A 55,053-nucleotide genomic window follows, 5' to 3' on the forward strand; every position below is an offset into this window, starting at 1 on the left:
GAAAACCAAAAAAAAGACAGAAAAAGGTCTTTCTTGTAGAGGGTGCGGGAAGCCGAAGCCGCCGGGGGGGGGTGGGGGGGGGGGGGGGGGGGGGGGGAACCCCCCCCCCCCCCCTTCCCGTGTCCGCGCCGACTACTTCACGGCGAGGAGCAGGGTGTCGGAGGGCGACGCCCAGACGGCCCTGGCCTCACCGAATCCGGCGGCGAGGAGGGTGTCGGCGTGCCAGCGCGGGGAGGGCATGTCGCCGTCGGCGTGCTCGCCGTAGATCTCGAAGCGGCGGGCGGTGGGCCCGGCGAGGACGGGGTCCTTCGCGGCGAGGGCCCACCACTCGGCCCAGTCCAGGGCTCCGCCGGTCCTGGCGCGGTCCATCACGGCGTGGCGCTGGGCGCGGTCGGCGGCGTTGATCCGAGGGGTGGTCGTGTCGATCATGTGGTCGGCGTTCATGAAGACGCCGTCGGCGCGGACGAGGCCCGCGATCCGGCCGTAGAGGGCCGTCAGGGGCTCGCTGTGGAGCCAGTGGAGCGCGGTGGCGGTGAGGACGGCGTCGTACGAGTCGTGGGGCAGCCCGGCGGCCCAGTCGGGGTCCTTGAGGTCGGCGGTCACGAAGGTGACGCGCTCGTCGCCGGCGAAGTGGCCCGCGGCGATGGCGAGGAGCGCCGGGTCGAGGTCGACACCGGTACTGGTCGCCTCCGGGAACCTCTTGAGGAGCCGATCCGTGATACTTCCCGTACCGCACGCGAGGTCGAGGACGCGGGGCTTCGGTCCCACCAAGGCCTCGACCATGTCGAGCATCACCCGGAAGCGCTCCTCACGGTCCGGCATGTACCACTCCTGCTGACGGTCCCAGCTCTGCTGCCAGGCCGCCCAGTCGGTTCCGGTCATCGCCGTTCCTCCCCCTCTTCGTAATACCCTCAAAGGGGAAACAGTTGTTACCCCTTCCGACCGAGACACTAGCCCGCCGGAGTAAGGACTACAAGTGGAACTGGCCTATTACTCGGATTACGCCGTGCGTCTGGTCAACACCGAGGAGCCGGCCCGCAACAAGGACGCGCTGACCTCCGTCGAGGTCATCCGCGAGCTCTTCGGCGCCGCCACCCAGATGGCCCGCCGGGCCACCGACTCCGACGTGACCCGGTTCCGCGCGGTACGGGCCCGGCTGCGGGCGGTCTTCACCGCGGCCGACGAGGGCGACCACACGGGAGCCGTGGACCTGCTGAACTCACTGCTCCTGGAGTTCCCGGTCAGCCCGCAGATCTCCGGCCACGACATCCTCGACGAGGACGGCCGGCCGCGGTGGCACATGCATCTCGCGGACCACCCGTCGAACGCGACCGCGGGGTACGCGGCGATCGCGGCGATGGGCCTCGCCTTCCACCTGACGGAGTTCGGCGCGGACCGCCTCGGCCTGTGCCAGGCACCGCCCTGCCGCAACGCCTACCTGGACACGTCCACCAACCGCTCCCGGCGCTACTGCTCGGACCGCTGCGCGACCCGCGCCAACGTGGCCGCCTACCGGGCCCGCAAGCGCCTGGAGGCCGACCGGTCGGACCGGACCGGCCTCACCGCCGAGAACAGCCAGGAGAGCGTCACCCCCAGCGACCGCTGACGCCCCGGCGTCACCGGCCGGTAGCGCGCCCGTACCCGCCCGAGAACCAGCTCGGGCGGTACGGCCCCGAAGACCCGGCTGTCGCCCTCGGCGTCCGGGTTGTCGCCGAGCACCCACCAGCCGCCGTCACGTCGCTCGATCAGCCGCTTCACGATGAGCAGATCCTGCTGGAGCGGGTGCCGCACGACGGCCACGCACCCCGGCCGCAGACGTCCGCCGTAGTGCACGAGCAGCTGGTCCCCATGGAGCAGCGTGGGCACCATGGACACCCCCGTCACCTCGGCGATCCCGAACGGAGCCCCGGCCTCCGCCACTCGCTCCCGCCCCGATTCCCTCATCGGCACATCCCGCTCCGCCCGCCGGTCCACACCCGCATCCACCCACACATCTGCTCGTTCACTCGTACACGAGTCCCATGCCGACCCTGGACTTTTGACCTAAGCCCCAGGGGGCGCCCGCGAAATCGCCCTTCTCACCGAGTAATGTCCCACCTGAGAAGACGATCACGAGGAAGGACGGCTCAATGCTCTCCCGCCTGTTTGCCCCCAAGGTGAAGGTCAGCGCCCACTGCGACCTCCCGTGCGGCGTGTACGACCCGGCCCAGGCCCGCATCGAGGCCGAGTCGGTCAAGGCTGTCCAGGAGAAGTACCAGGCGAACGAGGACGCGCACTTCCGCGCCCGCGCCACGGTCATCAAGGAGCAGCGCGCGGAGCTCGCCAAGCACCACGTCTCGGTGCTCTGGAGCGACTACTTCAAGGCCCCGCACTTCGAGAAGTACCCCGAGCTCAACCAGCTGGTCAACGACACCCTGAAGGCCCTCTCGGCCGCCAAGGCGTCGACGGACCCGAAGACGGGCGAGAAGGCGCTGGAGCTCATCGCCGAGATCGACCGCATTTTCTGGGAGACGAAGAAGGCCTGACCTTCTCTTTCCCGTCCGAAGGGGTGCGACCGCCTGGCGGTCGCACCCCTTCGGACTTTCCCGGCTCAATACCGACGTACCGACAGAAGGGTGACGCTCCATGCGCGTCAAGGCTTTCGATCACCTGGTGCTCAACGTGACCGATGTCGAGAGGGCGCTCGCCTTCTACACCGGGCCCCTGGGACTCGCGGGCGAGCGGGTCGAGGAATGGCGCGCCGGAAAGGTGTCGTTCCCGTCCGTGCGGATCGACGGGAGCACCGTCATAGACCTGTTCTCGCGCCCGCGCGGCGAGTCCAACGTCGATCACATCTGCCTCGTCGTGGACCCCCTCGACTGGCAGGAGGTCCTCGATTCCGGGACGTTCGACGTCGTCGAGGGCCCCGTGCCCCGCTGGGGCGCCCGCGGTTCGGCGCAGTCGGTCTACGTCAGGGACCCGGACGGCAACACGGTCGAACTGCGCTGGTACCCGCAGGACGTCGCGGAGTAGCGCCTACCGCCCCTCCCGCCGGCGCCTGCAGCGCCAGGGCCCTGGCCCGTCACCAGGCTTCCCGGCATGACCCCGCACGACCCGTCCGCCCCCTCTTCCCCGTCCGCCCCGTCCGCCCCGTCTGCTTCGTCTGCTTCGCCTGCTTCGTCCTCCTTGCCCTCACAGCTGACCCCCGAGGACGCCCGGGTCCTTCTCCGTCTGCTCCCGGCCGACATCGGGCCCGGGCTCGGCGAGGCGGAACTCGACGCCGTCGAGGCACGGTTCGGGTTCCGGTTCGCGGCGGACCATCGGGTGTTCCTCGCCGCCGGGCTGCCCCTCGGATCGCCCCACTGGCCCGACTGGCGCGACGGTGACCCCGACGACCTGACCGCTCGGCTCGCCCGACCGGTCGAGGGCCTGCTCTTCGACGTGGAGCACAACGGCTTCTGGCATCCGGCCTGGAGCCCCCGGCCCGCGGAGGTCTCCGAGGCCCTGAAGCTCGCGCGGGCCGAGTCGGCGGGCGTTCCTCCGCTGGTCCCCGTCTACGGCCACCGCTACCTGCCCGGCATTCCGGGCACGTGGGGGCACCCCGTGCTGTCCGTGTACCAGACCGACGTCATCCTCTACGGGAACGACCTCGCCGACTACGTCCGGCACGAGTTCACCGGGCGGGCGAGCAGCCTCACCGCCCACGCCACCGTCGACTTCTGGTCGTACTTCGTCGAGGGCGGACCCGGCATCGACGTCACCGGGCCCACTCCGTACGCCCCCTACGCCGTCACCCCGCAGGAGGCCGTCGAGTGCCTCCGGATGCTGGCCGTCGAGCGGCTCGTCGGCCGGCGGCCCTCGCCGGAGCAGTTGATCGAGGCCGGCCTCACCGCACTCCTGCTCGACGTCGAGTCGGAGTCGCTTCCGCTGCTCGCCGGCCTGACCCGGTCGGAGCACGAACGCGCCGGCGGGCTCTTCGAGCAGGTTCTCGGCGAGCTGCGGCTCGTCGACACCCTGCCCGCGGACGACTCCGGCCTCCCCTGGGAGGCCGCCCGCTGGGAGCTCGTGCGCTGGTGGCTGCGGCTGATCGTGAACGGGAGCCTCGACCCCGGTGCCGGGGGTGACCTCGTCACGTACGAGGGCTGGGGCGGCCTGGCCCGGCCGCGGGCGCTCCGGCCGCTCTTCGAGGCGACCGACGCCCACAACGACTGGGCGGCCGTCCGGGCGGGCTCGCGCGAGCATCTCGCGGCGGCGATCGTCGCCGAGGCCGAACGGCTGCTCGCGGGGCCCTGGCCGCCGCCCCAGCGCTGAGCCGCGGCCCCGCGACGAGTTCCCCCGCGACTCCCCGCGGGCCCGCCTACGCCTCCGTGCGGAGGCTGTAGCGGTGCTTCTCCTTCGACGTGGCGCCCAGCCGGTCGTAGAAGCGGATCGCGCTCTCGTTCCACGCGGGGGTCTGCCACTGGATCTCCGCGAGTCCGAGCCGGCTCGCCTCCGCGCGGACCGCGGCCATCAGGAGCGGGCCGAGGCCGTGGCCCCGGGAGGCCTCCGTGAGGTAGAGGCAGTCCATGTGGAGGTACTCCGTGCCGTCCCAGGTGGAGAGCTCCGGGGCGCAGCTCGCGTAGCCCGCGAGGGTGCCGTCGGGGAGGGCGGCGACCAGGCAGCGGAGGCGGGCCGGTTCGGTGCCGAAGAGGAGGCCGGCGAGCCGGTCCTCGAGACCGGGGGCCGGGGGCGCCGCCTTCTCGTACGCCGCGTGCTCGGTGATGAGCTCCACGACGCGCGGCAGGTCCTCGGGGCGTGCGTGTCGGACCCGTGCCCGCGTCGGCTGTTCGCTCATGCCGTCATCATGCACGGTCCCACCGACAGCGCCACCGTCGTCCCCTGCCGTCGCAGCCACTCGCGGTACGGGGCCGCCCTCAGGGCCACCTCGCGGTAGGCCGCAGCGAGTTCCGCGTACAGCGTGTCCAGGGGCGCCCCGGGGCGCGCGTACAGCAGGAGGCGGACGGCGAGCGGGTCGCCGCGCAGGGGGCGGACGGCCATGTCCTCGCGCGGGACGGAGGTCGGCTGGCAGGGGGCGACGGCCTCGCCGAGGACGATCAGGGAGGCGGCCGTGTGGTAGTCGCCGTGCAGCAGCGGCGGGTCGATGCCGGCGGCGTCCAGGACCCGGCGCAGACCGTCCCATTCGCCGTCGACGGTCGGGTCGACCATCCAGTGGTCTCCGGCGAGATCGGCGAGGTCCACCACGGGCCGGGCGGCAGCCGGATGGTCGCGGGCCATGGAGACGAACTGCGGTTCCCGGGCGACCAGGACCCGCCCCTTGAGGCCCTCGGGGACCCGTAACGGGCAGCCCTCCACCTCGTGCACGAAGGCCACGTCGAGCTGTCCGGCGGCGACGCTCCGGAGCAGCGCGTTCGCCGAGACGTCCATCCGCAGGCCGATGTCGGTGCCGGGCAGCTGCTGGCGGAGCCGGCGCAGCCAGCCGGGAAGCGCCCGGCTGGCCGTGGAGCCGACACGGAGCCCGAGTCCGTCGGTGCGCGCGGCGGCGGCCCGGGTCTCGGTGACGAGCGCCGCCATGTCGGCGACGAGCGGGCGGGCCCGGCTGAGCAGGGAGCGGCCGAGCGGGGTGGGGCGGCAGCCGGTGCGGCCGCGGGAGAAGAGCTCGGCGCCCAGGGAGTTCTCGATGCGGCGCAGCTGGGTGGTCAACGACGGCTGGCTCATGCCCAGTTGGCGGGCCGCCTTGTGCAGGCTGCCCGTGTCCGCGATGGCGCAGAGCGCGCGCAGGTGTCTCACCTCCAGCTCCATGCCCCGAGGGTAGGGCGGCTCCCTGGCTCGCACCAGATACCCGGAACCCTTCAATCACCTTTGATTTCAAGGGAGTTGGGGGTGTTTCGACCAGGTGATGCGGTGATGCTATCGCCGGTTGACATCATCCCCACGGGCCCCGGCTCCCCCGAGACTCTCCCCCATCCCCTACAGGAGGAGCCCCCCATGCGTCACCCCAAGGTCCTCACCTCTGTCCTGGCCACCGCCCTCGGTCTCGGTCTCGCCGCCTCCCTCGGCGCGGCCCCGGCCGTGGCCGCGAGCGCCCCCACGGGCGTCCCGGCGGCCGGCAACACCGCTGTGGCGTACGCCGGTTCGGCCGAGGAGGCGAAGGCGAACCAGGCCTTCTTCGACGCCGTCGTGAAGTCGGTGGCGAAGAAGCGTGCCGCCGCTCCCGGCGCGGCCGCCGTCACCGTGGTCTACAACGCCGCCAACGCGCCGAGCTTCCGCAGCCAGATCTCCCGCTCGGCGCAGATATGGAACAGCTCGGTGGCGAACGTCCGGCTCGTCGAGGGCAGCAACCCGGACTTCCGCTACTACGAGGGCAACGACTCCCGTGGCTCGTACGCGAGCACCGACGGTCACGGCAGCGGCTACATCTTCCTCGACTACCGGCAGAACCAGCAGTACAACTCCACCCGTGTGACCGCCCACGAGACGGGGCACGTCCTCGGTCTGCCGGACCACTACAGCGGTCCGTGCAGTGAGCTGATGTCGGGCGGCGGCCCCGGCACGTCCTGCCAGAACGCCCAGCCGAACGCCCAGGAGCGGTCCCGCGTCGACCAGTTGTGGCGCAACGGCCTCGCCTCCGCGTTCAAGAGCTGAGCCCGCGCGAACGCCGAGCACGCGCGCGAACGCTGAGCACGCGGGAAACGAGAAGCGGCGGCGCCCCCTCCCCGGGGCGCCGCCGTCCTCGTTCTCCGTTCCGGTACTCGTGCTCTCAGGCCGCCTGAAGCAGTCGGCGGCCGAAATCCGCGCCGGTCGGCAGTTGGCGCCTGACCCGTTCGAGCGCCCCGTCGAAGTCACCTCCGGCGACGCACGACTCGAAGGCGGCGCCACCGTAGTGCAGCGTCAGACTGAGGTCCGCGCGCTCCCCGAGGGTCAGCAGGCAGCTCAGCGTGGCCTGCTGGGAGGCGCCGTCCAGGACGACGGGGAGCGGCAGGTCCCACTCCAGGACGCAGGCGGTGAGGGCCTGCCCGCCCTCTGCCGCCGCGCTGAGCGCGGCGAAGCCCTCGCCCGTGTACTCGATCCCCCTGATACGGGTGGCGACATGCCGCCCGTCGGCCGTGATCACGATCGCTTCCGCGCCGTTGCGGTCCCGGTACCAGCCGGTCCAGACTTCCGTCGACTCCGATGACATGCGCGGACTGTAGCCGTACGACCGGCTCCGGCGCGCGTCCGGTCACCCCGTGGCCTGACTTCTCCCGATCTCGCCGTTCTTGCCGGTCACGTGCGGGCTCGCGGCTTCCGCACCCGCGGCGGGACGCGTGCCCGCGGCCACGTCGGACGGCATGTCCACGGTCGCGGCCAGGTCCGCCTCCACGCCCTCGCGGAGCGCGCAGTCCGGATTGCGGCAGGGCTGCACCTCCCACTCCGGCACCCAGGCCCCGAGGACCTTGTGCCGGGTGGCCGTCATCGCTCGCGGCTGCCCGCAGGCCGGGCATCCGTGCTCGGCCCTGGGGTCCCGCGTCGTGTGAGACGCCTCGTCACCCATGCAACCAGGGTAGGACGGTTCGCACGGGAGCGCCTGCCGCCGTCACCGCTTCCTGGTGTACGTGCGGACGAACGCGCCGTTGCCGAAGACGCGCAGGTCGTTCAGCTCGAAGTCGCGGGGCTCGAAGTCGGCGCCGAACATCGGCATGCCGGAGCCGTACACCTGCGGATAGGTCTTGATGACCAGCTCGTCGATCTCCTCGATGAGCTCGCCGGCGATCGTGGAGCCGCCGCAGAGCCAGACGTCCAGAGGGCTGTCCTCCGCCTTGAGCTCGCGGACGCGGCCGACGAGGTCGTCGGTGATCAGCTCCACGTCGGCGTCGGGCGACTCGGCCAGCGAGCGGGTGGCGACGAACTCCCGCAGGTGGCCGTACGGGCTGGTGACGCCCATGTCCAGGGCCAGCCGGTACGAGCCCAGCCCCTGGACGACGGTGTCGAACCGCTTGTTCCCGGCGTCGACCCCGAGCATCTCCCGGCCCTGCGCCGAGATGGTCTCCGGGTACTCGCCGGTCAGGAACTCCAGGAACTCGGCGTCGAGGAACCCGAGCATGGAGGTGGCATCGCCCTTGGGATCACCGATGAAGCCGTCGATGGTGCAGGCGATGAAGTACGTGAGCTTGCGCAAACCGGTCCTCTTCCCGTCGGATCGTGGCCGCGATGCGCAACCACGACGGTTATAGTGCTCCATCTGTAGTGGTTGCGCAAGCCCTCGGAGCGAAGAAGGAGCAACAGACGACATGGCGAGAAACCCCGAACGACGTACGGCGCTGCTCGACGCCGCCATCCAGGTGCTGGCGGACGAGGGTGCCCGCGGGCTGACCTTCCGTGCGGTCGACGCCCGCGCCGGGGTCCCCACGGGCACCTCGTCCAACTACTTCCGCGACCGGGACCAGGTGCTCTCCGAGGTCGCCGACCGGATCTTCGTCCGGCTGACCCCCGAGCCCGGAGTCGTCGAGGCCGCCATGCTGCCGACACCGAGCCGAGCCCTGGTCCTCGACCTCATGCGCCAGGTCGCCGGGCGGCTCGCCGCCGAGCGCACCTGCTACCTCGGGCTGTTCGAGCTCCGACTCGAAGCGGTGCGCCGCCCCGAACTGCGGACCCGGCTCACCGAGGTGCTCCGGGGCGACCTGGACGCGAACATCCGGGTGCATCTGGACGCCGGGCTGCCCGGGGACGCGGACACCGTCCGGCTGCTCGCTTTCGCCCTCACCGGGCTGCTGCTCGACCACTTCACGGTTCCGGACCTGCACGGCGACCGGGACCTGGACGACCTGATCGAGACCGTGGTCCACCGGATCGTCCCCGAGGCGTGACGGACCCCAGGGAGCTCAGCGCGTGCGTCGCGTGACGAACTCCGCGAGCGCCAGCATGTCCCCCGCCGCAGTCAGGTCCGGGACCGCCTGGGCCAGATGCTCGACGGCCCGGCCCATCCGCTCGGCCGCCTGGTCCTGCGCCCAGTCGCGCCCACCGGCCCGCTCGACCGCGTCCGCGGCCGCCCGTACCGCCACGGCGTCGAGGACCGGACGGGCGTACAGCTCGGCCAGCTCGTCGCCCGCCGTCGTCCCCGAGGCGAGCGCCGCCACCACCGGCAGCGACTTCTTGTGGGCGACCAGATCGGCCCCGGCAGGCTTGCCCGTACGGTCCGGGTCGCCCCAGATCCCGATGAGGTCGTCGATCAGCTGGAAGGCGAGGCCCGCCTCCCGGCCGAAGGCGTCCATCGCCGCGACCTCCTCCTCCCCCGCGCCCGCGTAGAGCGCGCCGATGGCACAGGAGGCGCCGAGCAGCGCACCGGTCTTGGCGGTGGCCATGGCCAGGCACTCGTCGAGCGAGACCTCACGCGGCGCCCGCTGCTCGAAGGCGCAGTCCGCCTGCTGTCCCGCGCAGAGCTCGATGATGCAGGCGGCGAGCCGCGCGGACGCGCCCGCCGAGGCGGGGTGCGGGTCCTCCGCGAGCATGCGCAGGGCGAGCGCGCTCATCGCGTCGCCGGCGATCAGCGCGTCCGGGACGCCGAAGACCGTCCAGGCGGTGGGCCGGTGCCGCCGGGTCACGTCCTCGTCGACGATGTCGTCGTGGAGCAGGGTGAAGTTGTGCGCGAGCTCCACCGCGGCCGCGGCCCTCACCGCCGGTCCCTCGTCGGCTCCGAGCGCGCGGGCCGCCGCGAGGACCAGGGCCGGCCGGATGGCCTTGCCCGGCTGCTCCGTGGCCGGGGTGCCGTCGGCGTGCTCCCAGCCGAAGTGGTACATCGCGACCCGCCGCATCGAACCGGGCAGGGTCTCGACGGTCGAGCGCAGTTGGGGATGGACGGCCGTCCGCGTCCGGTCCAGGAGCCGCACGGCCCCCTGACCGTCGGTGACGGCGTCCCCGCCGGCAATGGTCAAGGTCACTTCCTTCGTCTCCTCCGTGGCGATGCTGCGCGGCGCCGAGCCGGGAGCGCCCGGGGGCGGGACGGTTCGGTCCCCGCCCCCGGGCTTCGCCGGCTCAACGCCAGCGGCTGACCTCGACGTTCTCCAGGACACCGAGGGCGTCCGGGACGAGGATCGCCGCCGAGTAGTAGGCCGTGACCAGGTAGGAGATGATCGCCTGCTCGTCGATGCCCATGAAGCGGACGGAGAGGCTCGGCTCGATCTCGTCGGGGATGCCGGTCTGGTGCAGACCGATCACGCCCTGGTCGGCCTCGCCCGTGCGCATGCAGATGATCGAGGTGGTCCGGGCGTCCGAGACCGGGATCTTGTTGCACGGGTAGATCGGCACACCGCGCCAGGTCGGGATGCGGTTGCCGTTGATGTCGATCGTCTCGGGCACCAGACCGCGCTTGTTGAGCTCGCGGCCGAAGGCGGCGATGGCGCGCGGGTGGGCGAGGAACAGCTTGGATCCCCGGCGGCGGGAGAGCAGCTCGTCCATGTCGTCGGGGCTGGGGGCACCGTCGTGGGGCTGGAGGCGCTGCCCGTAGTCGCAGTTGGCGAGGAGGCCGAACTCCTTGTTGTTGACCAGCTCGTACTCCTGGCGCTCGCGAAGCGCCTCGACCGTGAGCCGCAGCTGCTGCTCGGTCTGGTTCATCGGCTGGTTGTAGAGGTCGGCGACGCGGCTGTGCACCTTCAGCACGGTCTGGGCGACGCTCAGCTCGTACTCGCGGGGCGAGGCGTCGTAGTCGACGTACGTGTGCGGGACGACGGCCTCGCCGACGTGACCCGCGGAGAGGTCGATCTCGGCCTCGCCGTACTTGTTGGTCCGCTGGTGGGGCAGGGCGGCCACGCTCGCGAGGTGGGCGGCGAGCGAGCCGGCCCGCTCCGCGAGGTTCCGTACGTCGTCGCGGGTGAGCTCCAGGACCGTACAGGCGGTGGCGGCGCGGGCGGACCACTCCCAGGTGGCCTCCGGGTCGACGAGGGCGTTGTCGCCGAAGTAGGCGCCGTCGGCGAGGACTCCGAGGACGGCCTCGTCGCCGTACGGCCCCTCGCCGACCTGCTCGATCCTGCCGTGTGCGAGGAGGTGGACCCGGTCGGTCGGCTCGCCGGCGACGGCGACGACCTCGCCGGCCGCGTACTCCCGCTGGCGGCAGCGGGCCGCGAGCTCGGTCAGGGCCTCCTCGTCCTCGTAGCCGCGCAGGACGGGGAGCTCGCCGAGTTCGGCGGGGATGACCGCGACGCGCTCTCCGGTCTGGACGAAGGTGACCCGGCCGTCACCCACGGAGTAGCTGAGCCTCCGGTTCACCCGGTACGTACCACCCTGCACCTGGACCCAGGGCAGCGCCCGCAGCAGCCACCGTGAGGTGATCTCCTGCATCTGCGGCGCCGACTTGGTGGTCGTGGCGAGGTTCCGCGCGGCAGCGGTGCCGAGACTCTGCTGCGGCGCCTGCTGCTCCGCGACGCGGACCTCGTCGCCAACCGAACCAACGGACATGGAACTCCCTCTCGTATGACTGAGTTGCGAGACGAAGCCTTTCAGCACGCAGCGTGTCGGCGCCATTACACATTCGAGTGGGACTGTTCGACGATCTTCGGGGCATGTCACGTGATTTCCATCCGAACAGCCGAGTCCCACCCACCCCACGCGGCCCTGTCCGGATCGGCTCGCACGCCGCCCGAACGGATGGCGGCGGAGTCACGGAATCCGGTAATCCGGAACCTCCGGTATGGCGGACTCCGGCGTTCCGGAAGCCCCCACCCGTCCTCCGAAGGGAGTCGGTCATGTCCACCCCCATGTCTGCGAGCAGGTTCCTCAGCGCGCTGCGCGGCGCAGGCCTCGCGGTCGTCCAGGTCGGCGAATGGTCCACCCACAACCGCAACCACAAGGGCCCCTGGGGGCCCGTGCACGGCGTGATGATCCACCACACCGTGACCCGCGGCACCGCCCAGACCGTCCGGATCTGCCGGGACGGCTACGAGGGCCTGCCCGGGCCGCTCTGCCACGGCGTGATCGCCAAGGACGGCACCGTCCACCTCGTCGGCTACGGCCGCGCGAACCACGCGGGCCTCGGCGACGACGAGGTCCTCAGGGCGGTCATCGCCGAGCAGGGCCTGCCACGGGACGACGAGGCCACCACGGACGGCAACCGGTACTTCTACGGCTTCGAGTGCGAGAACCTCGGCGACGGCGTGGACCCGTGGCCGAAGGTCCAGCTGGAGGCCATCGCGAAGGCGTCGGCCGCCCTGTGCCGGGTGCACGGCTGGACGCAGCGCTCGGTCATCGGGCACCGGGAGTGGCAGCCGGGGAAGGTGGACCCGCGCGGCTTCACGATGGCCTCGATGCGCGAGCGGATCGCCGACCACCTGCGCTGACCCCGGGGAGCGCGCGGGCCACGGCCCGGCACCCGGACAATGGCCGGGTGAACGCGTTCGACCTCTCCCGCCTGCGGCCCCGGCTCCCCTCGCCCCTGGAGCCGGTGGAGGACGAGCGCCTCACCCGGCACGGGCTCACGCTGGCGCTCAAGCGCGATGACCTCATCCATCCCGATCTGCCGGGCAACAAGTGGCGCAAGCTCGCGCTCAACCTGGAGGCGGCGGGCGGCCGTCCCGTGCTGACCTTCGGCGGCGCGTACTCCAACCATCTGCGCGCGGTGGCGGCGGCGGGACGGCTGCTCGGCTTCCCCACGGTCGGGATCGTGCGCGGCGACGAACTGGCCGGGCGGCCGCTCAACCCCTCGCTCGCGCGGTGCGCGGCGGACGGGATGCGGCTCAGGTTCGTGGACCGGGCCACGTACCGCGCGAAGAACGACCCGGCCACGCGCGCGCTGCTCCTGGAACAGGCCCCCGCGGGCGCGTACGTGGTCCCGGAGGGCGGCAGCAACGCGCTCGCCGTCCAGGGATGCGTGGAGCTGGGCAGGGAGCTCGCCGGGGTGGCGGACACGGTCGCCGTCGCCTGCGGCACGGGCGGCACCCTGGCGGGTCTCGCGGCCGGCCTGACCCCGGGGGCGAGGGCGCTGGGCTTCCCGGTCCTCAAGGGCGGTTTCCTGGGCGGGGAGGTACGCGCCCTCCAGGAGGCGGCGTTCGGCGGCCCGCGCGGCGACTGGACCCTGGACGAGCGTTTCCACTGCGGGGGCTACGCGCGCGTGCCGGCGGCTCTCGACGCGTTCGCACGCGACTTCGAGGCGCGGCACGGACTCGCCATCGAGCGACTGTATGTGGCCAAAATGCTGCTCGGTCTCACGACCCTGGCGGAGGAGGGCGCGTTCCCGGCGGGCACCCGGCTCGTGGCGGTCGTCACGGGCGCCCCGGAGACGCTCCGGGCGGACGGCGGGGCTCAGCCCGCGGACTCCTCCCGGTAGGCGGCCGCCTCCTCCAGGTCGAGCCGGCGGAGCAGCGTCCGCATCATCTCGTCGTCGATCCGCCGGGCGTCGCGCAGCCGCACGAAGACCTCCCGTTCGGCGTCGATCATCTCGCGCGACAGCCGCCGGTAGGTGTCGTCCGCGGTCTCCCCTGTGACCTCGTTGACGGCACCGAGCCGCTCCCAGACCGCGTTGCGGCGCCGCTCCAGGACCGTGCGGAGCCGGTCGGCCAGGGGTTTCGGCAGGGCGTTGCGCTCGTCGGCGAGCAGCGCGTCGAGGCGCTCCTCCGCGGCCTGCGAGGCCTCGCTCTGGGCCTGCGCCTCGGCCAGGGTCTCGGCGTACCGGTCCTTCCCCGGGAGCTTCAGGAAGCGGATGAGGGGCGGCAGGGTGAGGCCCTGCACCACCAGGGTGCCGATGACGGTGGTGAAGGTGAGGAAGAGGACGAGGTTGCGGGCCGGGAACTCCACGCCGTCGGTGACCACGGGGATGGAGAAGGCGATGGCGAGCGAGACCACCCCGCGCATACCGGCCCAGCCGACGACGAGCGGGGCCCTCCAGTCCACCCCCGGCTCCCGTTCCCGGACCCGGGCGGAGAGCCGGGGCAGGAAGGTCGCGGGATAGACCCAGACGAACCGGACCACGACCACCGCGACGAAGACCCCGACCGCGTACCAGGCCGCCTCGGCGATCCCGTACTGCCCCAGCCCCTCGACGACGTACGGCAGCTGAAGGCCGATCAGGGCGAAGACGGCTGATTCCAGGACGAAGGCGACCATCTTCCAGACGGCCTCCTCCTGGAGGCGGGTCGCGAAGTCGACCTGCCAGGCGCGGTGGCCCAGGAAGAGGCCGACCACGACGACGGCGAGGACACCGGAGGCGTGGACCTCCTCGGCCGCCGCGTAGGCGACGAAGGGGATGAGGAGGGAGAGCGTGTTCTGCAGGAGGGAGTCGCCGAGTCCCCGGCGCAGCCAGTGGATGGGGACCATGAGGACCAGGCCGACCCCGATGCCGCCGAGGGCCGCGAGCGCGAACTCCCCGAGGCCTCCGGCCCAGCTCAGGCCCTCGCCGACGGCCGCCGCGAGGGCGACCTTGTAGGCGGTGATGGCGGTGGCGTCGTTCACCAGGGACTCGCCCTGGAGGATCGTGGTGATCCGGTTCGGCAGGCCGAGCTTGCGGGCGATGGCGGTCGCGGCGACCGCGTCCGGCGGGGCGACGACCGCGCCGAGCACCAGGGCGGCGGTGAGCGGCAGATCGGGCACGAGGACGTACGCGAGCCAGCCCACGGCCACGGTGGCGAAGAGGACGTATCCGACGGAAAGCAGCGCGACGGGCCGGATGTTGGCCCGCAGGTCGAGGTACGAGGAGTCGACGGCCGCCGTGTAGAGGAGCGGGGGCAGGATCAGCGGCAGCACGATGTGCGGGTCGAGGGTGTAGTCCGGAACTCCGGGCACGTAGGCGGCGGCGAGACCGACGGCGACCAGGAGGAGCGGTGCGGGCACCGGGGTCCTGCGGGCGAGCCCCGCGATCGCCGCGCTCGCCGCCACGAGTGCCACCAGCTGTAGAGCATCCATGCCCGTCCCCGTCTCGTCCCGCAACGTAACCTGGCCATCATGAGCGAGTGCCCGCACGTTGCCGAAATGCCGCGCCCCGAACCGGCGCCGCTGGCCGACACCTGCCCGGAGTGCCTGGCGGACGGTACGCATCCGGTCCAGCTGCGGCTCTGTCTGACCTGCGGGCACGTGGGCTGCTGCGACTCGTCGGCGGGGCAGCACGCGACGGGGCACTTCTCCACGACGGGGCACCCGGTGATGCGGACCTTCGAGCCGGGCGAGGCCTGGCGCTGGTGCTTCGTGGACGGGTCGATCGTCTGAATCCCCGGCCGGTCCGATGGTCCGACCGTCCGGCGATTCGGCCGTTCGACGATTCACCCGGCCCACGGTTGGGTACGTCACCCCTCCGCCGGTCGCTCGCCACCGGCCCCCGCAGACCCCTACCCACCGTCCGCATCCATGGGCCTACCATGGGTGACGACCGGCGACCGGGGGGCCGGTGGGGGCAGGGGTTCACGGCGACACGACGGGACGGATCGCGATAGCGTCACGGCGGACTGCGCAGCCCCCTGCGTACCGCCCGGTTCGGGGGCCTCTCCCCCCGAGCCCCGAATGAGCTTGTGCCACCTTGGAGGTGAGGGTGTCCCAGATCGCAGGCGAGCCCGGGACCCAGGACTTCGTGGAAGTCCGGCTGCCCGCTGCGGGTGCCTATCTGTCCGTGCTGCGTACGGCCACGGCCGGCCTCGCGGCGCGCTTGGACTTCACCCTCGACGAGATCGAGGACTTGCGGATCGCGGTCGACGAGGCCTGCGCCATCCTGCTCCAGCAGGCCGTGCCGGGATCCGTCCTCAGCTGTGTCTTCCGGCTGGTCGACGACTCCCTCGACGTGACCGTCTCCGCCCCGACCACCGACGGCCGGGCGCCCGAGCGGGACACGTTCGCCTGGACGGTGCTGTCGGCACTGGCCGGGAAGGTGGAATCGTCGGTGGCCGAGGACCGTACGGTCTCGATCAGCCTGTACAAACAGCGCGGCGCGGGGCCAGGCCCGGCGTGAGGCGCGGGGACGCGACGGCCGGCATCCCTGAGCAGCAGGCACGGCCGTATGAGGTCGCTACGGAGCAGGCGGACCAGATGAGCGAGCACGAGCAGCACCACGAGGTTCCCGAGACACCAGGCGTCTCCGAAGCCCCCCGGGGCCCCGCGCGTGCGGAGGGCTCCTCCGAGGCGGGCGGGACCGCGGCGGCGACCGCGGAGACGGCCACCGAGGGCGTCGCCGGGACGGTCGCGGAGGCGATCGGGGAGCCGGTGGCGGAGCCGGTCGCGGAAGCGGAGAAGGCGGAGGACGGGGACGAGCCCGACGACGTCCCCGACGTCGCCCCGCACCCGCACGACCGGAGCGGCGCCCGCGCGCTCTTCGTCACACTGCGTGAGCTGCCGGAGGGTTCCCCGGAGAAGGCCGAGCTGCGCAACCAGCTGGTGCGGATGCACCTGCCGCTGGTCGAGCACCTGGCCCGGCGCTTCCGCAACCGCGGCGAGCCGCTGGACGACCTGACGCAGGTCGCGACCATCGGCCTGATCAAGTCGGTGGACCGGTTCGACCCGGAGCGCGGCGTCGAGTTCTCGACGTACGCGACCCCGACGGTCGTCGGCGAGATCAAGCGCCACTTCCGCGACAAGGGCTGGGCGGTCCGGGTGCCGCGCCGGCTCCAGGAGCTGCGGCTCTCGCTGACCACGGCGACGGCGGAGCTCTCCCAGCAGCACGGCCGCTCGCCGACCGTGCACGAGCTGGCCGAGCGGCTCGGGATCTCGGAGGAGGAGGTCCTGGAGGGTCTGGAGTCGGCGAACGCCTACTCGACGCTCTCCCTGGACGTCCCCGACACGGACGACGAGTCGCCCGCGGTGGCGGACACCCTCGGCGCGGAGGACGAGGCCCTGGAGGGGGTCGAGTACCGCGAGTCGCTCAAGCCGCTGCTCGAGGACCTGCCGCCCCGGGAGAAGCGGATCCTGCTGCTGCGCTTCTTCGGGAACATGACCCAGTCGCAGATCGCGCAGGAGGTCGGCATCTCGCAGATGCACGTCTCCCGGCTGCTCGCCCGGACGCTCGCGCAGCTGCGGGAGAAGCTCCTGGTGGAGGAGTAGCCCGGAGCGACCCCCGTCAGCTCTCCTGACCGGGGCGCCGGATGCCGAGCGCCTCGGTCGTGGCCGGGTTCACCAGGAGGACGAGCCCGGTGACGGCCAGGACGCCGAGGACGACGCCGGCCGGGATCATCACGCTGTTCGCCTGGAGCAGCTGCCAGGCGACCGGCAGGGCCAGGATCTGGGTGATCACCGCCGGACCGCGGCTCCAGGAACGGCGCATCCACAGGCCACGGGCGGCTGCGAGCGGGATGAGCCCGAGTGCGACGAGCGTCACGGCGCCCGTCGCGGCGCCGGTGAGGTCATCGGACGTCCCGGTCAGTGCGTTCACCAGCATGTAGACACCCCCGACGAAGAGGCCGAGGGCCTCGACACCGGCCACGGCCGCCGCGGCGGCGAGTCGGGCGGGGCGGGGGGTCTGCTCCGTGCTGCTCTCAGCGGGACTGCTCATACAGGGCAGGGTAGCGGGGGCCGCCCGGCCCGACGGAGCCCGGGCGGGCCGGGGCGAGCCCGTACGAGGGCGGGCGGGCCGGGGCGGCAGCGAGCGCATGCGAACGGGGTGGGGCCGTGCGAGCCGGGGTGAGACCGGGCCCGCGCGCCCGTGCGAGCCCGGGCGGGTGCGGGCGGGCCGGCGCGCGCTCACGTCGGCGGAGCCGGGCGGTCGCGCTTGCCCGAGGCCGGGCGGATACGTCCAGGGTTCGGGCTGGACTGGGCCCGGTACCGCCGGGTAGGTACCCTGGCGCTCATGCGCGCACTTCTCGTGGTCAACCCGGCAGCCACCACCACCAGTGCCCGCACCCGTGACGTGCTCATCCACGCGCTCGCGAGCGAGATGAAGCTGGAGGCGGTCACCACCGAGTACCGCGGGCACGCGCGGGACCTCGCCCGACGGGCCGCGGACTCCGGCACCGTCGACCTGGTCGTGGCCCTCGGCGGCGACGGCACGGTGAACGAGGTCGTCAACGGGCTGCTGCACGGCGGGCCCGACCCCGACCGCCTCCCGAGCCTCGCGGTCGTCCCCGGCGGATCGACGAATGTGTTCGCCCGCGCCCTCGGACTGCCGAACGACGCCGTGGAGGCGACCGGCGCCCTGCTCGACGCGTTGCGTGAACGGCGGACACGCACAGTGAGCCTCGGCCTCGCCTCGGGAACGCCTGGTACGGAGGACGAATCCGTCCCGTCCCGCTGGTTCACCTTCTGCGCCGGTCTCGGTTTCGACGCGAGCGTCATCGGCCGGGTCGAACAGCAGCGGGAGCGCGGGAAGAGATCCACCCACGCCCTTTATCTGCGCCAGGTGGCGCGCCAGTTCCTGGAGGAGCCGAACCGCCGGCACGGCACGATCACCCTGGAGCGCCCCGGCGCCGAGCCGGTCGAGGACCTGGTCCTCTCCATAATCTGCAACACCTCCCCCTGGACCTACCTGGGCAATCGCCCGGTGTACGCGTCCCCGGAGGCCTCCTTCGAAACCGCGCTCGACGTCCTCGGACTGCGCCGTCTCTCCACCCCGGCGGTGGCCCGGTACGCCACCCAGCTGCTCACCTCGACCCCGGAACGAGGGCCCCGCGGCAAGCACGCGACGACTCTGCACGACCTGACCGACTTCACCTTGCATTCCAAGGTTCCGCTCCCCCTGCAGATGGACGGAGACCACCTGGGACTGCGTACGAGCGTGACGTTCACAGGCGTACGCCGTGCACTGCGTGTGATTGTGTGAGTGGAAGGGCCCAAAGTCCTTTCACTCGAACGTTTAGGCGCGCATCCACCCCTTAGAAGTACGGCTGTGACCTAGCCGACACCGAGGAATCAAAAAAAACTTTCCGGAAGGGGTTGTATCCGTTGCCGGGGTTTGGGAGTCTCTTCTTGGCGATCGGGACGGCCCGCAACACCGGCCTCCACTGAGAGCCAGAACCCCTCCTCAGTCTTAGGACCACACCAGTTCACCTGGCAGTCGGCCCTTCCCTTGCGGGGGGATTCGTGAAAGCGTTCACATTCACAAGCAACCAGCTTGTAACACCCTAGAGAGGTAGCAGCCATGGACTGGCGTCACAACGCCGTTTGTCGTGAGGAAGACCCCGAGCTGTTCTTCCCCATCGGCAACACCGGTCCTGCGCTGCTGCAGATCGAGGAAGCCAAGGCCGTCTGCCGCCGCTGCCCCGTCATGGAGCAGTGCCTGCAGTGGGCGCTCGAGTCCGGCCAGGACTCCGGCGTCTGGGGTGGCCTCAGCGAGGACGAGCGCCGCGCGATGAAGCGCCGTGCCGCTCGCAACCGGGCGCGTAACGCTACCGCCTGACACCCCGCCGACAGCCTGAGGCCAGCGGCGCATACATCGCGTATGCAATCACCGCCCTCGAGTCGCAGCGCGCAGTAGTAACCCACAGCATTCGAGCCCCGGACCGATCTCCTCGGTCCGGGGCTCGCTGCTGTGTACGCGCCGACTGCTTCCGAGACCGTCGATTCCGCGGCCGTGGACTTTCAGGGCCGCCGCTTCCACTGCCGCCGTTTCCCGGCCGTCACTTCTGCGGCCGGTGCTTCTGCGGCGGTTGTTCCTTCGGCGGTTACCTCTTCGGCGGTTACTTCTGCGGCTGCACGGGGATGTCGAGGACCACCTTCGTACCGCGTCCGGCGCCCGGAAGCATGTCGAAGGATCCTCCCAACTCCCCTTCCACCAGGGTCCGTACGATCTGCAGACCGAGGTTGCCGGCCCGCTGCGGGTCGAATCCCTCGGGCAGACCACGGCCGTCGTCCTGGATCGTGATCAGGAGCCGGGCGTCGGGCCTGGGCTCGCCCCGTACTGCGGTGACCTCGACGGCGCCCTCGTCGCCCGGGGCGAAGGCGTGCTCCAGGGCGTTCTGGAGGATTTCGGTGAGGACCATCGAGAGCGGGGTCGCGACCTCGGCGTCGAGAATGCCGAAGCGGCCGTTGCGCCGGCAGGTCACCCGGCCCGGGGAGATCTCGGCGACCATCGCGATCACGCGGTCGGCGATCTCGTCGAACTCCACCCGCTCGTCCAGGTTCTGGGACAGCGTCTCATGGACGATCGCGATCGAACCGACGCGCCGCACGGCCTCGTTGAGCGCCTCGCGGCCGCCCTCGGAGTCCATCCGGCGGGCCTGGAGGCGCAACAGGGCGGCCACCGTCTGGAGGTTGTTCTTCACCCGGTGGTGGATCTCCCGGATGGTGGCGTCCTTGGTGATCAACTCGCGCTCGCGACGACGCAGTTCGGTGACGTCCCGGAGCAGGACGAGCGAACCGATGCGGGTGCCCTTCGGCTTGAGCGGGATGGCCCGGAGCTGGATCACACCGCCGTTCCCCTCGACCTCGAACTCGCGCGGCGCGTAGCCGGAGGCCAGCGTGACCAGGGCTTCGTCCACCGGTCCGCGGGAGGGGGCGAGTTCGGCGGTGATCTGGCCGAGGTGCTGGCCGACGAGGTCGGCGGCGAGGCCGAGGCGGTGGTACGCGGAGAGGGCGTTGGGCGAGGCGTACTGGACGATGCCCTCGGCGTCGAGGCGGACGAGTCCGTCGCCGGCGCGGGGCGAGGAGTCCATGTCGACCTGCTCACCGGGGAAGGGGAAGGTCCCGGCCGCGATCATCTGGGCGAGGTCGGAGGCCGACTGGAGGTAGGTGAGCTCCAGGCGGGAGGGGGTGCGGACGGTCAGCAGGTTGGTGTTGCGGGCGATGACGCCGAGGACGCGGCCCTCGCGGCGGACGGGGATGGACTCGACCCGGACCGGGACCTCCTCGCGCCACTCCGGGTCGCCCTCGCGGACGATCCTGCCCTCGTCGAGCGCGGCGTCGAGCAGCGGGCGGCGGCCGCGCGGCACGAGATGGCCGATCATGTCGTCCTGGTAGGAGGTGGGGCCGGTGTTCGGCCGCATCTGCGCGACGGAGACGTACCGCGTGCCGTCGAGGGTCGGGACCCAGAGGACGAGGTCGGCGAAGGACAGGTCGGAGAGCAGCTGCCACTCCGACACCAGCAGGTGGAGCCACTCGAGGTCCGAGTCGCTCAGGGCGGTGTGCTGGCGCACGAGGTCGTTCATGGAGGGCACGATGCGAGCGTACCCGCGGAATAAAGGGGCGGTGAACCTGGACCTCCGGGGCTCCGTGCTGGACGATGGGCCAGGAAGGACCGCGTTCCTGTGGATGGACAGACAAGAATGGTCTAGTCCACAATGAATGCGATAGACCTCCATCCTCCCCGCACAGGAGGATGGAACGAGGTACCCGACGCTCTCTGCCCTGACTGCGTCGAGACCTCCCACACGGCCGAGGGACCGCACACCCCCGGCCGGAGCAAAACTCCGGGCTGCGGTGCCGGGCGGGCTGAGGGTCCCGCCGGGCGCCGCGGCCCGCGGGTGTCTCCGGGGCCGGTCGGCAGCGAGTGCGGACCCCTCGCCTCCGACCCCGCTCCCCCTGCCGCCCCCTTCCCGCCCGATGCCGCTCCCCCCGAGGCGATGCCCTGGACGGGGGCTCCCTGGCCTGATCTGCGGGGCCCGGGGGGTTCGAGTGGCTGGTGGGTCAGGGGCGGCCGACGATGGAGGCGGTGGGGGCGTCCGGGGGGCGGAACGGCATGAGGGGAAGGCCCCTCCTCTGCTAGATTTGGCTTTGATTGGTCTATACCACATGGCTCCTCACCAGCCCCTCACCAGATCGGCAGGCACAGCGTGGAAGTTGTCATCGTCAAGGACGCCAAGGCGGGCGGCGAGCTCATCGCGGACGGCATCGCCGACCTCCTGCGCCGCAAGCCCGACGCGCTGCTCGGCGTGGCCACCGGTTCGACTCCGCTGCCCATCTACGACGCCCTGATCGCCCAGGTCAAGGCCGGTTCCGTGGACGCCTCGCGCGCCCGGATCGCCCAGCTGGACGAGTACGTGGGACTGCCCTCGGGCCACCCCGAGTCGTACCGCTCCACCGTGCTCCGCCAGGTCGTCGAGCCGCTCGGGCTCTCCCAGGAGGCCTTCATGGGCCCCGACGGCTCCGCCGCGGACGTCCTGGCGGCCTGCGAGGCGTACGACACGGCGCTCTCCGAGGCCGGTGGCGTGGACCTGCAGATCCTCGGCATCGGCACCGACGGGCACATCGGCTTCAACGAGCCGTGCTCCTCGCTCGCCTCCCGCACCCGGATCAAGACGCTCACCGAGCAGACCCGTGTGGACAACGCCCGCTTCTTCGACAACGACATCGAGCAGGTGCCGCACCACGTCATCACCCAGGGCATCGGCACCATCCTGGAGGCCCGTCACCTGGTGCTGCTCGCCACCGGCGAGGGCAAGGCCGAGGCCGTGGCGCAGACCGTCGAGGGCCCGGTGGCGGCGCTCGTGCCGGCCTCCGCGCTGCAGCTCCACCCGCACGCCACGGTCGTGGTGGACGAGGCCGCCGCCTCCAAGCTGAAGCTCGCGGACTACTTCCGTCACACCTTCGCGAACAAGCCCGCCTGGCAGGGCATCTGAGCCGCCCGGAATCCCCGTGCGCGACGAAGGGGCCCGGCACCTGTTCAGGTGCCGGGCCCCTTCGCGTACGTCCTGTCAGGTGCCGGTTCCGACGACGGCCTCGGCGGCCGCACGGCCGCAGACCCGGGCCGCGCCGTGCGTGGCGATGTGCAGGGCCCCGCGGGGCTCCGCCTCGTTGAGGCCCATCTCGACCACGACGGTGTCGGGGCGGGCCGCGACCAGGGCGTCCAGGGCCTCGGTCATCCACACGTGCCGGTGGAGGTCGCGGACGACCGCCACGATCCTCCGCTCCCCCGCGGCGGCGAGGAGGGCGTCCACGGAGGAGTCGGCGTAGGAACCGGTCTCCGTGCCGGGCAGCAGCCGCTCCAGCTCGGCGGCGATGCCCCAGGGGGTCTCGTCGCCGACCGCGAAGTTCGCGACGGGGGTGAAGGAGGCCACGTAGGGAGCGCCGCTCATCGGGGTGTACGGCCGCTCCCCCCGGGTCACCTTCAGGGCCCGGCGGGCGGCGACGAGTCCGATGTCGGTGCCGGGCGCGGTCCCCTCCTGCACTGCCGCGCCCGACACCGATTCAGCCCCCCTGGCCCGGTGCGCCTGGGTCCAGGCCGCCAGGGCGCGCACGCGCGCCGCGGCGTCGGCCAGCCGCTCCTCGGGCAGTTCACCGGTCCGCACCGCAGTGACGAGCGCGTCGCGCAGCTGCAGCACGGTGTCCTCGTCGCACAGCCCGCCGCCGACGCAGATGGCGTCGGCGCCCGCGGCGATGGCGAGGACGGATCCGCGCTCGATGCCGTACGTCGCCGCGACGGCCTGCATCTCCATGCCGTCGGTGACGATCAGCCCCTCGAAGCCCAGCTCCTGGCGCAGCAGACCGGTGAGGATCTGCGGGCTCAGGGTGGCCGGACGGTGGGGGTCGAGCGCGGAGAGAAGGATATGCGCGCTCATGACGGCTTTGGTACCCGCGGCGACGGCCGCGCGGAAAGGCACCAGCTCACGGGCGTGCAGTGTGGCGAGGTCCACATCGATCCGGGGCAGCGCGTCGTGGGAGTCCACGTTCGTGTCGCCGTGTCCGGGGAAGTGCTTGGTGCAGGCCGCGACCCCGACGCCCTGGAGGCCGTCGACGTACGCCACGGTGTGCCGGGCGACCAGGTCCGGGTCAGGCCCGAAGGACCGGACGCCGATGACCGGGTTCTCGGCGTTGGAGTTGACGTCGGCGGACGGCGCCCAGTTGAGGTCGACTCCGCAGGCCGCGAGCCGGCGGCCGAGTTCACGGGCCACGGCCCGGGTGAGCTCGACGTCGTCGACGCTGCCCAGGGCGTAGTTGCCGGGGAACGAGGAGCCCTGCTTGACCTCCAGGCGGGTGACGTCGCCACCCTCCTCGTCGATGGCGACGAGGACGTCGTCCCGCTCGGCCCTGAGCTGCGCGGTGAGCGCGGTCAGCTGCTCGGGACTGACGATGTTCCGGCCGAACAGGCCCACGGACGACAGGCCCTCGCCGATGCGGCGGAGCAGCCAGTCGGGCGCGGTGGTGCCGACGAACCCGGGCTGGAGCACCGTGAGCGCGTCACGGGTCAGGGTGTCCGTGCCGTGTACGAGTGTGGTCATGGGGAGCCCTTATCCCTTCACCGCGCCGGCGGTCATGCCGCCGACGGCCTTGCGCTGGAGGAAGAGGAAGACGACGAGCACGGGGAGCGAGAAGAGCGTGGAGGCGGCCATGGTGGCGCCCCAGTCGCTGCCGAACGCGGTCTGGAACTGGGTCAGCCAGAGCGTCAGGGTCTGCGACTCCTTCTCCTTGTTCAGCATGAGGATCATGGCGAACTCGTTCCAGGCGGTGATGAAGCCGAAGAGCGAGGTCGACATCAGGCCGGGGGCGAGCAGCGGGAAGATCACCTTGCGGAACGCCTGACCACGGGTGCAGCCGTCGATCTGCGCGGCCTCCTCCAGCTCGACCGGGACGGCGGCGATGAAGCCGCGCAGGGTCCAGATCGTGAAGGGGAGGACCATCACGAAGTAGATGAGCGTGAGCATCGGAATGCTGTTCAGCATGTCGTTCTCACGGGAGATCATGTACATCGCGATGACCATGACCTCCCAGGGGGCCATCTGCGCCATCATGACGATGAGGACGATGCCCTTGCGCCCCTTGAACTTCATCCGGGCGATCGCGAAGCTCGCGGCCAGGGCGACGAGCAGGGCGAGCACCACGGCACCGATCGTGACCATGAGGCTGTTGGTCACGTACGTCCAGAACAGGTCGACGCCGGTGGCGGTCGTGTAGTTCTCGAACGTCGGGGTGAAGACGAAGACGGGATCCTTCGTCATGATCTCGTGCTGCGGCTTCAGCGAGGACGAGAACATCCAGTACACGGGGAAGACGAACACGACCGCGAGCACGAGGGCGGTCAGGTTCTTGGCGACCACGCCGACCGTGAGCGGCTTCCTGGTGCGCAGCTTCTGCGGAGTCTCGGTGGTGGCGCTCACAGCTCCTCCTCCTCCTTCAGGATCAGGCGGAAGTAGAAGGACATGACCGCGATGAGCATCACGATCGTCAGGATGGAGATGGCGGCGGCGACACCGTAGTGGAACTGGCCGACGCCCTCGATGTAGGCGAAGACGGGGAGCGTCTCGGAGCCGCGGTCGGGGCCACCCAGGTTCATGGCGTAGACCTGGGCGAACGCCTTGAAGATCCAGATGATCTCCAGGAACGTCGTGATCATGAAGAAGGACTTCAGGTTCGGGAAGACCACGGCCCAGAAGGTGCGCCAGCCGCTGGCGCCGTCCATCTTCGCGGCCTCGTACAGCTCGGACCCGATGGTGGTCAGGGCGGCGTACATGTTGAGGGCGACGAACGGGATGGAGCCCCAGACGAGCAGGATCATGATGATGACGAGGGTGGAGAACCCGGTCTCGAACCAGTTGTGCTGCTCGTAGCCGTCGAAGCCGAGCGTGCGCATCAGCCAGTTCACGACGCCGAACTGCTCGTCGAAGAGCCAGCGGAAGACCGTGACGGAGGCGACGATCGGCATGGCCCAGGCGAACATCAGGGCCAGCGACAGGACCAGGCGCATCTTCTTGCCCAGGCGGTTGAGCAGCAGGCCTATGCCCGTGCCGATCGCCATGATGAGCGCGACGTTGACGGCCGTGAAGACGACGCTTCGGACGACGACGGTCCAGAAGTCCGGGTCGCCGAGGAGCTCGGTGTAGTTGTCGAAGCCGGTCCAGACGGTCTCGCGGGTGATGAACTCCTTCCGGTTGAGCTCCTGGAAGGAGAGGATCACATTGCGGATCAGCGGGTAGAGCAGCAGCACCGCCATGGACAGCAGGGCCGGCGCGACGAGCAGGTACGGCAGCCACCCGCTGGGCAGGGAACGTCTGCCGCGCGAAGGCTTAAGGACTTCCTTCGGGCCCGAAGGGGGTGGCGGAGTCTGAGACTTCCCTGCCGCCCTCCCGGGCGCGTCCTGAGGATCGGCGGTCGCCGTCCCCTGGGAGTCCACGGTCATGGTCTTATTCCTCGCGGTTCTGGGGCTCCCGCGCCCACCGGGGCGCGGCCCGGGGGAGCGGGCCGCTGATCACTCGTGAAGCGCCGATGGTGCGGCCGGTGCGTGACCGGCCGCACCACCGGGCTACGGATTACTGCTGGTGCTGCTGGTGCTGCGGATTACTGCTGGTTGATGCGCTCGTTGATGACCTTGTCGGCGGCCTCGCCGGCGGTCTTGGCGTCCTCACCCTTCAGGACCTTCGTCATGAAGTCCTTGATCGGGTTCGGGGCGGTCTCGACGTTCGCCCAGCCCGGGGTGACCGGGGTGACCTTGCCGGAGGCGGAGGACGCGGCCATCGCCTCGGCGAAGGAGCCGGCGGCCGGCTTGAACTGCGCGGCGTCGGTGTTCGGAAGCAGCGCACCCTCGGTGGCGGTGGCGTACTTCGTCATGTACTCCTTGCCGGCGGCGAGCGCCAGCCACTCCTTCGCGAGGTCCTTGTTCTGGGAGCGCTCGGCGATGGCGAGGTTCGAGCCGCCGAGGAAGACGGAGCCCGGCTTGTCGGCCGTCTTGCCCGGGATCGGGAAGTAACCGAAGTCGGCGGTCTTGCCGGCCTTCTTCATGGCGTCGATCGCGCCGCCGGCCTCCCAGCCGAGACCGATCCAGGACGCCACGCCGCCCTTGGGGACGACGTCGGTGGACTGCTGCGGGGTCGCCTCGTCCTTGTCCTTCGGAGCGGTGGAGTAGGACGCCAGCTCCTTGTAGAAGTTCATGGCGTTGACGGCCTCGGGGGAGGACAGGTTGCCCTTCCACTTGTCGCCGTCCTTGACCGCGAGGTCGCTGCCCTCGTCCCAGATGAGACCGGCGAGGACGTACCAGGACTGACCCGGCAGGTAGATCGCCTGCGACTTCGGGTCGGACGCCTTGAGCTTCTTCAGACCGTCGATCCACTCGGCGCGGGTCTTCGGCGGGGTGACACCGGCCTTCTTGAAGGCGGCCTTGTCGTAGACGACGACACGGTTGGCGGCGTACCACGGGGCCGAGTAGAGCTTGCCGTCCAGCTCGTTGGAGGCGACCATGCCCTTGTTCCAGGCGTCGTAGCCCAGCGTGGCCTTGTCACCGGACAGGTCGGCGAGGCCGCCCGTCACGGCGTAGCCCGCGGTCTGCGTGTTGCCGAGCTCCAGGACGTCCGGCGGGGTGTCCTCGGAGAGCGCGGTGGTGACCTTCTCCTGGATGCCGTTCCAGATCTGCTTCTCGACCTTGACCTTGACGCCCGGGTGCTTGGCCTCGAAGGCCTTGTTCACCTCGGCCATCCACGCGTCCGGCGCGGAACCGTCCATGACCCAGACGGTCAGAGTCTTGTCGCCCCCGGCCGGCTTTGCGCCGTCCTTACCCTTGTCACTGTCGGAACCGCACGCAGCGATAGAGACCATCATGCCTGCGACGCCGATCGCCGCGATGAGCTTGCGCTTCACGCCACCCTCCTCAGGGATGCCTGCAACCCCTGCCCACCGCGCGAAGACATACGTCAGGTAGTGCTCGTGGGGCTGGGACCTGGTCTTTAATGGTTTAGACCAGTACCCGGAGCTTGGCCTAGACCTTTAGGGGTGTCAAGGGTGTATAAGAAGGGCAGTCGCGTCCGTTATCGGACCGACACCTGAGGGAGGGCGACGACCCGTGACCGGTCCGTGCCACCATGTGAGCCGCGACAGACGGAGGAGCCGGTGACGGCAGCAGCACAGGAGTCGGGAAGGCAGGCAATGGCCACGGACGCGGGCAGCACGGAGTCGGAGGGCGGGACACCCACCCGTACCGCGCGCGTGCCCAAGTACTACCGACTGAAGCGGCATTTGCTCGACATGACGGAGACCCTGCCGCCCGGCACACCGGTCCCCCCCGAGCGCACACTCGCCGCCGAGTTCGACACCTCGCGCACCACCGTGCGCCAGGCCCTCCAGGAGCTGGTCGTCGAGGGCCGTCTGGAGCGCATCCAGGGCAAGGGCACCTTCGTGGCCAAGCCCAAGGTCTCCCAGGCGCTGCAACTCACCTCGTACACCGAGGACATGCGCGCCCAGGGCCTGGAGCCCACCTCGCAGCTCCTCGACATCGGCTATGTCACCGCCGACGACACGCTCGCCGGGCTGCTCGACATCTCGGCCGGCGGACGGGTGCTCCGCATCGAGCGCCTGCGCCTCGCGAGCGGCGAGCCGATGGCGATCGAAACCACCCATCTCTCCGCAAAGCGGTTCCCCGCGCTGCGTCGTTCGCTTGTGAAGTACACCTCGTTGTACACCGCCCTCGCCGAGGTGTACGACGTGCACCTCGCCGAGGCCGAGGAGACCATCGAGACCTCCCTCGCCACCCCGCGCGAGGCCGGCCTGCTCGGTACGGACGTGGGCCTGCCGATGCTGATGCTCTCCCGCCACTCGCTGGACGCCGAGGGCGAGCCGGTCGAGTGGGTGCGGTCGGTCTACCGCGGCGACCGTTACAAGTTCGTGGCGCGCCTCAAGCGCCCCAACGGCTGAGCGACGACACCGACTCCGTACGACACGAACGGCCGCACCCACCGGGTGCGGCCGTTCGGCGTTTCCGAAGGCGGTACGGAGGTCTTCCGCGCCCGTACGGGAGGGCTTCCGGCCCCGCACGACGGGGGTTGCGGGCCGCACGGCGGGCGCCGGGTTCCACAGAGGGCTTCCGGGCCCCTACGAGGAGGTGACGGCCACCCGGCACCTTCCGCCTGGCAGGAACGTGACGCCTCCCGGAAAGCCCCAGATCAGCGGCGCGCGGCGGCCGTACGCACGGACTGGCTCCTAACGGCCACGCACTTGGCGCCAGCCGTTCTCCGGTGACAGGGCGCCCCCGGCGGGCCAGTCTTGGACGTGTCGGAGCCGCCCGGAAGAGCCCGGGAGCGGCACCGGGAGACCCGCCCCCGACACTCCTCGTCCATATCGCCAGGAAGGCAGTTCCGCCATGCCCAGCAGCGCCCGTTTCGCCGCTTTCGCCCGCGTTCAGGTCCGCCCCGTCCTCGCCCTGCTCGTCCCCGCCACGGCCGCGCTGACCCTCGTCCTGGCGGCACAGCCGGCGTCCGCGGGAGCCCCGGCCGCCGACGGCGTACCGGTAGCGACTGCGACTGCGACCACGGCGGCGACCGCGACCGCGCAGACCGACGACAGCGACAACGGCTTCTCCTGGGGCTGATCGTCATCTACCTCGTCGGCATCTCGATGAGGGCATCGGACGACGACCCCGCCCCGGACACCGACCCCCCACCGGCCCCGTCCGCCGCACTCCTCGTCGAGACGCTGCACCGCGTCGCCCGTCCGCAGGACCGTTTCGAGTCCGCACGGGCGCTGGTTCTCGACCGGACGATCCGCCTGGCCCTCTACATCCGGGGCCCCGACGAGATCGAAGCCGTCGGCCACGCGCTGCTGCTCTGCCGGCGCCTCCTCGGCCACTCCCCCGAACTCTCCCGCCACCGCATCGCGGACTTCCGGCTGCTCTGAAGCGCCCCACACGCCGAAATCCCCCGACCGCCCTCCCAAGGAACCCCCATGTCCAGGGCTCGTCCCAGCGTGTCCGTCGTCATCCCCAACTACAACTACGAGAAGACCCTCCACGCCTGCCTGACCTCGGTCTTCGCCCAGACCCACGCCCCGCTCGACGTCATCGTCGTCGACGACGCGAGCACCGACAGGTCCCGGGACATCGCCCGGGAGTTCGACGTCGTCCTGATCGCCAACCCCCACAACAGCGGGGTCTCCGCCGCCCGGAACCTCGGGGCCGCCGCCGCCCGCGGCGAGATCCTCTTCTTCCTCGACTCGGACACGGCCCTCCACCCCGAGGCCCTCGCGAACGCCGCCGACCTGCTCAGGGACGATCCCGGTCTCGGCTGTGTCCACGGGGTGCTCGACCCCGAACCGCTCTTCGACGACGGGCCCGTGGAGCGCTACCACGCCCTGCACGCCCACTTCTGGCGCCGCCGCGCCGTCGGCGAGGTCCGCACCGCGTTCTTCGCCCTCGGCGCGATCCGCAAGGAGGTCTTCGAGGCCACCGGGCCCTTCGACGAGAACCTCCGGGACTCGGAGGACGTGGAGTACAGCGGCCGGCTCGTCCGTACCCACCGGATCGTGATGACGGAGGCGATCCGCGGCCGGCACGACGACGTCGACCGGCTCGGGGCGATGCTCCGTGAGCAGTACCGGCGTTCCCAGCTGCTCATCGCCGCGCTCGGGCAGCTGCGGGAGGGCGGCCTCACCGCCAACCGGCCGCTCGGCGTCCTCGCCGCCGCGCTCACCCTCCCCACCCTCCTGCTCGGTCTGCTCACCCCGTGGCTGCTGCTCGTCCCCGCCCTCCTCGCGCTGGTCTTCGCCTGTGCCGATCCGGGCCTGAGCCGGTTCGCGCTGCGGACCCGCGGTCCCGGCTTCCTCCTCTACTTCACCGCCGTCCACTTCGTGCTGCACCAGGCGATCGTGCTCGGCGCGGCCCGGGGCACCGTCCGCTGGCTCACCGAACCGGACTTCGGGCCCAGCGTGCGCCGCCGCGGAAAGGCCCGCCCGGCGGACCGCCCCGAAGCCGCCGCCTCCACCGTCACCGGATGACCGCCGCCCACCCCCGTACGCCCCTCCCCCCAGGAGTCCGTTCATGGCCACGCCCACGCTCACCGGCCGAGAGGCGCCGACGGCCCGCCCGCCGGCCTCCCGCCCTCCCAGTCGGCTCGCCGACCTCACCTCCCTCGTCCGGCCCCACCAGTGGACGAAGAACCTGGTCGTCGTCCCCCTCGGCCTGCTCGGCGCGCCCCACCTCGACGGTGCCGCGCTCGGCGGGGCGCTCGCCGCGATCGGTGTCTTCACCCTCGCGTCCGCGCTGATCTACCTCGTCAACGACCTCGGGGACCGGGACCGGGACCGCCGCCACCCGGAGAAGCGGCACCGGCCGATCGCCGCCGGCCGGATCGGCGTCGCGACCGCCGTCTCCTTCGCCGCCGCCCTCGCCGTCCTCCTCGCGGCGACGGTCGGTCTCACGGTGTTCACCGGGACGGCCTCGCTCGTCGACTGGTGGCCGGTCGCCGCGTACGTCGCGCTGAACGCCGCGTACAGCAAGGGGCTCAAGCACGTCCCGCTGCTCGACGTCTTCATCGTCGCCCTCGGTTTCGTCCTGCGGCTCGCCCAGGGCTGCCTGGCCTCGGGCAACCCCGTGCCGAGCTGGCTCACCCTCTGTGTCTTCTCCCTCTGCCTGCTCCTGATCCTGGGCAAGCGGCGCCACGAGATGGCGGTCGGCGGGGTGCTGCACCGGCCCGCGCTGCGCGGCTACACCCTCGGCTTCCTCGACCAGCTGCTCGCCTTCACCGCGGTGCTCACGGCGGTCAGTTACGTCCTGCAGGTGCAGGACAGCCCGGTCTTCGGCCCGCACGGACCGCTGGTCGCGGTGGTCACGGCCCCGTTCGCACTCTTCGGCCTCGCCCGCTATCTGCAGCTGCTCGTGGTCGACGCGGGTGGCGGCAATCCCTCGCGGGCGCTGTTCAGCGACCGGATGACCGTCTCCAACGCACTGCTCTGGTCGGCGCTGCTTGCCGGCGCGTGGCCGCTGAGTCACCTCGGGTCATGAGGGCGACGACCACCGCGCCGACGGCCACGCCCCCCGACACCACGGCCGACGCCCCGTCCGACACCGCCCCCGCCGCGCAGTCCGCCGCGGCCGACGCTCCCCCCGCCCCGCGCGGCCGCCTCCGCCGCGCCCTCCCCGTCCTCTTCCCGGTCGCCGTCGTCACCGGCATCGGCTTCGCCCTGTACGGCCGGGCCGGCGAGCTCGCCGCCCTCGTCCTGCGACCCGACTCCGTCCCGTACCTCCTCGCGGCCCTGCTCGCCAACGCCCTCGCCGTCCTGCTCTCCATGGCCACCTGGCGGACCCTCCTCACCGACCTGGGCCCCGGGGTGCCGGGCCGGACCGCGACCCGGATCTACTTCACCTCCTACCTCGGCAAGTACGTGCCGGGGGCCGTCTGGGGCGTCCTCGCCCAGCTGCGGATGGGCGGTGCGGCGGGCGTGCCCGCGCCGGTCGTGCTCGCCGTCTTCCTGCTGAACCTGATCGTTGCCGTCCTCACCGGCCTCGCCGTCGGACCGCTCGCCGCGCCCTGGACGATCGGCGCCGAGGCCTGGTGGCTGGTCCTGCCGGGCGCGGTCACCGTCGCCTGGGCCCTGCGGCCCGGACTGCTGCACCACCTGGCGGCGTCCGCCGCCCGGCTCGCCCGCCGGCCGACGCCCACCACCCGGGCGAGCGACCGGGGCATGCGGCGGGCCCTCGCCTCGGCCACCGCCTCCTGGGCGGTCGGCGGGCTGCACCTGTGGGCCCTCGCCGTGATGCTCGGCGCCCCGCCGCTGACCGCGCTGCCGGTCTGCGTGGGCGGCTTCGCCCTGGCCACCGCCGCCGCCAGCCTCGTGGTGGTGCTGCCGGACGGCTGGGGTGCCCGCGAGGCCCTGCTGCTCCTGGCGCTGACCGCCGTACTGCCCTGGCAGGAGGCGACCGCCGTCGCCGTCGCCAGCCGGGTGGTCTGCACCCTCAGCGAGGTCCTCGTCGGAGGCGCCGCCCTGCTCCTGACCCTCCCCCGTCGTTCCGCTCCCCCCACCCACCCGATCCCCGCGAAGGACTGACCATGCCCCCGCTGTACTCCGTCGACGACTGCGAGTCGCTGACGACGAAGCAGGTCCACGGCCTGTACAAGGACCACGTCAACAAGAGCCAGGTCTCCCTGATGACCTCCTTCGGCTTCGGCCAGGAGCTCGTCGAGAGCGCCGAGGGCGTCTGGATCACCCAGCGCGACGGCCGCCGCGTGCTCGACTTCACCGGGGGCGTCGGCGTCCTCAACCACGGCCACAACCACCCCCGGATCCTCGCCGCCCGGCAGCGCTTCCAGGAGCGGAAGAGCATGGAGGTCCACAAGACCTACTTCTCGCCGTACGTCGCGGCCCTGGGCCACAACCTCGCGGAGCTGCTGCCCGGCGACCTGAACATGTCGTTCTTCCCCAACTCCGGTGCGGAGGCGGTCGAGGGCGCGGTCAAGCTGGCGTACAAGTACCACGGCGGCCGGCGCTCCCGGGTGCTGCGGGCCGACATCTCCTTCCACGGCAAGCTGCTCGGCTCGGGCAGCCTGACCGGCCAGAACCAGTCCGGGTTCCAGTTCCCCGGCATCTCCGGCGTGGAGATCTTCCGGTACGGGGACCTGGACTCGGTCCGGAAGCTCGTCGCCGGACTCCGTACCGACAAGGGCGAGTCGGACGTGTACGCGATCCTCATCGAACCGTTGTCGGCGTCGACGATGAACGAGTGCTCGGAGGAGTTCCTGCGCGGGCTGCGGGAGTTGTGCACGGCCGAGAACATCGTGCTGCTCTTCGACGAGATCTACACCGGCTGGGGCAAGACGGGCACCCTCTTCCACTTCATGCGGTACGAGGGTCTGGTCCCCGACATCCTGACGACCTCGAAGTCCTTCGGCGGCGGCAAGTCCTCCATCTCCGCCTTCGTGGCCCGCGAGCCGGTCTTCCGCAAGGCCTACGACAACCTCACGGACGCCCTCCTCCAGTCGACGTCCACCACCTACTACGGCTTCGGCGAGGAGGCGGTCACCGCCATCGAGGCCGTCAACGTGGCCGTCGAGGACGACTATCCGGCCCGCGCCCGGGACATCGAGCGGATCCTCGCCCCCGGCCTGGAGCGGATCGCCAAGGAGTACCCGGACGTGGTGGCCGAGGTCCGCGGCCACGGCGCGCTCCACGGGGTCTTCCTGCACAAGGGCCCGAAGGTCCTGGAGCTGGTGACGAAGCTGGTGCCGGGCGCGATGACGAAGGACCCGCGCTTCCGCACCAAGCTCATCACCTCGTCGGTGGTCAACGCCCTCTACCGGGACCACGGCATCTACACGTACTACACGCTCAACGGCGACAACCCGCTGATGGTCGCCCCCTCGCTGGTCGCCGAGCCGCACGAGGTCGAGTTCTTCCTGGACTCCCTCGACAAGACCCTCGCCCAGGGTCTGCCCCGTCTGCTCACCCGTTTCGTCAAGGAGAAGGTGTCGTCGCTGTGGTAGAGCGCATCGTGGTGACCGGCGGCGCCGGCATGCTCGGTTCGACCCTGATCGACCGGCTGCTCGAAGACGGCCGGCAGGTGCACTGTGTGGACCTGCGGGCCCCGCGTACGGAGCACGAGAACCTGACGCACACCGTCTCGGACGTCCGGGACGCGGTGACGATGAAGCGGGTCACGGCCGACGCGGACGTGGTGGTGCACTGCGCCGCCGCCCTGCCCAGCTACCCGGCCGACATGATCCGCTCGGTGATCGTCGGCGGGACCGAGGCGGTCCTCACGGCCGCCGAGGCGAACGCCGTGCCCCGGGTCGTGCACATCTCCTCGACCGCCGTGTACGGCCTGCCGAAGGTGGTGCCCACGCCCGAGGAGTATCCGCGCGAGCCGGTCGACACGTACAGCGCCGCCAAGGCGGAAGCCGAGGAGGTCGCCGAGCGCTTCCGCGGCCGGGAGATGTGCGTGCCGGTCCTGCGGCCCAAGACCTTCCTCGGGCCGGGCCGGATGGGGCTGTTCGCGATGCTCTTCGAGTGGGCCGAGGAGGGCCGGAACTTCCCGGTCCTGGGCCGGGGCGACGTCCGCATCCAGATGTTCGACGTGGACGACCTGGTCGACGCGGTCGTGACCGCGATGGACGCGCCGGCCGGGACGGCCGACGACACCTTCAACCTGGGGGCCACCTCGTTCGGCACGATACGGGAGGACTTCCAGGCCGTCCTGGACGCCGCCGGGCACGGCAAGAGGGTCCGGTCGATGCCCGCGAGGCCGGCGCTCGCCGCACTCAGCCTGCTCCAGCGCTCCGGGCTCTCCCCGGTCTACGGACGCCTGCTGCACAAGCTCCTCGACGACAGCTTCGTCTCCACCGAGAAGGCCAGGGACGTCCTCGGCTTCCGGCCGAAGCACTCCAACCAGGACGCGATCCTGCGCACCTTCGCCTGGTGGCGCGAGCAGCGGCTCGCCACCGCCGCGCTCCCCGCCGGCGCCCGCCCCGCGAAGAAGGGCGAGGGCGTCACGAGTGTCGAACCGTGGCGACAGGGGGCCCTCTCGCTCGCCAAGGTCCTTTTCTAGGAGAACCCGATCATGTCCGTTCCGCTGGTCTCCGTCATCGTCCCCAACTACAACTACGGCCGCTCGATCGGCCTGTGCGTCGAGGCCGCCCTCGCCCAGACGTACCCGAACGTCGAGGTCCTCGTCGTCGACGACTGCTCCACCGACGACTCCGCCGCGATCGCCGCCGCGGCCGGCGCCCGGGTGGTCTCCACCGGCGTCAACAGCGGGGTCGCGGTCGCCCGCAACCTCGGCGCCGAACTGTCCTCGGGCGAGATCCTGGTCTTCCTCGACTCCGACGTCGCCATGCACCCCGACGCCGTCGCCAGGTCCGTCGAACTGCTCGCCTCCGGACAGGGGTACGGGGCGATCTGCGGCACCTACGAACCCGAGCCGCTCATCCGCGACAGCCTGATCGAGGAGTACCGCTCGCTCCAGCAGTACTACCTGCTGCTGAAGTCCGAGGGGGTCATCGACACCGTCCACACCGCCATCCTCGCGATCCCCCGACGGGTCTTCGACGAGGTCGGACCGTTCAACCCGATCCTGCGGCACACCGAGGACCAGGACTACGGGCGCCGCATCTCCGAGCGGTACACGGTGCTCAGCTCCCTGGAGGTCCGCGGCCGGCACGACCACGACGACACCGTGCGGATCGTCCTCGACAAGGTCTTCGCACGCGCCCGGCTCGCCGTCCCGCTCATCCTCGGCAGACGGCACCTCCAGGGCGGCTTCGTCACCGGCCCGCGCGCCGGGGCCAGCCTCGCCGCGCCCCTGACGGTGGCCGCGCTCGCCGCGCCGCCGCTCTGGGGAGCGGTGTGGGCGCTGCTGCCGCTCGCCCTGTTCGTCCTCGGCGTCTGGGGCGATCTGGACATGTACCGGGAGGTGCGGCGGCACCGGGGGCGGCTGTTCCTCGGGTACTTCGTGGCCGTCAACTTCCTCGTGAACCTGACGGTGTTCGCGGCGATCGGGGTCGCGGGCGTGCAGTGGCTGTGCTCGAAGCGGTTCCGGCACCTGTACGACCCGCAGCCCCGTCCGGACCTTCCGGCGGCGACGTCCGGGGTGGCCGCGGGGGCTTCCCGTGGCTGACACGCTCGCCCGGGCGGAGGACCGGGCGGAGGACCCGGACGCGGCCGTACGGGTCGGCCCGGCCCGGCGGCGCCTGAACCGTCTCGTCCTCGGCGCGGCCCTCGCCTGGCTCGTCCTCCTCCTCGTCGAGTGGGCGGCGGACGGCCGGATCTGGCTCGGGCATCTGGTCGGCATCGTCCCGCCGGCCGCCTTCGCCCTGGTCCCGCTGCTGCTCGCCGTGTGCGCCCCGCTCGCCCGGGGCGCCGCCCGGTGGCGGAGCCTCGCGGCCGCCGTGCTCGCCCTGGTCGCGGGCTTCGGTCAGTCGGGCTTCGACCCGGCGGCGCTGTGGCGGGCGGAGCCGGGGCCCGGCCCCGACTCCGTGCGGGTCTTCGCCTGGAACACCAACTCGTGGAACCAGCTCCTCGGCACCCAGGACCACTTCTACGCCTTCCTGAGGGCGAAGGACGCCGACGTCTATCTGCTGCACGAGTACCAGCACGTGACCGCCGACCGTAAGGGAAAGCTGCCCATCGACGACCTGGCGCGGCTGCGCCGGGAGTTCCCCGGCTACGAGGTCGCCGTCCGGGGCGAGCTGGTGACGCTCTCCCGCTTCCCGATCCTGCGGCAGCCGGCCGTGGGCCCGGCCGGCGGCCTGCCGCCGGGCGCGGACTGGCAGGCGGAGTACCGGGAGAACAAGGTGCTGCGGACGGACGTGCGGGTCGGGGGCCGGACGGTGTCGTTCTACAACGTGCACATGCCGGTGTGGAACAGCATGCCGGACGGGCTGCTCTCCGCCGCCTTCTACCGCCACATGCGGGAACGGTTCGCCCCGCGCAAGGCGCAGTACGCCGGCCTGGAGGCCGACCTCGCGGCCAACCGCAACCCGGTCGTGGTGGCCGGTGACTTCAACGCGACGGCGGCGATGTCCGACCTCGACCCGCTGCGGGACCGCCTCGCCGACGCGGCGGAGGTGAGCACCGACCCGTACCCCACGAGCTGGGAGGAGGGCGGCTGGAAGCCGTTCTGGCGGACCGACTGGGCGTTCACGGGCAACGGGGCGAAGGCCGAGCGCTACGAGTTCAACCGACCCGAGAAGCTCTCCGACCACGCGGTGCAGGACCTGTGGGTGTCCCTGCCGGGGAACGGGTGACCGACGTGCTGCTGTCCTGCGCCCTGGTCTGGGCGGTGTTCCTCGCCCTGCACCTCGCGCTCAACGGACGCTGGTGGCCCTGGCTCGCGGTCTCCCTGCTGCCGCCGCTCGCCTTCGCCGCCGTCCCGCTCGCCCTGCTCGCGGCCGCCGCCGTCACCGGCCGCGGGGCGGCGGGGGCGGTCGCCGCGGGCTGCCTGCTCGCGGGCTGGACGCAGAACGGGCTCAACCCGCGTGCGCTGCGCCGCCGTTCGGAACCTGCGGAGGGACTGCGGCTGGTCTCCTGGAACACTCAGCACTGGAACCAGGGCGGCGACCCCGAACGCTTCTACGCCTTCCTGCGCTCCCTCACGGCGGACGTCTACGTCCTCCAGGAGTACCTGAACGGCTTCGAGGGCGGCGAGGTCTGGGACATCGACGACGAGGAGCGGATCCGGGCCGCGTTCCCCGGACACCACCTGGCCGTGGACAACAACTCCGTGACGCTGTCCCGGTTCCCGCTCGCCGGCCCGCCCGTGCCGGTCGGCGCCTGCTCGCTCCGGGTCGACCTGCGGGTCGGCGACGGCGTCCTGTCCACGTACAACGTGCACATCCCCGTGCAGCTGACCGTGATGAACCCGCTGCGCCCGGCCTTCCTCCGGGACATGCGGCGCCGGGCCGCCGCCCGCGACCGGGAGTACACGGCGCTCGTCGACGACCTGCGCGGCAACCCCCACCCGCTCCTGGTGAGCGGCGACTTCAACACGAGCGCGGCCATCGGGGACATCCGCCGGATGCGCCCGCCGCGCGGGCGGCGCGGGGCGCCCGGCGCGCTGCGCGACGCGATCGGGGCCTGCGGCTCGCTCTGTCCCGCCAGTTGGAACGCCCGTGCGCGACTGCGGCTCTGGCGGATCGACTGGGCGTTCACCGGCGGCGGCGCCCGGGTCGGCTCGTACCGCTTCAGCGACGCCGAGGGCCTGTCGGACCACCTGGTCCAGGAACTGACCGTGACCACCCCCCACCTGCGAGAAGCCCACCCGCGAGAAAGAGGGAAGAACTGATGGAGTACACCAACCTGGGCGGCCCCGAGGGCCCCCGCGTGAGCACCCTGTGCCTGGGCACGCTGCCGTTCGGCACCCGGATCGACGAGGCCGCCGCCTTCGCCGTCCTCGACCGCTTCCACGAGGCCGGCGGCACCTTCATCGACACCGCCAACACCTACGCCTTCTGGGAGCCGGGCGCGACCGGCGCCGAGAGCGAGCTGCTGATCGGCCGCTGGCTGCGCAGCCGGGGCGTCCGGGACGAGATGGTGCTCGCCACCAAGGTCGGCGCGCTGCCGGACCCGCCCGGTTCGGCCTGGCCGGAGTGCGCGGAGGGGCTCTCGGCCCCGGTGCTGCACCGACAGGTGGAGGAGAGCCTGCGGAACCTGGGCACGGACCGGATCGATCTCTACTACGCGCACATCGACGACCGGCGGACGCCGGTCGCCGAGACCATGGGCGCCTTCGGCGAGCTGGAGGACACGGGGAAGATCGGCCGGGCCGGCTGCTCCAACTTCGCGGCCTGGCGGATCGAGGAGTCGCGGGGCGCGGCGGTCGCCGCCGGGGTGCCGGACTACGCGGCCGTGCAGCAGCGGTACACCTATCTGCGGCCGCGTCCCGGCGCGGAGTTCGGGGTGAACCCGCATGCTTCGGAGGAGCTGCTCGACTATCTGGGCACGCGCCCGGAGCTGACGTTCACGGCGTACACGACGCAGCTGACGGGGGCGTACACCGATGCGGGCAAGGAGGTGCCGGAGCAGTACCGGCACGAGGGTTCGGAGCGGCGCCTCAAGGTGCTCGCGGAGGTCGCGGCGGAACTGGGCGTGACCGCCAACCAGGTCGTCCTCGCCTGGGCGTTGGGCGGTGAGCTGCCCGTACTCCCGGTGATCGGGGCGAGTTCGACGGCGCAGCTGGACGAGACGCTCGGCGCGGTGGGGCTGCGGCTGGACGACGAGCTGAGGAAGCGCCTCGACGATGTCGACTGAACCGGCCGTACGAATCCAGGATCTCGCGCTCCGCCACCGGGTGGCCGTCGGCGTGGTGTGGCTGCTCGTGCTGCTGCTCGGCGGCGCGGCGGCGGTGGCCGGGCTCGGCCGCCTGGACCAGTCCTTCACCGCGTCCGGCGGGCCGGGACACCGCGCGAACCAGGCGATCCAGGAGCGGTACGGGAACGGTGCCGCCGTCGCTCCGCTGGTCGCGGTCGCGACCTGGCCGGTGGCGACGGACGTACGCGACCCGGGCGGCGCGGCCGGGTCGTTCGCGGACGCCGTCCGGCGGGCGGCGGGCCCCGGCGCGCGGACGGTCTCGTACGCGGGCACGGGCGACGAGGGCTTCCTCGGCGCGGACGGCCGCACGGTGTACGCGCTGGTCTACCCGGGCGCGGGGAAGCCGGACCTTGCGGGGCTCGCGGCCGTCGAGGAGGCGGCGGGCACCTTGCGCACGGGGCTGCGGTCGGCGCTGCCGGAGGCCCGGGTCGAGGTGACGGGCGTGCTCCCGCTCCAGCACGACAGCGCGGTGGCGGGGCCGGGCGCGGCGGCCCTCGCGGTGAAGGCGGCCTGTGCGCTCGGACTGCTCGTGCTGCTGGTCGTGGCGTTCCGCTCGCCGCTCGGGGTCCTGGCGCCGCTGCTGCTCGCCGGGGTGACCTCGGTGGGGGCGCTGGTCCTGGTGGAGGCGGTCGCCGGGTTCACCGAGATCAGCTTCATCGTGGTCTACCTGGTGCCGGTCACGGCCCTGGTGCTCGCGGTGCACCGCTGGGCGCAGCCCCCGGAGACCGGCGCCCGGTCCGCGACGGCGGCCGGTGCGGCGGGGGCGGCGGCCTGCGCGGTCCTGGCGCTCTTCCCGGCGGCGTTCCTGCGTTCGGTCGGGGTCGCGGGGCTGGCGGTGTGGGTGGTGGGCACGGCGGCGGCCCTCAGCCTGGCGCCGGTACTCCGCTCGGTGGCGACGCGGTCGCCTCGGACGGCTCGGGCGGCTCGGACGGCTCGGACGGCTCGGACGGCTCGGCTGCCGGCTCGGGCGGCTCGGCCGGCTCGGACGCCTCGGACGGCTCGGGCGACACGGCCGAGGCGGCCCGGCCGGGTCCCGGCGGCGGTCGGCCTCACCCTCCTCGTCCTGCTCGCCGGCGCGGCCACGCAGCTACGAGTGGGCAATCCGGAGGCGCACGCCCTGGTGGCGAGCGGACCGGCCCGCGACGGCCTCGACCGGCTCACGGCGGCCGGGGTGCCGTCGGGGGTCCTGAACCCGCTGGAGGTCCTGGTCCCCGAGGGTGCGGACGCGGAGGCCGTGGCCGCACGGGCGGCCCGGGTCCCGGGGGTGCTGCTCGCGGCGGCGCCGGCGGCGGCCGAGTGGCACCGCGACGGTTCGGCCGTGGTCGTGGTCGTACCGGAGGAGGAGCCGATGACGGCGGCGGGCGCGGCGACGGTGACGGCTCTGCGGTCGGCGCTGTCGGAAGGGGCAGCCCTCGCGCAGGCCGGCGCCACGGCAGAGACAGCCCCGGCGCCGGTCGGCGGCTCGGCAGGGACAGCCCTCGCCCCGGTCGGCGGCTCGGGCGTGGTCGACCGCGATCTCGTGGACGGTGTCTACGGTCTCCTCCCGTTCGCGGTGCCGGCGGCCGCCCTCGCCGCCTTCCTCGCCCTCGCCGCTCTCACCACGGCGGGCACGGCGGCCCGCGCCGTGTTCCGTGCCGTCCTCGCCTCCGTCGCCTCGGCGGGTGCGCTCACCGTCCTGTGGCAGTGGGGCCCGCCCGGCACCGGGGCCGTCACCGGCTGGGTCCCCCTCGTCGTCGGCGCCTTCGCCTTCTGCGTGTCGCTCGACCGCTCGGTGGCGTCGGCGGCGGGCGGCCCCTCGTGGGCGGGGCTGCTCGCGGCCGGGGCGGGCGCGCTCGCGGTGCTCGCGGCAGGGATCGGGCCGCAGGTCGAACTGGCGCTGCTCGTCTCGGGGTTCGCGATGGCGGCGCTGCTCGACGCCTCGGCGGGCCGCCGGCGTGCCCTGCCCGGCTCCCCCGCCCGTCCCACACCCCGGACATCCTTCGAATTGGTCTAGACCTAGACGGGTTCTCCCGCTTAGCATCGACGACCGCGATCACGACTGCGGGGCGGTCGCGGCACGGAACGCGACGAGGGGGAGACGGGGATGCTGGAGGCGCTCGGCATAAAGGAGTCGACGGAGGCCGTCTACCGTTTACTCCTGGAGCGGCCCGAGTACGACGTGACGGAGATGGCGGCCCATCTGGGCCGCCCCGAGCTCGAGGTCCGCGAGGCGCTGGCCTGCCTCGCGGACCTCAAGCTCGTCCTCATGGACGACTCCTCGGGCGAGGTCGAACCCTTCAACCCGGACGTCGGCTTCTCCTTCCTGCTCTCCCGCGCCGAGGCCGAGCTGAGCAAGCGGAAACGCCAGGTCGAGCGGGCGGGACGGGCCGTCGCCGGCATCCTCGCCTCGTACGCGGACCACTCGGAACCGGGCGTCCGGCACGACCTGGTGGACCGCATCACCGGACTCGACAACGTCCGGGAACGCCTGGAGGACCTGGCCGCGAACGCCCGCACCGAGTGCCTCTCCCTGCTCCCGGGCGGCGCGCAGCTCCCCGACACCATGGACGCGAGCCAGCCGCTCGACCAACTCGCCCTGGAACGCGGCGTGAAGATCCGGTCGATCTACCAGGAGAGCTTTCGCAACGACCCACCGACCGTCGAATACGTGCGCTGGTACTGCGACCTCGGCGGCGAGGCGCGGACCGTGCCCGTGGTGCCGATGCTCATGGTGATCGTCGACCGGGAGGCCGCGCTCGTCCCCGTCGACCCGGAGGACGGACGCGCGGGCGCCCTGGAGGTCCGCAGCCCCGGCCTGGTGCACGCGCTCGTGGTGCTCTTCGACCGGCTGTGGGACGCGGGCACGCCGTTCGGCGAGAGCCCTCGCCGCGACGAACACGATCTCTCGCCGCAGGAAAGGGAGTTGCTCATGCTGCTCGGAATCGGCTGCACGGACGACATCGCCGCCCGCCGCCTCGGGATCTCGCTGCGGACCGTACGCAGGATGAGCTCGGAACTGATGAACAGGCTCGGTGCGCGCAGCCGGTTCGAGGCGGGGGTGCGGGCCGCCAAGGAGGGCTGGCTCTGAACTCCGCGCCGGGGGACCGCTCCCACGACCGCGACCGACGTACTCCATCCGTTATGCGGACGGGGGTTCCATGGAGCGGAACCGTCCCCTAGATTTCCCCACCATTACCGAGGTGATCAGTGAGGGGACCGGAATCGCCATGCCAGAAGCGACACAAGGGAAACAACCCACCATCACACCCCTGAGAGTGGCGATCGCGCTCTGTCTGTTCGCGCCGTTCGTGGCGATGCTCTGGGTGAGTTCGTACGCGAAGGCCGAACCGCTCTTCGCCGGCATCCCGTTCTTCTACTGGTACCAGATGCTCTGGGTGCTGATCTCCACCGCGCTCACCATGGTCGCCTACAAGCTGTGGCAGCTGGACCAGCGTGCCCGCAAGGGGGGTGACGAGCGATGAAGGACGGCGTGAACGGCGTCGCACTCGCCGTCTTCATCTTCTTCTTCCTGGCCGTCACGGTCATGGGATTCCTCGCCTCGCGCTGGCGGAGGGCCGAGAACGAGAACAGCCTCGACGAATGGGGCCTGGGCGGCCGGTCGTTCGGCACCTGGGTGACCTGGTTCCTGCTCGGCGGCGACCTCTACACCGCGTACACCTTCGTCGCCGTCCCGGCGGCCATCTACGCGGCGGGCGCGGCAGGCTTCTTCGCCGTGCCGTACACGATCCTGGTCTACCCGCTGATCTTCACCTTCCTGCCGCGCCTCTGGTCGGTCTCGCACAAGCACGGGTACGTCACCACCTCGGACTTCGTGCGCGGCCGCTTCGGTTCCAAGGGCCTCTCCCTCGCGGTGGCGGTCACCGGCATCCTCGCCACCATGCCGTACATCGCGCTCCAGCTCGTCGGCATCCAGGCCGTCCTGGACGTGATGGGCGTCGGCGGCGGCGAGAACACCCACTGGTTCATCAAGGACCTGCCGCTGCTCATCGCCTTCGGTGTCCTCGCGGCGTACACGTACTCCTCGGGCCTGCGCGCCCCCGCGCTCATCGCCTTCGTCAAGGACACCCTGATCTACATCGTCATCGCGGTGGCGATCATCTACATCCCGATCAAGCTGGGCGGCTTCGACGAGATCTTCGCCAAGGCGGGCGAGGCGTACGCGCAGACCAACCCGGCGACCGGCAAGCCGCGCGGCTCGCTCGTCCCCGGTGAGGCCGGCCAGTGGACGTACGCGACGCTGGCGCTCGGCTCGGCGCTCGCGCTGTTCATGTACCCGCACTCCATCACGGCGACGCTGTCGTCCCGGAGCCGTGAGGTCATCCGCCGCAACACCACGATCCTGCCGCTGTACTCGCTGATGCTGGGCCTGCTCGCGCTGCTCGGCTTCATGGCGATCGCCGCCGGGATCCAGGTGAAGAACGGCCAGCTCGCCATCCCGCAGCTGTTCGAGACGATGTTCCCGGACTGGTTCGCGGGCGTCGCGTTCGCCGCGATCGGCATCGGCGCGCTCGTACCCGCCGCGATCATGTCGATCGCCGCGGCCAACCTCTTCACCCGCAACATCTACAAGGACTTCATCAAACCGGACGCCACCCCGGCCCAGGAGACCAAGGTCTCCAAGCTGGTCTCGCTGCTCGTGAAGGTCGGCGCGCTCGCCTTCGTCCTCACCATGGACAAGACGGTCGCGATCAACTTCCAGCTGCTCGGCGGCATCTGGATCCTGCAGACCTTCCCGGCCCTCGTCGGCGGTCTCTTCACCCGCTGGTTCCACCGCTGGGCGCTGCTCGCCGGCTGGGCCGTCGGCATGATCTACGGCACGGTCGCCGCCTACGGGGTCGCCAGCCCCACCCAGAAGCACTTCGGCGGCTCCTCCGCGGAGATCCCGGGCATCGGCGAGATCGGCTACATCGGTCTCACCGCCTTCCTCCTCAACGTCCTCGTCACGGTCGTCCTGACCTTCGTCCTCAAGGCCGTGAAGGCCCCCGAGGGCATCGACGAGACCTCCCCGGAGGACTACACGGCCGACGCGGGCGACCGCGGTGTCGACCCGAAGCTCCCGAAGGTCGGCGCCGAGACCCACTGATCCGGCGCCGGACCTGACGAAGGCCGCCCTGCCCCACCCGGAGGCATGGCGGCCTTCGCCGTCCCCGGGCGAGGATGCGGGACATGCGCACCCGACCACTCCTCGCCCCGCTCGCCCTGCTCCCCTTCACCCTCGCCCTCGCCGTCACCGGTTGCGGCACCGAGACGGCGGGCGGCCCCCCGACGCCCGACGCGGCCGAGCTGGACGCCCGTGCCCGCTGGGCACAGACCGACAAGGACCATGTGTACGTCACCGAGGCCGAGGGCTTCGAAGCCTCCCGGATGGCGTCGGGGGTCGTCGGCGACGACGGCTTCCAGGTCTCCTACCTGCGGAAGGACGGCGTCCGCCTGACCGTCTCCGCCGAGCGCCGCCCCTTCTCGGAGAAGGAGTGCGCCGCGGCGGACAGCGCCGGGTCCGACGGCTGCGTCCGGGACGGAGACCGCTGGTACCTCCGCTCCCCCGGGCAGCACGCGTACGTACGCACCGAGAACGGGCTGCGCGTCGAGGTCGCCGCCCCGCTCACGGTGGACCGGAAGGCACTCCGGGGCGCCGCCGAGCGCACCCACCGCGCCGACGCCGCCGACCTCGACGCCGTCCTGCCGGAGCAGACGGGCGGCGGGCGGCCCGTCGGACGCGGCGACCTGCCGCCGGTGGGCGACGGCGCACCCGACAACTCGGTGGGGGCCGGCGGCTGAGACCCGCTGGGGGCCTCCGGGCCGCCGGAGGCACACTGCCCTCATGGACTTCACGATCAGGGCGGTACGGCCCGAGGACCACGAGGCGCTCGGTGAACTCACCGCGGGGACCTATCTGAACGACGGGCTGCTGAAGTACGGGGCGGAGGACTCGTATCTGCACGTGCTCCGGGACACCGCCCGGCGGGCGCGCGAGAGCGAGGTGCTCGTCGCCGAGGACGGCGACGGGCGACTGCTCGGCGGGGTGACCTTCGCCACCGGCTCGACCCCGTGGGCGGACATCGCCGTCGAGGGCGAGGCCGAGTTCCGGATGCTCGTGGTCTCCCGGGAGGCCCGCGGCCGGGGCGTCGGAGAGGCCCTCGTACGGGCCTGTATCGACCGCGCACGGGCCCTCCCCGGGTGCCGGCGCATCGTGCTGTCCACGGACGCCACGATGGTCTCCGCGCACCGGATCTACGAGCGTCTGGGCTTCGTCCGCACCCCGGACCGGGACTGGGAGCCCCTCCCCGACCACCGCCTGCGCACCTACTCCTTGGAGTTCTGAGCCGGGGGGGGCGACACAACATGTGGGGGGTTCCGCAAGCGGCGCCCCCCACATGTATGCTCATCCTCGCTGTCGACGCAGGGGAATCCGGCGCGAATCCGGAACTGTCCCGCAACGGTGTGCTTCGTACGGATACGACGTATTCGGGCGAGGTGAGTCCGAGGACCTGCCGCCAGCGCATCCGGTCCGTCCGTTCCGGGTGCCAACGACGTCCGGGCCTCGCGGAGTGGGCCGGTGGAAGCGTCGCGTCCGGCGTTACGGATGCCCGCATGCCCGCCATCCCCCGCCGCGGCCCCGAGCCGAGCGAGGGAGAGCCCCCACGTGACCATCGCGCCCGCCGATCCGGCTTCCGCCGAGGCTTCCGCGGTCGAGAGCGACGGCCCCGGGACCGTGCTGCTGCGGACCCTGACCGACCTCACCGCCGATCTCCCCGACACCGACCCCGGCAAGGTCGCCGCCGCCGCACTGCGCGGCCGCAGCGCAGTGGCGGACGAGGCGGAACTGCGCGAGCTGGCCACCGAGTCGGCCGCCGGTCTGATCGCCGAGGACCCGGCGTACTCCCGGCTCGCCGCCCGGCTCCTGACGATCACGATCGCCGACGAGGCCGCCGGCCAGGGCTCCTTCTCCTTCTCGGCCTCCGTCGCCGTCGGTCACCGCGAGGGCCTGATCGCCGACCGCACCGCCGAGTTCGTCGCGCTGCACGCGGACCGGCTCGACGCGACGATCGACGCGACCGCCGACGACCGCTTCGGCTACTTCGGTCTGCGCACCCTCTACTCGCGCTACCTGCTGCGCCACCCGATCACCCGCAAGGTGGTCGAGACCCCGCAGCACTTCATGCTCCGTGTGGCCTGCGGCCTCGCCGAGGACGACAGCGTCCGCGCGCTCGACGAGGTCACCGCCCTCTACCGCCTGATGAGCCGGCTCGACTACCTGCCGTCCTCCCCCACGCTCTTCAACTCCGGCACCCGCCACCCGCAGATGTCCTCCTGCTACCTCCTGGACTCCCCGCAGGACGAGCTGGACTCCATCTACGACCGCTACCACCAGGTCGCGCGCCTCTCGAAGCACGCGGGCGGCATCGGCCTCTCCTACTCCCGCATCCGCGCCCGCGGTTCGCTGATCCGCGGCACCAACGGGCACTCCAACGGCATCGTGCCGTTCCTGAAGACCCTCGACGCCTCCGTCGCCGCCGTGAACCAGGGCGGCCGCCGCAAGGGCGCCGCCGCCGTCTACCTGGAGACCTGGCACGCGGACATCGAGGAGTTCCTGGAGCTCCGCGACAACACGGGCGAGGACCAGCGCCGTACGCACAACCTGAACCTGGCGCACTGGATCCCCGACGAGTTCATGCGCCGCGTCAACGCCGACGCCGACTGGTCGCTGTTCTCCCCCTCGGACGTGCCCGAGCTCGTCGACCTGTGGGGCGCGGAGTTCGACGCCGCCTACCACAAGGCCGAGGCCGCGGGCCTGGCCCGCAAGACGATGCCGGCCCGCGACCTGTACGGCCGCATGATGCGGACCCTGGCCCAGACCGGCAACGGCTGGATGACCTTCAAGGACGCCTCGAACCGGACGGCCAACCAGACCGCCGAGCCCGGCCACACCGTCCACTCCTCCAACCTCTGCACGGAGATCCTGGAGGTCACCGACGACGGCGAGACCGCGGTCTGCAACCTGGGCTCGGTCAACCTCGGCGCCTTCGTCGTCGACGGCGACATCGACTGGGAGCGCCTCGACTCCACCGTCCGCACGGCCGTCACCTTCCTCGACCGGGTCGTCGACATCAACTTCTACCCGACCGAGCAGGCGGGCCGCTCCAACGCCCGCTGGCGCCCGGTCGGCCTGGGCGCGATGGGCCTCCAGGACGTCTTCTTCCAGCTGAAGCTGCCGTTCGACTCCGCCGAGGCGCGCGCGCTGTCCACCCGTATCGCCGAGCGCATCATGCTCGCCGCGTACGAGGCCTCCGCCGACCTCGCCGAGCGCAGCGGTCCGGTCCCCGCCTGGGACAAGACCCGCGCCGCCCGCGGTGTGCTCCACCCGGACCACTACGAGGTCGAGCTGAACTGGCCGGAGCGCTGGGCCGCGCTGCGCGAGCGGATCGCCGCCGTCGGCATGCGCAACAGCCTCCTCCTCGCCATCGCTCCGACCGCGACGATCGCCTCGATCGCCGGCGTGTACGAGTGCATCGAGCCGCAGGTCTCCAACCTGTTCAAGCGCGAGACGCTCTCGGGCGAGTTCCTCCAGGTCAACTCGTACCTGGTCGACGAGCTGAAGGAGCTCGGCGTGTGGGACGCGCAGACCCGTGAGGCGCTGCGCGAGTCCAACGGCTCGGTGGCCGGCTTCACCTGGGTCCCGGCCGAGGTCCGCGAGCTGTACCGCACGGCGTGGGAGATCCCGCAGCGCGGCCTGATCGACATGGCCGCCGCCCGGACCCCGTTCCTCGACCAGTCGCAGTCGCTGAACCTGTTCCTGGAGACGCCGACGATCGGCAAGCTGTCGTCGATGTACGCGTACGCCTGGAAGCAGGGTCTGAAGACCACGTACTACCTGCGCTCCCGTCCGGCGACCCGGATCGCCCGCGCCGCCCAGGCCGCGGCGCCCACCGCCGCCACCATCCCCGTCCAGCAGGCGACCCCCGACGCGGACGCCCTCGCCTGCTCCCTTGAGAACCCCGAGTCCTGCGAGGCCTGCCAGTAATGAGCACCAACGAGAAGAAGAACCTCCTCGACCCGGGCTTCGAGCTGACCCTCCGTCCGATGCGCTACCCGGACTTCTACGAGCGCTACCGCGACGCGATCAAGAACACCTGGACCGTGGAGGAGGTCGACCTCCACTCGGACGTCGCCGACCTCGCCAAGCTGACCCCGGCCGAGCAGCACATGATCGGCCGACTGGTCGCGTTCTTCGCGACGGGCGACTCGATCGTCTCGAACAACCTGGTCCTGACGCTCTACAAGCACATCAACTCCCCGGAGGCGCGCCTGTACCTGTCGCGCCAGCTGTTCGAGGAGGCCGTGCACGTCCAGTTCTACCTGACGCTGCTCGACACCTACCTGCCCGACCCGGACGACCGCGCGGCCGCGTTCGACGCGGTCGAGGAGATCCCCTCCATCCGCGAGAAGGCGCAGTTCTGCTTCAAGTGGATGGACTCGGTCGAGAAGATCGAGCGCCTGGAGACGGCCGCCGACCGCCGCCGCTTCCTGCTGAACCTGATCTGCTTCGCCGCGTGCATCGAGGGCCTGTTCTTCTACGGCGCCTTCGCGTACGTGTACTGGTTCCGGTCCCGCGGCCTGCTGCACGGCCTCGCGACCGGCACGAACTGGGTCTTCCGCGACGAGAGTTGTCACATGGACGCCGCCTTCGCGTTCGTCGACACCGTGCGGGAGGAGGAGCCGGATCTCTTCGACGACGAACTCGGCCGCCAGATCACCGACATGATCAAGGAAGCCGTCGAGGCGGAGCTGCAGTTCGGCCGCGACCTCTGCGGTGACGGCCTTCCCGGCATGAACACCGAGTCGATGCGCGAGTACCTCCAGTGCGTCGCCGACCAGCGCCTCGTACGCCTCGGCCTCCCGCCGGTGTACGGCTCCGGCAACCCCTTCTCCTTCATGGAGCTCCAGGGCGTCCAGGAACTCACCAACTTCTTCGAGCGCCGCCCGTCCGCCTACCAGGTGGCGGTCGAGGGCTCGGTGGACCTGGACGAGGACTTCTAGGACTCCGCCGCACGCAGAAGGGCCCCGCACTCGGGTGAGTGCGGGGCCCTCCTCGTACGCGTACCGGCGATCAGGCGTTCGGCACCGTCTCGTAGCGCGGGGTGCCCTCTTCCATCTGGCGCAGGGCGTCCTTGCGGTCCCGCTTGGAGAGGCGGTCGATGTACAGGTAGCCGTACAGGTGGTCCGTCTCGTGCTGGAGGCAGCGGGCGAAGTAGCCCGTGCCGCGCACCTTGATCGGGTTGCCCTGGGCGTCCTGGCCGTGGACCTCCGCGTAGTCGGGGCGGGCCAGCTCGGCGTAGGCGGTCGGCACGGAGAGGCAGCCCTCGTTGGACTCGTCGAGGACGCGCAGCTCGGCCGGGAGCTCCTGGAGGACCGGGTTGACCACGACACCGGTGTGCCGGGCGCCCTCGTCGTCGGGGCAGTCGTAGACGAAGACCTTGAGGTCCACGCCGATCTGGTTGGCGGCGAGGCCCACGCCCTCGGCGGCCTTCTGGCTGGCGAACATGTCGTCGATGAGCGCCGCGAGCGAGTCGTCGAACTCGGTGACGTCCTTGCACTCCTTGTGGAGCACCGGGTTGCCGACCACCGTGATCGGGCGGGCCGTGCCGCGCTCACGGTGAGCGAGCTCCCGCTCCTCGCAGTTCTCCGTGTCCACGACGAACCCGTCGTTGATCTGCGTCTGCTCGTCCGTCTCCTGCTGCGCCATGTCCGGCCGCGCCTTCCTGAAAACCCGATTCCGTCGGAAGACAGCCTACGGGCCCGGCAGGGAACGCTCAGCAGACCTCTTCGAGATCGCGCCACTCACGGCTGTCGGGACTGTCCGCCACCCAGCCGTCGAGGAGCCCGCGGACCAGGCCGGCCGGGGCCGCGATGCCGCACTCCCGCTCCGGGACCCACAGCTCGCCGGGCGAGCGGTGCCCGAGCGGCCCGGGGTGGCCCGGCTCGCTGTGGTCGTGCGGGTCGGAGTGCTCGCCCTCGCCCTCGGCGCTCGGCATGGTCGACTCGGAGCAGGCGCGACAGAGCAGCCGCACGGAGGACGACCAGTCCTCCGCGGCGAAGCCCGCTTCCGCGGCGAGCTGCTCCAGGGCGTCCCGGTCGGCCTCGGTGGCGGCCTCCAGGAGCACCACCCAGGTGGGAACGGGTGAGGGGGCCCACAGCTCGATCTCGTCGAAGACCGGGTAGGAGGGGCCGGCGGTGGTGGTGCGCTCGCCGTTCGGGACGCCGTCGTGGAGGACGACCTCGCCCCAGCGGCGTCCGGAGGACGGCAGCGGAATGGAGAGGACCTCGATCCGGGCGGGGTCGAGCCGGCGGCCCCACACGACCTCGGCCTCGCCCTCGGGCGACAGCCGGACGGCGGCGCTGCCCAGCTCCATCCCGGCGGGCTCACCGGTGCCCGCGGCGGCGCCGGGGACCTTCAGTCCGTAGGCCTGCCAGGCGCGGCGGGCCAGCGGCCAGTCCTGGAGGGCGGTCGCGGCGATGCCCACGTTCCACCAGTCGGGGGCGCCGCTCTCCTTGTCGAGCAGGGCGACGGCACGGAGCCCGGCGGCGCGCGCCTGCTCCCAGTCGTGCCGGAACTTGTGCAGCAGCGCCAGGTTGAACCAGGACTCCGAGAGCCAGGGCTCCAGATCCGCCGCGCGCGTCAGGAGTGCGCCCGCGTCCTCGTACCGGCCGTCGCCGATCAGCGTGAACGCGCGGTCGGTGGCCTGCCGCCATGAGGCGGAGGGCCGATGCCGTACCTTCCCGAAGATCTTCACGATTCCCGCCTGCCGGTCGCTTCACCCTCTTGTTCGCATCCAACCATGCCCGGTCGGACGCGCGCTCATTACCCATGGGTTACCCAGTGGCGACGGAGGTCACCCCAGCGGCTCCGCCCCGCGCCAGGACCCTGGCCAGGCATTCGACGACATCCGGGTGATGGTCGCGGGCGGTGCCGAGCCTGAGCCGTTCCAGGGCGTCGAGGGCGGCGCCCGCGCCCTCGCCGCCCGCGAGGTCGTCGTAGGCGTTCACGGTGCGGACGATCCGGGCGGGCAGCGGCTGCTCGCGGTACGGGTCGGCCTGGCGCTCCACGACGACGGCGACGGCCTCGGGGACACCGGTCCTGCGGACGACCTCGCCGCCGAGGAGGGCGATCCGGCGCTGCTCCTCGGCGGGCAGGAGGGCGGTGGCTCCGCCGGCGACGGGGTCGACGAGGGAGAGCTGGCCGATGTCGTGCATGAGCGCCGCGTGCTCGAGGACGGCCAGCTCGGCGCCGGAGAGGCCCAGCTCCCGTCCGACGGCGGCGCTGAGGGCGGCGACGCGGTGGGCGTGCCCGTGCGGGGTGCAGCCGGCGATCTCGGTGGCGCGGGCGAGGGAGGCGATGGTCTGCCGGTTGACCGTGCGCACGGCGGCGTACCGCCGGAAGGAGACCTGGGTGAGCAGCAGCGGTACGGCGAGCACGGGCAGCGCCCAGAGTCCGGCGGCGGCCACGCCGAGTGCCATGACGGTGCCGGTGGCGCCGACGGCGGAGCCGATGCCGAGGAGGGCGCGCAGTTCGTCGCGGAGGAGGGGGCCGTACGGGAATCCGGTGCGGGCGCGGAGCACGAGGGCGGCGAGGACCGCGTCGCAGAGGGCGGTCAGGAGGAGGAGCAGGACGAGGAAGAGGGCGTACGCCGGGCCCTGGCCGAGGTGGTCGACGACGGCCCCGGAGTTGTAGAGGGGCTGGAAGCAGAGCGCGGCGAAGCCGACGGTGAGGACGCGGCGGGCGAGGTCGTCGAGGCCGGGCCCGCGGCCGCGGGCGATGTGGGGGACGATCCCGGCGAGGCCGGCGGCGACGACGACGGCGACGATCTGGAGGACGCCGTGGGTGGTGGCGGTTCCGGCGCTCGCTCCGAGCAGGGCGTAGGCGAGGGCCCCGGCGGCGGCGAGCGGCGCGGGCTCTCTCCCTCCGGGCGCTTCGTGCACGGGGTGTGCGCCCGTGCCGGGTGCGGTGCCCCAGCGGGCGAGCTCGCCGAGGACGATGAGGGTGCCGAAGGCGAGGGCGTTGCCGGGTTCGTCGACGCCGTACCAGAGGGTGGAGGCGAATCCGGCGAGGCTGAGCAGGAGTGCGGCCCCGTACACGGCGCCGACGGTGACGGCGCCGGGCCTCATGCACGCTCCTTGGGCCTGGTCCCGGGTGCTTCCGGTTGCCGCGGGGCCCGTGGTGGTCTCGGTTCCCGCGGGGACTCCGGTTCTCTGGGTTGCCGGGCGGCCTTCGATGCTTCCGGTCGCCGTGCGGCCTTCGGCGCTTCCGGTCGCCGGGCGGCCCGGGTGTCGCGGGGCGGCGGCACGTTCCCGTCGGCCGGGCCGGCCGGTGCGGTCTCGTCGGCGGTGACGGCGGGCTGCCAGCCGTGCCGGTCCAGGGCGCGGACGAGGGCGGCGACCATCCGGGCGTCGAACTGGCTGCCGGCGCACCGTTCCAGTTCGGCGACGGCGGTCGGCACCGGGCGGGCCCGGCTGTAGGAGCGGGTGGAGGTCATGGCGTCGAAGGCGTCGGCGACGGCCACCACCCGGGCGAACTCGGGGATCTCGTCGCCGTGCAGCCCGTACGGGTAGCCGCTGCCGTCCATGCGTTCGTGGTGGTGGAGGATCGCGGCCCGTGCCTCGCCGAGGAAGCCGATGCCGCGGACCATCTCGTGCCCGTACTCCGGGTGCAGTTCGATGATCCGGCGTTCCTCGGGGGTGAGGGGGCCGTCCTTGCGGAGGACCCTGGTGGGGACGCCCAGTTTGCCGACGTCGTGGAGGATGCCGGCGAACCGCACGACGTCGAGCCGCTCCTCCGCCATGCCCAGTTCGCGGGCGATCAGGACGGAGGCGTGGCCGACGCGTTCGCTGTGGCCGCGGGTGTAGCGGTCCTTGATGTCGACGGCCTGGACGAGGGCGCGGATGGTGGCCTGGTGGGCGGCGCGCTCGCGGTGGTACTGGGCGAAGACCCAGCACGAGATGTACATCGGGAGGAGTACGAAGAGGGCCGACACGGGTCCGTACGTGCTGCGCCAGAGGACGGCCATCATCAGTCCGGCGAGCCCGTGCACGGCGTGCGGGGCGAGCGCGCGGCCGAGGAGGCCGCGCCAGGCGGCGCGCGGGGGCAGCCCGTCGGCCGTCGCGCGGATGCCGCCGTCGAGGGCGGTCAGGGCCAGGCAGAAGGTGAGCGCGGCGCCGCCGGCGGGCAGCAGCGCGTACGGGAAGTCGGGGGCGTCGTGGCCGTGTCCGAGGGCCTGGGCGCAGCCGAGGGCCCGGGCCACCTGGGCGGCGGCCCAGGTGGCGAGGGCGGTGGCGGCTGCCCGCCAGGCGCGGCGGGGGGCGGCCGGGGGTTCGTCGACGCGGGCGAGGAGGCTGCCGGGCAGGGCGGTGAGCGCGGCGGCGGCGGGCGGCAGGAGGAGGGCGGCGGCGAGGAGGACGGGGAAGAAGGAGCCGGTGCCCATGGGGACGGAGCCTCCGAGCGCGCGGCCGATGAGGCGGCAGCGGGCGGGCAGTTCGCAGAGCGCGTACAGGGCGGCGAGGAGCGCGACCGTGGCCCAGGGGGTGGCCGCGCCGGGGTGCAGGGCGGGCAGGGCGGAGGCCCCGGCGCCCAGCAGGGCGCAGCCGATGTACACGCGGGCCGCGCGCGGAATGACCTTCACGCCCATCATCCCCGTCACGGTAGCGAGTTGAACGGCCCGTGACGGCGGGGTGGAGCGGATTCGCACCATCGGGTGATACAAGCTGATATACGAAGGAGGCCGCCGCGATCGCGTCGCGGCAGCCTCCTTTCCCCTCTGCGGAAGGGGGAGTTACTCCTGGGTCGCCGGTGTCGTCGGCACGATCGGCGCGATCTCCTGCTCGGGCACCAGGTGCCCGGAGCGGATCAGGTCGATCCGGCCCATGACCTTGGACCGCAGGTCGGTGGGGACGTCGTCACTGCCGCAGCAGCGCTTGACGAGCTTCTTCACTGCCTGCTCCAGGCCGTACTTCTCCAGGCAGGGGGAGCACTCCTCGAAGTGCACCTCGAACTTGGTGCAGTCACTGTCGGGCATCTCGTTGTCGAGGAACTCGTACAGATGATCCAGGACTTCCGAGCAATCCGTCTCGTGCGGCTCTCCGCAGCTCATGAGCCCGAGCCTTTCAGATCGTTCGACGACTCTCCGGCGCCCGCGGGTACCAGCCCGCGGTCGCGGGCGTAGTCCTCGAGCATGCCGCGCAGCTGGCGGCGACCCCGGTGCAGTCGGGACATCACCGTACCGATGGGTGTCCCCATGATGTCCGCGATCTCCTTGTACGCAAAGCCCTCGACATCCGCGAGATAGACGGCGATGCGGAACTCCTCGGGAATCGCCTGGAGGGCTTCCTTCACGTCGGAGTCCGGGAGGTGGTCGAGCGCCTGCGACTCGGCGGAGCGCAGGCCGGTCGACATGTGCGACTCGGCGCGCGCGAGCTGCCAGTCCTCGATCTCCTCGGCGGCGCTGCGCTGGGGCTCGCGCTGCTTCTTGCGGTACGAGTTGATGAAGGTGTTCGTGAGGATGCGGTACAGCCAGGCCTTGAGGTTCGTACCCTCGCGGAACTGGTGGAAGGATCCGTACGCCTTGGCGTAGGTCTCCTGCACCAGGTCCTCCGCGTCCGCGGGGTTGCGCGTCATGCGCAGTGCGGCGGAGTACATCTGGTCGAGGTAGCCGAGGGCGTCCCGCTCGAAGCGCGCGTTGCGCTCCTCGGTCGTCTCCTCGGGGCCGTCGTCGGTCCCTGTGTCGGTCC

Annotated in this window: 56 protein-coding genes and 1 riboswitch (1 of these 57 only partly in view); of the genes, 34 read left to right on the plus strand and 22 right to left on the minus strand. The window is 71.8% G+C overall.

Annotated elements, in window-relative coordinates:
* Window positions 1-132 precede the first annotated feature (132 nt).
* Window positions 133-882, minus strand: a complete 750-nt coding sequence (locus ACZ4XX_RS18020) for a class I SAM-dependent methyltransferase (RefSeq protein WP_468508851.1) — start codon at window positions 880-882, stop codon at window positions 133-135.
* A gap of 94 nt (window positions 883-976) precedes the next feature.
* On the opposite strand from ACZ4XX_RS18020, the gene ACZ4XX_RS18025 reads away from it, so the two are divergent.
* Entirely contained in the window at window positions 977-1,606 is a 630-nt protein-coding gene (locus ACZ4XX_RS18025) for a CGNR zinc finger domain-containing protein (protein WP_030320912.1), read from the plus strand.
* On the opposite strand, the gene sodX is transcribed toward ACZ4XX_RS18025, so the two are convergent.
* On the minus strand, window positions 1,510-1,986 hold the full coding sequence (gene sodX, locus ACZ4XX_RS18030) for a nickel-type superoxide dismutase maturation protease (protein WP_468508852.1): 477 nt from the start codon (window positions 1,984-1,986) through the stop codon (window positions 1,510-1,512). The two genes, ACZ4XX_RS18025 and sodX, sit on opposite strands and share 97 nt — an antisense overlap.
* Window positions 1,987-2,129: 143 nt before the next feature.
* Here sodX and sodN point away from each other — a divergent pair, with 143 nt between their 5' ends.
* The 3 genes from sodN to ACZ4XX_RS18045 all read left to right on the plus strand — a co-directional run bounded on the left by sodN (window position 2,130) and on the right by ACZ4XX_RS18045 (window position 4,290).
* Complete coding sequence (gene sodN, locus ACZ4XX_RS18035) at window positions 2,130-2,525, plus strand: superoxide dismutase, Ni (RefSeq protein ID WP_030320908.1); 396 nt, start codon at window positions 2,130-2,132, stop codon at window positions 2,523-2,525.
* Window positions 2,526-2,625: 100 nt separating this feature from the next.
* The gene (locus ACZ4XX_RS18040) at window positions 2,626-3,012 is read left to right on the plus strand and encodes a VOC family protein (RefSeq protein WP_468508853.1); all 387 of its coding nucleotides are present in this window, start codon (window positions 2,626-2,628) and stop codon (window positions 3,010-3,012) included.
* Between the two features lie 153 nt (window positions 3,013-3,165).
* On the plus strand, window positions 3,166-4,290 hold the full coding sequence (locus ACZ4XX_RS18045) for a hypothetical protein (protein WP_468508854.1): 1,125 nt from the start codon (window positions 3,166-3,168) through the stop codon (window positions 4,288-4,290).
* 46 nt (window positions 4,291-4,336) lie between these two features.
* On the opposite strand, the gene ACZ4XX_RS18050 is transcribed toward ACZ4XX_RS18045, so the two are convergent.
* Together ACZ4XX_RS18050 and ACZ4XX_RS18055 are read right to left on the minus strand one after the other, a co-directional pair.
* Complete coding sequence (locus ACZ4XX_RS18050) at window positions 4,337-4,813, minus strand: GNAT family N-acetyltransferase (RefSeq protein ID WP_468508855.1); 477 nt, start codon at window positions 4,811-4,813, stop codon at window positions 4,337-4,339.
* Window positions 4,810-5,778, minus strand: coding sequence for a LysR family transcriptional regulator (locus tag ACZ4XX_RS18055; RefSeq protein WP_468508856.1), 969 nt, complete (start codon window positions 5,776-5,778; stop codon window positions 4,810-4,812). Before ACZ4XX_RS18055 ends, ACZ4XX_RS18050 begins: the two co-directional genes overlap by 4 nt.
* 186 nt (window positions 5,779-5,964) lie before the next feature.
* On the opposite strand from ACZ4XX_RS18055, the gene snpA reads away from it, so the two are divergent.
* Window positions 5,965-6,621, plus strand: coding sequence for a snapalysin (gene snpA / locus ACZ4XX_RS18060; RefSeq protein WP_468508857.1), 657 nt, complete (start codon window positions 5,965-5,967; stop codon window positions 6,619-6,621).
* A 115-nt stretch (window positions 6,622-6,736) separates the two neighbouring features.
* On the opposite strand, the gene ACZ4XX_RS18065 is transcribed toward snpA, so the two are convergent.
* Genes ACZ4XX_RS18065 through ACZ4XX_RS18075 form a run of 3 tightly spaced genes read right to left on the minus strand, consistent with a single transcriptional unit; the run spans window position 6,737 to window position 8,134 of the window.
* On the minus strand, window positions 6,737-7,156 hold the full coding sequence (locus ACZ4XX_RS18065) for a DUF6304 family protein (protein ID WP_468508858.1): 420 nt from the start codon (window positions 7,154-7,156) through the stop codon (window positions 6,737-6,739).
* 42 nt (window positions 7,157-7,198) lie between these two features.
* The gene (locus ACZ4XX_RS18070; RefSeq protein ID WP_468508859.1) at window positions 7,199-7,510 is read right to left on the minus strand and encodes a hypothetical protein; all 312 of its coding nucleotides are present in this window, start codon (window positions 7,508-7,510) and stop codon (window positions 7,199-7,201) included.
* A 42-nt stretch (window positions 7,511-7,552) separates the two neighbouring features.
* Window positions 7,553-8,134: a dihydrofolate reductase family protein gene (locus ACZ4XX_RS18075; protein WP_468508860.1), complete on the minus strand. Its 582-nt coding sequence runs from the start codon at window positions 8,132-8,134 to the stop codon at window positions 7,553-7,555.
* 112 nt (window positions 8,135-8,246) lie between these two features.
* Here ACZ4XX_RS18075 and ACZ4XX_RS18080 point away from each other — a divergent pair, with 112 nt between their 5' ends.
* Window positions 8,247-8,822, plus strand: a complete 576-nt coding sequence (locus tag ACZ4XX_RS18080; protein WP_468508861.1) for a TetR/AcrR family transcriptional regulator — start codon at window positions 8,247-8,249, stop codon at window positions 8,820-8,822.
* Window positions 8,823-8,837: 15 nt separating this feature from the next.
* Here the strand turns inward: ACZ4XX_RS18080 and ACZ4XX_RS18085 are convergent, their stop codons facing one another.
* Window positions 8,838-9,887: a family 2 encapsulin nanocompartment cargo protein polyprenyl transferase gene (locus ACZ4XX_RS18085; protein WP_468508938.1), complete on the minus strand. Its 1,050-nt coding sequence runs from the start codon at window positions 9,885-9,887 to the stop codon at window positions 8,838-8,840.
* 100 nt (window positions 9,888-9,987) lie between these two features.
* Window positions 9,988-11,406: a family 2B encapsulin nanocompartment shell protein gene (locus ACZ4XX_RS18090; RefSeq protein ID WP_468508862.1), complete on the minus strand. Its 1,419-nt coding sequence runs from the start codon at window positions 11,404-11,406 to the stop codon at window positions 9,988-9,990.
* A 287-nt stretch (window positions 11,407-11,693) separates the two neighbouring features.
* Here ACZ4XX_RS18090 and ACZ4XX_RS18095 point away from each other — a divergent pair, with 287 nt between their 5' ends.
* Window positions 11,694-12,284 carry an N-acetylmuramoyl-L-alanine amidase gene (locus ACZ4XX_RS18095; RefSeq protein WP_468508863.1) on the plus strand — a complete coding sequence of 197 codons (591 nt, stop codon included), beginning with the start codon at window positions 11,694-11,696 and terminating at the stop codon, window positions 12,282-12,284.
* Window positions 12,285-12,331: 47 nt separating this feature from the next.
* Entirely contained in the window at window positions 12,332-13,270 is a 939-nt protein-coding gene (locus ACZ4XX_RS18100; RefSeq protein WP_468508864.1) for a 1-aminocyclopropane-1-carboxylate deaminase/D-cysteine desulfhydrase, read from the plus strand.
* Here ACZ4XX_RS18100 and ACZ4XX_RS18105 read toward each other — a convergent pair.
* Complete coding sequence (locus ACZ4XX_RS18105) at window positions 13,246-14,841, minus strand: Na+/H+ antiporter (protein ID WP_468508865.1); 1,596 nt, start codon at window positions 14,839-14,841, stop codon at window positions 13,246-13,248. The genes ACZ4XX_RS18100 and ACZ4XX_RS18105 overlap by 25 nt on opposite strands.
* A 39-nt stretch (window positions 14,842-14,880) precedes the next feature.
* Between ACZ4XX_RS18105 and ACZ4XX_RS18110 the strand changes: the two genes are divergently transcribed.
* The 3 genes from ACZ4XX_RS18110 to ACZ4XX_RS18120 all read left to right on the plus strand — a co-directional run bounded on the left by ACZ4XX_RS18110 (window position 14,881) and on the right by ACZ4XX_RS18120 (window position 16,959).
* Complete coding sequence (locus ACZ4XX_RS18110) at window positions 14,881-15,141, plus strand: UBP-type zinc finger domain-containing protein (RefSeq protein ID WP_187622460.1); 261 nt, start codon at window positions 14,881-14,883, stop codon at window positions 15,139-15,141.
* A 319-nt stretch (window positions 15,142-15,460) separates the two neighbouring features.
* On the plus strand, window positions 15,461-15,874 hold the full coding sequence (locus tag ACZ4XX_RS18115; RefSeq protein ID WP_015036094.1) for an ATP-binding protein: 414 nt from the start codon (window positions 15,461-15,463) through the stop codon (window positions 15,872-15,874).
* Entirely contained in the window at window positions 15,871-16,959 is a 1,089-nt protein-coding gene (locus tag ACZ4XX_RS18120) for an RNA polymerase sigma factor SigF (RefSeq protein WP_468508866.1), read from the plus strand. Before ACZ4XX_RS18115 ends, ACZ4XX_RS18120 begins: the two co-directional genes overlap by 4 nt.
* A gap of 16 nt (window positions 16,960-16,975) precedes the next feature.
* Here ACZ4XX_RS18120 and ACZ4XX_RS18125 read toward each other — a convergent pair whose 3' ends face one another.
* Window positions 16,976-17,407 carry a hypothetical protein gene (locus ACZ4XX_RS18125; RefSeq protein ID WP_468508867.1) on the minus strand — a complete coding sequence of 144 codons (432 nt, stop codon included), beginning with the start codon at window positions 17,405-17,407 and terminating at the stop codon, window positions 16,976-16,978.
* Between the two features lie 294 nt (window positions 17,408-17,701).
* Between ACZ4XX_RS18125 and ACZ4XX_RS18130 the strand changes: the two genes are divergently transcribed.
* A complete protein-coding gene (locus ACZ4XX_RS18130; protein WP_468508868.1) occupies window positions 17,702-18,670 on the plus strand; it encodes a diacylglycerol/lipid kinase family protein in 969 nt (322 codons plus the stop codon).
* A 318-nt stretch (window positions 18,671-18,988) separates the two neighbouring features.
* Window positions 18,989-19,246: a WhiB family transcriptional regulator gene (locus tag ACZ4XX_RS18135; RefSeq protein WP_004937597.1), complete on the plus strand. Its 258-nt coding sequence runs from the start codon at window positions 18,989-18,991 to the stop codon at window positions 19,244-19,246.
* A 280-nt stretch (window positions 19,247-19,526) separates the two neighbouring features.
* Here the strand turns inward: ACZ4XX_RS18135 and ACZ4XX_RS18140 are convergent, their stop codons facing one another.
* Window positions 19,527-20,993, minus strand: coding sequence for a sensor histidine kinase (locus ACZ4XX_RS18140; protein ID WP_468508869.1), 1,467 nt, complete (start codon window positions 20,991-20,993; stop codon window positions 19,527-19,529).
* Window positions 20,994-21,617: 624 nt separating this feature from the next.
* Here ACZ4XX_RS18140 and nagB point away from each other — a divergent pair.
* The gene (gene nagB, locus ACZ4XX_RS18145; protein ID WP_468508870.1) at window positions 21,618-22,403 is read left to right on the plus strand and encodes a glucosamine-6-phosphate deaminase; all 786 of its coding nucleotides are present in this window, start codon (window positions 21,618-21,620) and stop codon (window positions 22,401-22,403) included.
* 75 nt (window positions 22,404-22,478) lie between these two features.
* On the opposite strand, the gene ACZ4XX_RS18150 is transcribed toward nagB, so the two are convergent.
* From ACZ4XX_RS18150 to ACZ4XX_RS18165, 4 genes are all read right to left on the minus strand, one after another.
* Window positions 22,479-24,002, minus strand: a complete 1,524-nt coding sequence (locus tag ACZ4XX_RS18150; RefSeq protein ID WP_468508871.1) for a glycoside hydrolase family 3 protein — start codon at window positions 24,000-24,002, stop codon at window positions 22,479-22,481.
* 9 nt (window positions 24,003-24,011) lie between these two features.
* Window positions 24,012-24,878, minus strand: a complete 867-nt coding sequence (locus tag ACZ4XX_RS18155; RefSeq protein WP_383590396.1) for a carbohydrate ABC transporter permease — start codon at window positions 24,876-24,878, stop codon at window positions 24,012-24,014.
* Complete coding sequence (locus tag ACZ4XX_RS18160) at window positions 24,875-25,897, minus strand: carbohydrate ABC transporter permease (RefSeq protein WP_383590394.1); 1,023 nt, start codon at window positions 25,895-25,897, stop codon at window positions 24,875-24,877. The genes ACZ4XX_RS18155 and ACZ4XX_RS18160 overlap by 4 nt, the downstream gene beginning before the upstream one ends.
* A gap of 158 nt (window positions 25,898-26,055) precedes the next feature.
* On the minus strand, window positions 26,056-27,348 hold the full coding sequence (locus ACZ4XX_RS18165) for an extracellular solute-binding protein (protein WP_468508872.1): 1,293 nt from the start codon (window positions 27,346-27,348) through the stop codon (window positions 26,056-26,058).
* A 285-nt stretch (window positions 27,349-27,633) separates the two neighbouring features.
* Between ACZ4XX_RS18165 and ACZ4XX_RS18170 the strand changes: the two genes are divergently transcribed.
* The 20 genes from ACZ4XX_RS18170 to ACZ4XX_RS18265 all read left to right on the plus strand — a co-directional run bounded on the left by ACZ4XX_RS18170 (window position 27,634) and on the right by ACZ4XX_RS18265 (window position 49,311).
* Complete coding sequence (locus tag ACZ4XX_RS18170) at window positions 27,634-28,398, plus strand: GntR family transcriptional regulator (protein WP_030320859.1); 765 nt, start codon at window positions 27,634-27,636, stop codon at window positions 28,396-28,398.
* 445 nt (window positions 28,399-28,843) lie between these two features.
* Complete coding sequence (locus ACZ4XX_RS18175) at window positions 28,844-29,071, plus strand: hypothetical protein (protein WP_468508873.1); 228 nt, start codon at window positions 28,844-28,846, stop codon at window positions 29,069-29,071.
* 26 nt (window positions 29,072-29,097) lie between these two features.
* Window positions 29,098-29,376: a hypothetical protein gene (locus ACZ4XX_RS18180; protein ID WP_467715214.1), complete on the plus strand. Its 279-nt coding sequence runs from the start codon at window positions 29,098-29,100 to the stop codon at window positions 29,374-29,376.
* A gap of 48 nt (window positions 29,377-29,424) precedes the next feature.
* Window positions 29,425-30,471 (plus strand): glycosyltransferase family 2 protein, encoded by a 1,047-nt coding sequence (locus ACZ4XX_RS18185; protein WP_468508874.1) that lies wholly within the window; start codon window positions 29,425-29,427, stop codon window positions 30,469-30,471.
* A 43-nt stretch (window positions 30,472-30,514) separates the two neighbouring features.
* Window positions 30,515-31,477 carry a UbiA prenyltransferase family protein gene (locus ACZ4XX_RS18190; RefSeq protein ID WP_468508875.1) on the plus strand — a complete coding sequence of 321 codons (963 nt, stop codon included), beginning with the start codon at window positions 30,515-30,517 and terminating at the stop codon, window positions 31,475-31,477.
* Window positions 31,474-32,520, plus strand: coding sequence for a lysylphosphatidylglycerol synthase domain-containing protein (locus tag ACZ4XX_RS18195; RefSeq protein WP_468508876.1), 1,047 nt, complete (start codon window positions 31,474-31,476; stop codon window positions 32,518-32,520). Before ACZ4XX_RS18190 ends, ACZ4XX_RS18195 begins: the two co-directional genes overlap by 4 nt.
* A 2-nt stretch (window positions 32,521-32,522) precedes the next feature.
* On the plus strand, window positions 32,523-33,953 hold the full coding sequence (locus ACZ4XX_RS18200; protein ID WP_468508877.1) for an aspartate aminotransferase family protein: 1,431 nt from the start codon (window positions 32,523-32,525) through the stop codon (window positions 33,951-33,953).
* Window positions 33,947-35,014, plus strand: a complete 1,068-nt coding sequence (locus tag ACZ4XX_RS18205) for an NAD-dependent epimerase/dehydratase family protein (protein ID WP_468508878.1) — start codon at window positions 33,947-33,949, stop codon at window positions 35,012-35,014. The genes ACZ4XX_RS18200 and ACZ4XX_RS18205 overlap by 7 nt, the downstream gene beginning before the upstream one ends.
* A gap of 12 nt (window positions 35,015-35,026) precedes the next feature.
* Window positions 35,027-36,082, plus strand: a complete 1,056-nt coding sequence (locus ACZ4XX_RS18210) for a glycosyltransferase family 2 protein (RefSeq protein WP_468508879.1) — start codon at window positions 35,027-35,029, stop codon at window positions 36,080-36,082.
* Complete coding sequence (locus ACZ4XX_RS18215; RefSeq protein ID WP_468508880.1) at window positions 36,075-37,211, plus strand: endonuclease/exonuclease/phosphatase family protein; 1,137 nt, start codon at window positions 36,075-36,077, stop codon at window positions 37,209-37,211. The genes ACZ4XX_RS18210 and ACZ4XX_RS18215 overlap by 8 nt, the downstream gene beginning before the upstream one ends.
* Window positions 37,208-38,248 (plus strand): endonuclease/exonuclease/phosphatase family protein, encoded by a 1,041-nt coding sequence (locus tag ACZ4XX_RS18220; RefSeq protein ID WP_468508881.1) that lies wholly within the window; start codon window positions 37,208-37,210, stop codon window positions 38,246-38,248. The genes ACZ4XX_RS18215 and ACZ4XX_RS18220 overlap by 4 nt, the downstream gene beginning before the upstream one ends.
* Complete coding sequence (locus ACZ4XX_RS18225; protein ID WP_468508882.1) at window positions 38,248-39,213, plus strand: aldo/keto reductase; 966 nt, start codon at window positions 38,248-38,250, stop codon at window positions 39,211-39,213. The genes ACZ4XX_RS18220 and ACZ4XX_RS18225 overlap by 1 nt, the downstream gene beginning before the upstream one ends.
* On the plus strand, window positions 39,203-41,266 hold the full coding sequence (locus ACZ4XX_RS18230) for an MMPL family transporter (RefSeq protein WP_468508883.1): 2,064 nt from the start codon (window positions 39,203-39,205) through the stop codon (window positions 41,264-41,266). The genes ACZ4XX_RS18225 and ACZ4XX_RS18230 overlap by 11 nt, the downstream gene beginning before the upstream one ends.
* Before the next feature lie 90 nt (window positions 41,267-41,356).
* Window positions 41,357-42,340: a LuxR C-terminal-related transcriptional regulator gene (locus tag ACZ4XX_RS18235; RefSeq protein ID WP_468508884.1), complete on the plus strand. Its 984-nt coding sequence runs from the start codon at window positions 41,357-41,359 to the stop codon at window positions 42,338-42,340.
* Between the two features lie 139 nt (window positions 42,341-42,479).
* Window positions 42,480-42,734, plus strand: a complete 255-nt coding sequence (locus ACZ4XX_RS18240; RefSeq protein WP_468508885.1) for a DUF3311 domain-containing protein — start codon at window positions 42,480-42,482, stop codon at window positions 42,732-42,734.
* Window positions 42,731-44,356 carry a monocarboxylate uptake permease MctP gene (gene mctP, locus ACZ4XX_RS18245; RefSeq protein ID WP_468508886.1) on the plus strand — a complete coding sequence of 542 codons (1,626 nt, stop codon included), beginning with the start codon at window positions 42,731-42,733 and terminating at the stop codon, window positions 44,354-44,356. Before ACZ4XX_RS18240 ends, mctP begins: the two co-directional genes overlap by 4 nt.
* Window positions 44,357-44,439: 83 nt before the next feature.
* Window positions 44,440-45,051, plus strand: a complete 612-nt coding sequence (locus ACZ4XX_RS18250; RefSeq protein WP_468508887.1) for a hypothetical protein — start codon at window positions 44,440-44,442, stop codon at window positions 45,049-45,051.
* A gap of 43 nt (window positions 45,052-45,094) precedes the next feature.
* Entirely contained in the window at window positions 45,095-45,595 is a 501-nt protein-coding gene (locus ACZ4XX_RS18255) for a GNAT family N-acetyltransferase (RefSeq protein WP_468508888.1), read from the plus strand.
* A 22-nt stretch (window positions 45,596-45,617) separates the two neighbouring features.
* A riboswitch (cobalamin riboswitch) is annotated at window positions 45,618-45,783 on the plus strand.
* Window positions 45,784-45,916: 133 nt separating this feature from the next.
* Window positions 45,917-48,295, plus strand: a complete 2,379-nt coding sequence (locus tag ACZ4XX_RS18260) for a ribonucleoside-diphosphate reductase subunit alpha (RefSeq protein ID WP_468508889.1) — start codon at window positions 45,917-45,919, stop codon at window positions 48,293-48,295.
* Window positions 48,295-49,311, plus strand: a complete 1,017-nt coding sequence (locus ACZ4XX_RS18265; protein ID WP_468508890.1) for a ribonucleotide-diphosphate reductase subunit beta — start codon at window positions 48,295-48,297, stop codon at window positions 49,309-49,311. The genes ACZ4XX_RS18260 and ACZ4XX_RS18265 overlap by 1 nt, the downstream gene beginning before the upstream one ends.
* 70 nt (window positions 49,312-49,381) lie before the next feature.
* On the opposite strand, the gene def is transcribed toward ACZ4XX_RS18265, so the two are convergent.
* The 6 genes from def to ACZ4XX_RS18295 form a co-directional block, all read right to left on the minus strand.
* Window positions 49,382-50,017, minus strand: a complete 636-nt coding sequence (gene def, locus ACZ4XX_RS18270; RefSeq protein WP_468508891.1) for a peptide deformylase — start codon at window positions 50,015-50,017, stop codon at window positions 49,382-49,384.
* Window positions 50,018-50,084: 67 nt separating this feature from the next.
* Window positions 50,085-51,065, minus strand: a complete 981-nt coding sequence (locus ACZ4XX_RS18275; RefSeq protein ID WP_055600922.1) for a tetratricopeptide repeat protein — start codon at window positions 51,063-51,065, stop codon at window positions 50,085-50,087.
* Between the two features lie 79 nt (window positions 51,066-51,144).
* Window positions 51,145-52,437: an HD-GYP domain-containing protein gene (locus tag ACZ4XX_RS18280; protein WP_468508892.1), complete on the minus strand. Its 1,293-nt coding sequence runs from the start codon at window positions 52,435-52,437 to the stop codon at window positions 51,145-51,147.
* The gene (locus tag ACZ4XX_RS18285) at window positions 52,434-53,948 is read right to left on the minus strand and encodes an HD-GYP domain-containing protein (RefSeq protein WP_468508939.1); all 1,515 of its coding nucleotides are present in this window, start codon (window positions 53,946-53,948) and stop codon (window positions 52,434-52,436) included. Before ACZ4XX_RS18285 ends, ACZ4XX_RS18280 begins: the two co-directional genes overlap by 4 nt.
* 150 nt (window positions 53,949-54,098) lie before the next feature.
* The gene (gene rsrA / locus ACZ4XX_RS18290; protein WP_468508893.1) at window positions 54,099-54,416 is read right to left on the minus strand and encodes a mycothiol system anti-sigma-R factor; all 318 of its coding nucleotides are present in this window, start codon (window positions 54,414-54,416) and stop codon (window positions 54,099-54,101) included.
* On the minus strand, window positions 54,413-55,053 hold the 3' portion of the coding sequence (locus ACZ4XX_RS18295; RefSeq protein WP_030207302.1) for a sigma-70 family RNA polymerase sigma factor. It continues 16 nt past the right edge of the window; only the last 641 of its 657 coding nucleotides appear in the window; its start codon lies beyond the right edge, outside the window; it ends in the stop codon at window positions 54,413-54,415. The genes rsrA and ACZ4XX_RS18295 overlap by 4 nt, the downstream gene beginning before the upstream one ends.

Source organism: Streptomyces sp. NPDC029956 (assembly GCF_055574655.1).

Bases quoted from the DNA above. Each gene is read 5' to 3' on its own strand.
- ACZ4XX_RS18110 (WP_187622460.1), top strand. From the start codon at position 14,881: ATGAGCGAGTGCCCGCACGTTGCCGAAATGCCGCGCCCCGAACCGGCG.
- ACZ4XX_RS18175 (WP_468508873.1), top strand. From the start codon at position 28,844: ATGCCCAGCAGCGCCCGTTTCGCCGCTTTCGCCCGCGTTCAGGTCCGC.
- mctP (WP_468508886.1), top strand. From the start codon at position 42,731: ATGAAGGACGGCGTGAACGGCGTCGCACTCGCCGTCTTCATCTTCTTC.
- ACZ4XX_RS18130 (WP_468508868.1), top strand. From the start codon at position 17,702: ATGCGCGCACTTCTCGTGGTCAACCCGGCAGCCACCACCACCAGTGCC.
- ACZ4XX_RS18190 (WP_468508875.1), top strand. From the start codon at position 30,515: ATGGCCACGCCCACGCTCACCGGCCGAGAGGCGCCGACGGCCCGCCCG.
- ACZ4XX_RS18250 (WP_468508887.1), top strand. From the start codon at position 44,440: ATGCGCACCCGACCACTCCTCGCCCCGCTCGCCCTGCTCCCCTTCACC.
- ACZ4XX_RS18140 (WP_468508869.1), bottom strand. From the start codon at position 20,993: ATGAACGACCTCGTGCGCCAGCACACCGCCCTGAGCGACTCGGACCTC.
- ACZ4XX_RS18080 (WP_468508861.1), top strand. From the start codon at position 8,247: ATGGCGAGAAACCCCGAACGACGTACGGCGCTGCTCGACGCCGCCATC.
- ACZ4XX_RS18280 (WP_468508892.1), bottom strand. From the start codon at position 52,437: ATGAGGCCCGGCGCCGTCACCGTCGGCGCCGTGTACGGGGCCGCACTC.
- ACZ4XX_RS18265 (WP_468508890.1), top strand. From the start codon at position 48,295: ATGAGCACCAACGAGAAGAAGAACCTCCTCGACCCGGGCTTCGAGCTG.
- ACZ4XX_RS18235 (WP_468508884.1), top strand. From the start codon at position 41,357: ATGCTGGAGGCGCTCGGCATAAAGGAGTCGACGGAGGCCGTCTACCGT.
- ACZ4XX_RS18125 (WP_468508867.1), bottom strand. From the start codon at position 17,407: ATGAGCAGTCCCGCTGAGAGCAGCACGGAGCAGACCCCCCGCCCCGCC.
- ACZ4XX_RS18240 (WP_468508885.1), top strand. From the start codon at position 42,480: ATGCCAGAAGCGACACAAGGGAAACAACCCACCATCACACCCCTGAGA.
- ACZ4XX_RS18090 (WP_468508862.1), bottom strand. From the start codon at position 11,406: ATGTCCGTTGGTTCGGTTGGCGACGAGGTCCGCGTCGCGGAGCAGCAG.
- ACZ4XX_RS18195 (WP_468508876.1), top strand. From the start codon at position 31,474: ATGAGGGCGACGACCACCGCGCCGACGGCCACGCCCCCCGACACCACG.
- ACZ4XX_RS18040 (WP_468508853.1), top strand. From the start codon at position 2,626: ATGCGCGTCAAGGCTTTCGATCACCTGGTGCTCAACGTGACCGATGTC.
- snpA (WP_468508857.1), top strand. From the start codon at position 5,965: ATGCGTCACCCCAAGGTCCTCACCTCTGTCCTGGCCACCGCCCTCGGT.
- def (WP_468508891.1), bottom strand. From the start codon at position 50,017: ATGGCGCAGCAGGAGACGGACGAGCAGACGCAGATCAACGACGGGTTC.
- ACZ4XX_RS18225 (WP_468508882.1), top strand. From the start codon at position 38,248: ATGGAGTACACCAACCTGGGCGGCCCCGAGGGCCCCCGCGTGAGCACC.
- sodN (WP_030320908.1), top strand. From the start codon at position 2,130: ATGCTCTCCCGCCTGTTTGCCCCCAAGGTGAAGGTCAGCGCCCACTGC.
- ACZ4XX_RS18170 (WP_030320859.1), top strand. From the start codon at position 27,634: ATGGCCACGGACGCGGGCAGCACGGAGTCGGAGGGCGGGACACCCACC.
- ACZ4XX_RS18230 (WP_468508883.1), top strand. From the start codon at position 39,203: ATGTCGACTGAACCGGCCGTACGAATCCAGGATCTCGCGCTCCGCCAC.
- ACZ4XX_RS18065 (WP_468508858.1), bottom strand. From the start codon at position 7,156: ATGTCATCGGAGTCGACGGAAGTCTGGACCGGCTGGTACCGGGACCGC.
- ACZ4XX_RS18185 (WP_468508874.1), top strand. From the start codon at position 29,425: ATGTCCAGGGCTCGTCCCAGCGTGTCCGTCGTCATCCCCAACTACAAC.
- ACZ4XX_RS18105 (WP_468508865.1), bottom strand. From the start codon at position 14,841: ATGGATGCTCTACAGCTGGTGGCACTCGTGGCGGCGAGCGCGGCGATC.
- rsrA (WP_468508893.1), bottom strand. From the start codon at position 54,416: ATGAGCTGCGGAGAGCCGCACGAGACGGATTGCTCGGAAGTCCTGGAT.
- ACZ4XX_RS18095 (WP_468508863.1), top strand. From the start codon at position 11,694: ATGTCCACCCCCATGTCTGCGAGCAGGTTCCTCAGCGCGCTGCGCGGC.
- ACZ4XX_RS18050 (WP_468508855.1), bottom strand. From the start codon at position 4,813: ATGAGCGAACAGCCGACGCGGGCACGGGTCCGACACGCACGCCCCGAG.
- ACZ4XX_RS18020 (WP_468508851.1), bottom strand. From the start codon at position 882: ATGACCGGAACCGACTGGGCGGCCTGGCAGCAGAGCTGGGACCGTCAG.
- ACZ4XX_RS18160 (WP_383590394.1), bottom strand. From the start codon at position 25,897: ATGACCGTGGACTCCCAGGGGACGGCGACCGCCGATCCTCAGGACGCG.
- ACZ4XX_RS18210 (WP_468508879.1), top strand. From the start codon at position 35,027: ATGTCCGTTCCGCTGGTCTCCGTCATCGTCCCCAACTACAACTACGGC.
- ACZ4XX_RS18070 (WP_468508859.1), bottom strand. From the start codon at position 7,510: ATGGGTGACGAGGCGTCTCACACGACGCGGGACCCCAGGGCCGAGCAC.
- ACZ4XX_RS18135 (WP_004937597.1), top strand. From the start codon at position 18,989: ATGGACTGGCGTCACAACGCCGTTTGTCGTGAGGAAGACCCCGAGCTG.
- ACZ4XX_RS18200 (WP_468508877.1), top strand. From the start codon at position 32,523: ATGCCCCCGCTGTACTCCGTCGACGACTGCGAGTCGCTGACGACGAAG.
- ACZ4XX_RS18255 (WP_468508888.1), top strand. From the start codon at position 45,095: ATGGACTTCACGATCAGGGCGGTACGGCCCGAGGACCACGAGGCGCTC.
- ACZ4XX_RS18150 (WP_468508871.1), bottom strand. From the start codon at position 24,002: ATGACCACACTCGTACACGGCACGGACACCCTGACCCGTGACGCGCTC.
- ACZ4XX_RS18055 (WP_468508856.1), bottom strand. From the start codon at position 5,778: ATGGAGCTGGAGGTGAGACACCTGCGCGCGCTCTGCGCCATCGCGGAC.
- ACZ4XX_RS18180 (WP_467715214.1), top strand. From the start codon at position 29,098: ATGAGGGCATCGGACGACGACCCCGCCCCGGACACCGACCCCCCACCG.